The 57058-nt window shown below is 54.4% G+C and carries 52 protein-coding genes, 1 tRNA gene, 1 other RNA gene, 1 pseudogene and 1 other annotated feature; of the genes and pseudogenes, 35 read left to right on the forward strand and 20 right to left on the reverse strand.

What is annotated here, in order from left to right:
* Positions 1-33 precede the first annotated feature (33 nt).
* The 3 genes from GO007_RS17360 to GO007_RS17370 all read right to left on the reverse strand — a co-directional run bounded on the left by GO007_RS17360 (position 34) and on the right by GO007_RS17370 (position 1620).
* Positions 34-118 (reverse strand) — tRNA-Tyr (locus GO007_RS17360).
* 158 nt (positions 119-276) lie between these two features.
* Positions 277-1119, reverse strand: coding sequence for a formyltetrahydrofolate deformylase (purU, locus tag GO007_RS17365; RefSeq protein WP_041146078.1), 843 nt, complete (start codon positions 1117-1119; stop codon positions 277-279).
* A gap of 42 nt (positions 1120-1161) precedes the next feature.
* The gene (locus GO007_RS17370) at positions 1162-1620 is read right to left on the reverse strand and encodes a YchJ family protein (protein ID WP_143350187.1); all 459 of its coding nucleotides are present in this window, start codon (positions 1618-1620) and stop codon (positions 1162-1164) included.
* Between the two features lie 111 nt (positions 1621-1731).
* Between GO007_RS17370 and rssA the strand changes: the two genes are divergently transcribed.
* From rssA to galU, 3 genes are all read left to right on the forward strand, one after another.
* Positions 1732-2634 carry a patatin-like phospholipase RssA gene (rssA, locus tag GO007_RS17375; protein WP_095102008.1) on the forward strand — a complete coding sequence of 301 codons (903 nt, stop codon included), beginning with the start codon at positions 1732-1734 and terminating at the stop codon, positions 2632-2634.
* A gap of 89 nt (positions 2635-2723) precedes the next feature.
* A complete protein-coding gene (gene rssB, locus GO007_RS17380) occupies positions 2724-3737 on the forward strand; it encodes a two-component system response regulator RssB (RefSeq protein WP_095102009.1) in 1014 nt (337 codons plus the stop codon).
* Between the two features lie 194 nt (positions 3738-3931).
* Entirely contained in the window at positions 3932-4834 is a 903-nt protein-coding gene (gene galU, locus GO007_RS17385) for a UTP--glucose-1-phosphate uridylyltransferase GalU (protein ID WP_095102010.1), read from the forward strand.
* Positions 4835-4952: 118 nt separating this feature from the next.
* On the opposite strand, the gene hns is transcribed toward galU, so the two are convergent.
* A complete protein-coding gene (gene hns / locus GO007_RS17390; RefSeq protein ID WP_041146073.1) occupies positions 4953-5360 on the reverse strand; it encodes a histone-like nucleoid-structuring protein H-NS in 408 nt (135 codons plus the stop codon).
* A gap of 560 nt (positions 5361-5920) precedes the next feature.
* On the opposite strand from hns, the gene tdk reads away from it, so the two are divergent.
* Positions 5921-6538 (forward strand): thymidine kinase, encoded by a 618-nt coding sequence (gene tdk / locus GO007_RS17395; RefSeq protein WP_095102286.1) that lies wholly within the window; start codon positions 5921-5923, stop codon positions 6536-6538.
* Between the two features lie 187 nt (positions 6539-6725).
* Here the strand turns inward: tdk and adhE are convergent, their stop codons facing one another.
* A complete protein-coding gene (gene adhE, locus GO007_RS17400) occupies positions 6726-9404 on the reverse strand; it encodes a bifunctional acetaldehyde-CoA/alcohol dehydrogenase (RefSeq protein ID WP_095102011.1) in 2679 nt (892 codons plus the stop codon).
* Positions 9405-9880: 476 nt separating this feature from the next.
* Between adhE and GO007_RS17405 the strand changes: the two genes are divergently transcribed.
* The 7 genes from GO007_RS17405 to GO007_RS17435 all read left to right on the forward strand — a co-directional run bounded on the left by GO007_RS17405 (position 9881) and on the right by GO007_RS17435 (position 17759).
* On the forward strand, positions 9881-10528 hold the full coding sequence (locus GO007_RS17405; RefSeq protein WP_095102012.1) for a YchE family NAAT transporter: 648 nt from the start codon (positions 9881-9883) through the stop codon (positions 10526-10528).
* A 751-nt stretch (positions 10529-11279) separates the two neighbouring features.
* Positions 11280-12911 carry an oligopeptide ABC transporter substrate-binding protein OppA gene (gene oppA, locus GO007_RS17410; RefSeq protein ID WP_095102013.1) on the forward strand — a complete coding sequence of 544 codons (1632 nt, stop codon included), beginning with the start codon at positions 11280-11282 and terminating at the stop codon, positions 12909-12911.
* Positions 12912-12995: 84 nt separating this feature from the next.
* Positions 12996-13916 (forward strand): oligopeptide ABC transporter permease OppB, encoded by a 921-nt coding sequence (oppB, locus tag GO007_RS17415; RefSeq protein WP_095102015.1) that lies wholly within the window; start codon positions 12996-12998, stop codon positions 13914-13916.
* 14 nt (positions 13917-13930) lie between these two features.
* Positions 13931-14839 (forward strand): oligopeptide ABC transporter permease OppC, encoded by a 909-nt coding sequence (gene oppC / locus GO007_RS17420; protein WP_095102017.1) that lies wholly within the window; start codon positions 13931-13933, stop codon positions 14837-14839.
* Positions 14840-14850: 11 nt separating this feature from the next.
* Entirely contained in the window at positions 14851-15864 is a 1014-nt protein-coding gene (gene oppD, locus GO007_RS17425; RefSeq protein WP_095102020.1) for an ABC transporter ATP-binding protein, read from the forward strand.
* A complete protein-coding gene (gene oppF, locus GO007_RS17430; RefSeq protein ID WP_095102022.1) occupies positions 15861-16865 on the forward strand; it encodes a murein tripeptide/oligopeptide ABC transporter ATP-binding protein OppF in 1005 nt (334 codons plus the stop codon). Before oppD ends, oppF begins: the two co-directional genes overlap by 4 nt.
* Before the next feature lie 45 nt (positions 16866-16910).
* Positions 16911-17759: an ion transporter gene (locus tag GO007_RS17435; protein ID WP_095102288.1), complete on the forward strand. Its 849-nt coding sequence runs from the start codon at positions 16911-16913 to the stop codon at positions 17757-17759.
* 67 nt (positions 17760-17826) lie between these two features.
* Here GO007_RS17435 and GO007_RS17440 read toward each other — a convergent pair whose 3' ends face one another.
* The gene (locus tag GO007_RS17440; RefSeq protein ID WP_095102024.1) at positions 17827-18156 is read right to left on the reverse strand and encodes an HI1450 family dsDNA-mimic protein; all 330 of its coding nucleotides are present in this window, start codon (positions 18154-18156) and stop codon (positions 17827-17829) included.
* Positions 18157-18190: 34 nt separating this feature from the next.
* Positions 18191-19651, reverse strand: a complete 1461-nt coding sequence (cls, locus tag GO007_RS17445; RefSeq protein ID WP_095102025.1) for a cardiolipin synthase — start codon at positions 19649-19651, stop codon at positions 18191-18193.
* A 144-nt stretch (positions 19652-19795) separates the two neighbouring features.
* On the opposite strand from cls, the gene GO007_RS17450 reads away from it, so the two are divergent.
* Positions 19796-19969, forward strand: a complete 174-nt coding sequence (locus tag GO007_RS17450; RefSeq protein ID WP_095102028.1) for a YciY family protein — start codon at positions 19796-19798, stop codon at positions 19967-19969.
* A gap of 50 nt (positions 19970-20019) precedes the next feature.
* Here the strand turns inward: GO007_RS17450 and GO007_RS17455 are convergent, their stop codons facing one another.
* On the reverse strand, positions 20020-20316 hold the full coding sequence (locus GO007_RS17455) for a YciI family protein (protein ID WP_041146062.1): 297 nt from the start codon (positions 20314-20316) through the stop codon (positions 20020-20022).
* Positions 20317-20526: 210 nt separating this feature from the next.
* Here GO007_RS17455 and tonB point away from each other — a divergent pair, with 210 nt between their 5' ends.
* On the forward strand, positions 20527-21264 hold the full coding sequence (gene tonB / locus GO007_RS17460; protein ID WP_095102030.1) for a TonB system transport protein TonB: 738 nt from the start codon (positions 20527-20529) through the stop codon (positions 21262-21264).
* 19 nt (positions 21265-21283) lie between these two features.
* On the opposite strand, the gene GO007_RS17465 is transcribed toward tonB, so the two are convergent.
* The 3 genes from GO007_RS17465 to pfkB form a co-directional block, all read right to left on the reverse strand.
* Positions 21284-22156 carry a fructosamine kinase family protein gene (locus GO007_RS17465; RefSeq protein ID WP_095102031.1) on the reverse strand — a complete coding sequence of 291 codons (873 nt, stop codon included), beginning with the start codon at positions 22154-22156 and terminating at the stop codon, positions 21284-21286.
* A gap of 105 nt (positions 22157-22261) precedes the next feature.
* Complete coding sequence (ghoS, locus tag GO007_RS17470) at positions 22262-22546, reverse strand: type V toxin-antitoxin system endoribonuclease antitoxin GhoS (protein ID WP_095102034.1); 285 nt, start codon at positions 22544-22546, stop codon at positions 22262-22264.
* A gap of 87 nt (positions 22547-22633) precedes the next feature.
* Positions 22634-23566, reverse strand: a complete 933-nt coding sequence (pfkB, locus tag GO007_RS17475) for a 6-phosphofructokinase II (protein ID WP_095102036.1) — start codon at positions 23564-23566, stop codon at positions 22634-22636.
* A gap of 290 nt (positions 23567-23856) precedes the next feature.
* Between pfkB and GO007_RS17480 the strand changes: the two genes are divergently transcribed.
* From GO007_RS17480 to ihfA, 10 genes are all read left to right on the forward strand, one after another.
* The gene (locus GO007_RS17480; RefSeq protein ID WP_095102038.1) at positions 23857-24615 is read left to right on the forward strand and encodes a DUF481 domain-containing protein; all 759 of its coding nucleotides are present in this window, start codon (positions 23857-23859) and stop codon (positions 24613-24615) included.
* Positions 24616-24884: 269 nt separating this feature from the next.
* On the forward strand, positions 24885-25118 hold the full coding sequence (locus tag GO007_RS17485; protein WP_095102040.1) for a YdgH/BhsA/McbA family protein: 234 nt from the start codon (positions 24885-24887) through the stop codon (positions 25116-25118).
* Between the two features lie 447 nt (positions 25119-25565).
* On the forward strand, positions 25566-27494 hold the full coding sequence (gene thrS / locus GO007_RS17490) for a threonine--tRNA ligase (protein ID WP_095102042.1): 1929 nt from the start codon (positions 25566-25568) through the stop codon (positions 27492-27494).
* A 3-nt stretch (positions 27495-27497) separates the two neighbouring features.
* Positions 27498-28040: a translation initiation factor IF-3 gene (gene infC, locus GO007_RS17495; RefSeq protein ID WP_049267827.1), complete on the forward strand. Its 543-nt coding sequence runs from the start codon at positions 27498-27500 to the stop codon at positions 28038-28040.
* Positions 28041-28136: 96 nt separating this feature from the next.
* The gene (gene rpmI / locus GO007_RS17500; protein WP_001124225.1) at positions 28137-28334 is read left to right on the forward strand and encodes a 50S ribosomal protein L35; all 198 of its coding nucleotides are present in this window, start codon (positions 28137-28139) and stop codon (positions 28332-28334) included.
* Positions 28335-28384: 50 nt separating this feature from the next.
* A complete protein-coding gene (gene rplT / locus GO007_RS17505) occupies positions 28385-28741 on the forward strand; it encodes a 50S ribosomal protein L20 (RefSeq protein ID WP_004102963.1) in 357 nt (118 codons plus the stop codon).
* Between the two features lie 118 nt (positions 28742-28859).
* Positions 28860-28985 (forward strand) — a sequence feature (Phe leader region).
* On the forward strand, positions 28865-28909 hold the full coding sequence (gene pheM, locus GO007_RS28975; RefSeq protein ID WP_001386830.1) for a pheST operon leader peptide PheM: 45 nt from the start codon (positions 28865-28867) through the stop codon (positions 28907-28909). (Overlaps the previous feature by 45 nt.)
* A gap of 170 nt (positions 28986-29155) precedes the next feature.
* Entirely contained in the window at positions 29156-30139 is a 984-nt protein-coding gene (gene pheS / locus GO007_RS17515; protein ID WP_041146054.1) for a phenylalanine--tRNA ligase subunit alpha, read from the forward strand.
* A 15-nt stretch (positions 30140-30154) separates the two neighbouring features.
* A complete protein-coding gene (gene pheT, locus GO007_RS17520; protein ID WP_095102044.1) occupies positions 30155-32542 on the forward strand; it encodes a phenylalanine--tRNA ligase subunit beta in 2388 nt (795 codons plus the stop codon).
* A 4-nt stretch (positions 32543-32546) separates the two neighbouring features.
* A complete protein-coding gene (gene ihfA, locus GO007_RS17525) occupies positions 32547-32846 on the forward strand; it encodes an integration host factor subunit alpha (protein WP_004102960.1) in 300 nt (99 codons plus the stop codon).
* A 55-nt stretch (positions 32847-32901) separates the two neighbouring features.
* Here ihfA and GO007_RS29190 read toward each other — a convergent pair.
* Positions 32902-33087: pseudogene (locus GO007_RS29190) on the reverse strand (Rid family hydrolase); the annotation flags it as partial.
* 106 nt (positions 33088-33193) lie between these two features.
* Between GO007_RS29190 and btuC the strand changes: the two are divergent.
* Positions 33194-34180 (forward strand): vitamin B12 ABC transporter permease BtuC, encoded by a 987-nt coding sequence (gene btuC / locus GO007_RS17535; RefSeq protein WP_095102048.1) that lies wholly within the window; start codon positions 33194-33196, stop codon positions 34178-34180.
* Positions 34181-34242: 62 nt separating this feature from the next.
* Here the strand turns inward: btuC and GO007_RS17540 are convergent, their stop codons facing one another.
* Positions 34243-35043, reverse strand: a complete 801-nt coding sequence (locus tag GO007_RS17540) for a MetQ/NlpA family ABC transporter substrate-binding protein (RefSeq protein WP_095102050.1) — start codon at positions 35041-35043, stop codon at positions 34243-34245.
* Positions 35044-35268: 225 nt separating this feature from the next.
* On the opposite strand from GO007_RS17540, the gene GO007_RS17545 reads away from it, so the two are divergent.
* From GO007_RS17545 to selO, 4 genes are all read left to right on the forward strand, one after another.
* Positions 35269-35820 (forward strand): glutathione peroxidase, encoded by a 552-nt coding sequence (locus GO007_RS17545; protein ID WP_095102052.1) that lies wholly within the window; start codon positions 35269-35271, stop codon positions 35818-35820.
* Positions 35820-36569, forward strand: coding sequence for a vitamin B12 ABC transporter ATP-binding protein BtuD (gene btuD, locus GO007_RS17550; protein ID WP_095102054.1), 750 nt, complete (start codon positions 35820-35822; stop codon positions 36567-36569). Before GO007_RS17545 ends, btuD begins: the two co-directional genes overlap by 1 nt.
* Positions 36570-36650: 81 nt before the next feature.
* Positions 36651-37115 (forward strand): NlpC/P60 family protein, encoded by a 465-nt coding sequence (locus tag GO007_RS17555; protein WP_095102056.1) that lies wholly within the window; start codon positions 36651-36653, stop codon positions 37113-37115.
* A 523-nt stretch (positions 37116-37638) separates the two neighbouring features.
* On the forward strand, positions 37639-39081 hold the full coding sequence (gene selO / locus GO007_RS17560; RefSeq protein ID WP_095102058.1) for a protein adenylyltransferase SelO: 1443 nt from the start codon (positions 37639-37641) through the stop codon (positions 39079-39081).
* 53 nt (positions 39082-39134) lie between these two features.
* Here the strand turns inward: selO and hemP are convergent, their stop codons facing one another.
* The 3 genes from hemP to ppsR all read right to left on the reverse strand — a co-directional run bounded on the left by hemP (position 39135) and on the right by ppsR (position 41522).
* The gene (hemP, locus tag GO007_RS17565) at positions 39135-39314 is read right to left on the reverse strand and encodes a hemin uptake protein HemP (RefSeq protein ID WP_189339890.1); all 180 of its coding nucleotides are present in this window, start codon (positions 39312-39314) and stop codon (positions 39135-39137) included.
* 173 nt (positions 39315-39487) lie between these two features.
* The gene (gene aroH / locus GO007_RS17570; protein ID WP_095102290.1) at positions 39488-40534 is read right to left on the reverse strand and encodes a 3-deoxy-7-phosphoheptulonate synthase AroH; all 1047 of its coding nucleotides are present in this window, start codon (positions 40532-40534) and stop codon (positions 39488-39490) included.
* Between the two features lie 154 nt (positions 40535-40688).
* Positions 40689-41522, reverse strand: coding sequence for a posphoenolpyruvate synthetase regulatory kinase/phosphorylase PpsR (ppsR, locus tag GO007_RS17575; protein ID WP_095102292.1), 834 nt, complete (start codon positions 41520-41522; stop codon positions 40689-40691).
* 340 nt (positions 41523-41862) lie between these two features.
* Between ppsR and ppsA the strand changes: the two genes are divergently transcribed.
* From ppsA to GO007_RS17590, 3 genes are all read left to right on the forward strand, one after another.
* On the forward strand, positions 41863-44241 hold the full coding sequence (gene ppsA, locus GO007_RS17580) for a phosphoenolpyruvate synthase (protein ID WP_095102062.1): 2379 nt from the start codon (positions 41863-41865) through the stop codon (positions 44239-44241).
* A 240-nt stretch (positions 44242-44481) separates the two neighbouring features.
* Positions 44482-45879 carry an MFS transporter gene (locus GO007_RS17585; protein WP_095102064.1) on the forward strand — a complete coding sequence of 466 codons (1398 nt, stop codon included), beginning with the start codon at positions 44482-44484 and terminating at the stop codon, positions 45877-45879.
* Positions 45880-45883: 4 nt separating this feature from the next.
* Entirely contained in the window at positions 45884-48253 is a 2370-nt protein-coding gene (locus GO007_RS17590; protein WP_095102066.1) for a glycoside hydrolase family 3 N-terminal domain-containing protein, read from the forward strand.
* Here the strand turns inward: GO007_RS17590 and rprA are convergent.
* Both rprA and ydiK read right to left on the reverse strand, forming a co-directional pair.
* Positions 48253-48360: antisense sRNA RprA (gene rprA / locus GO007_RS17595), an RNA gene on the reverse strand. The two genes, GO007_RS17590 and rprA, sit on opposite strands and share 1 nt — an antisense overlap.
* Positions 48361-48545: 185 nt before the next feature.
* On the reverse strand, positions 48546-49670 hold the full coding sequence (gene ydiK, locus GO007_RS17600) for an AI-2E family transporter YdiK (RefSeq protein WP_095102068.1): 1125 nt from the start codon (positions 49668-49670) through the stop codon (positions 48546-48548).
* Positions 49671-49993: 323 nt separating this feature from the next.
* Between ydiK and ydiJ the strand changes: the two genes are divergently transcribed.
* Entirely contained in the window at positions 49994-53050 is a 3057-nt protein-coding gene (gene ydiJ, locus GO007_RS17605) for a D-2-hydroxyglutarate dehydrogenase YdiJ (RefSeq protein WP_095102070.1), read from the forward strand.
* Entirely contained in the window at positions 53047-53457 is a 411-nt protein-coding gene (gene menI, locus GO007_RS17610; RefSeq protein ID WP_095102072.1) for a 1,4-dihydroxy-2-naphthoyl-CoA hydrolase, read from the forward strand. Before ydiJ ends, menI begins: the two co-directional genes overlap by 4 nt.
* A 54-nt stretch (positions 53458-53511) precedes the next feature.
* Here menI and GO007_RS17615 read toward each other — a convergent pair whose 3' ends face one another.
* Positions 53512-53700 (reverse strand): YegP family protein, encoded by a 189-nt coding sequence (locus GO007_RS17615; RefSeq protein WP_095102074.1) that lies wholly within the window; start codon positions 53698-53700, stop codon positions 53512-53514.
* 166 nt (positions 53701-53866) lie between these two features.
* Here GO007_RS17615 and GO007_RS17620 point away from each other — a divergent pair, with 166 nt between their 5' ends.
* Entirely contained in the window at positions 53867-54115 is a 249-nt protein-coding gene (locus GO007_RS17620; RefSeq protein ID WP_041146033.1) for a GlsB/YeaQ/YmgE family stress response membrane protein, read from the forward strand.
* Positions 54116-54334: 219 nt separating this feature from the next.
* On the opposite strand, the gene GO007_RS17625 is transcribed toward GO007_RS17620, so the two are convergent.
* A complete protein-coding gene (locus GO007_RS17625; RefSeq protein WP_095102076.1) occupies positions 54335-54667 on the reverse strand; it encodes a hypothetical protein in 333 nt (110 codons plus the stop codon).
* Between the two features lie 1104 nt (positions 54668-55771).
* On the opposite strand from GO007_RS17625, the gene GO007_RS17630 reads away from it, so the two are divergent.
* Positions 55772-56593, forward strand: a complete 822-nt coding sequence (locus GO007_RS17630) for an isocitrate lyase/PEP mutase family protein (protein ID WP_095102078.1) — start codon at positions 55772-55774, stop codon at positions 56591-56593.
* The last annotated feature ends 465 nt before the right edge of the window (positions 56594-57058 follow it).

A 57058-nucleotide genomic window follows, 5' to 3' on the forward strand; every position in this document is an offset into this window, starting at 1 on the left:
ATCAAATTGTAGGTTATTCAGCACAGTGAATAATGGTGGTGGGGGAAGGATTCGAACCTTCGAAGTCGATGACGGCAGATTTACAGTCTGCTCCCTTTGGCCGCTCGGGAACCCCACCACGGGGTAATGCTAATACTGGCCTGCTTCCTTCTGGGGAAGCGGGGCGCATCATACCAAATGACGCGCCCCTGTAAAGCATTCCGTTGATAAAAATAAACTGGTTGCCTGCTTTTTGCGCGCAAAGACGCAAAGCTAACCAGCTAATTTATCTATCGATTAAAGAATAATCGTTCGGTTGCCGTAGACGAACACGCGCTGCGCCAGCACCTGATACAGCGCACGGCTCAGCACGTTCTTCTCAACATCACGGCCGGCGCGCATCATATCTTCTGCCGTATAGGTGTGATCGACATGAATCACGTCCTGCATAATGATCGGGCCTTCATCCAAATTATCGTTCACATAGTGCGCGGTGGCGCCGATGATTTTGACGCCGCGCTCGTAAGCCTGATGATACGGACGGGCGCCAATAAAGGCTGGCAGGAATGAGTGGTGAATATTGATAATCTGGTTCGGGAAGCGGGAAACGAACTCTGGCGTCAGCACGCGCATATATTTCGCCAGCACCACATAGTCTGGTGCCAACGCTTCGATAGCATCGCCCATCTGCTTATCGTGCTCTTCACGCGTCAGGCCTTCATGGCTGACCAGCTGGAAAGGAATATCAAAACGCTCAACCAGCGTGCGCAGCGTCTCGTGATTACCGATAACCGCGGCAATCTCCACATCCAGACCGCCATAGTTAGCTTTCATCAGCAGATCGCCAAGGCAGTGCGCTTCTTTGGTGACCAGAATGACCACGCGTCGACGGCCCGCAGGCGTCAGTTCGCGAATTGAACCTTCCGGCAGCGCGCTATCCAAATCGGCCAGCAGAATGGCGTCATTGAAAATACCTTCCAGCTCGGTACGCATAAAGAAGCGGCCGGTTCGGTGATCGACAAACTCGTTGTTCTGCACGATGTTCAGCTCGTGCTTGTAGCAAATGTTGGTGATACGCGCGATGAGTCCTTTCTGATCAGGGCAAATAGTGCGTAGTACTTTACGTTGTAATGAATGCATCGCGGGGGAAATCCTGTAGTGTTTGCTATTGCTGACGCCGGTTTATTGGCCGCAGCATTTTTTAAATTTTTTACCTGAGCCACAAGGGCAGGGGTCATTACGACCAACCAGCGGTCGCGTGCCGTCGATATAGTACCACTGTCCATTTTCTTTTAAGAATCTGGAACGTTCAATAATTACGCCGGAACGGCTATCGTCGTTAAATCGTGCAATAAAGCTGACGAATCCTTCATCGGGATTTCGCCCCTCATCGGCGGCAAAGACGGTCAGCCCCAGCCAGTGCGTTTTGGTAAAACCGCTCTCCAGATCCGCGCGGAACCGCTGCGCCTGGCAAGAGGAGTGCCAGGTTTTAATCAGATAATCGGCATCTTTCATAACAAACGCACTGTAGCGGGATCGCATCAGCTGTGACGGGCCTGGCGCTGGCAGCGCGCCGGACAGATAACGCTGGCAACATGAGCTATACTCCAGAGCGCTGCCACAGGGACATAATGGCGACAAAGCGGCCTCCATGGAAAAAGAATTACGGCGTATCGACGCCAAAGTGTTTTATGTTAACTGAGCTGTGGCGATGATGCCATGTTCGCGGTGGAAGGAAGTATATCGGTAATAATGAGAAAGCTTAAGATTGGTCTGGCCTTAGGGGCGGGAGCTGCCCGAGGGTGGTCGCATATCGGTGTGATTAAAGCGCTACAGCGAGCAGGTATTGAAATTGACGTTGTTGCAGGGTGCTCTATCGGATCGCTGGTTGGCGCGGCCTACGCGTGCAACCGTCTTCCGGTTCTGGAAAAATGGGTCTGCTCTTTTAGCAACTGGGACGTACTGCGGTTGATGGATCTCTCCTGGCGTCGCGGAGGCCTGCTGCGCGGGGAGCGCGTATTCAATCAATATCGACAAGTCTTGCCTACCTCCGAAATTGAACGCTGCGATCGCCGGTTTGCGGCGGTGGCGACCAACCTCAGCACCGGCCGCGAACTGTGGTTTACCGAAGGCGATTTGCATCTGGCGGTCCGCGCTTCCTGCAGCATGCCTGGCCTGATGTCGCCCGTTATGCACAATGGCTACTGGTTGGTCGACGGCGCAGTCGTGAACCCCGTCCCGGTCTCTTTGACCCGTGCGCTGGGGGCAGATATTGTCATCGCCGTTGACCTACAGCACGATGCGCATCTGATGCAGCAGGATTTATGGTCTATCGAGAAACCGCGTGTAGAAGATGAGAAAGAATTTTCCTGGCATTCGCGTCTGCGCGCGCGGCTGACGGGAATGACCTCCCGGCAAACGACTACCGCTACGCCGACGGCAATGGAGATTATGTCCACCTCTATTCAGGTACTGGAAAATCGCCTGAAGCGTAACCGTATGGCGGGTGACCCACCGGATATTCTGCTACAGCCCTTTTGCCCACAAATATCGACCCTTGATTTCCATCGCGCCGGCGAAGCGATTGCTGCCGGTCACCTGGCGGTGGAAAAAAAGATGGATGAACTATTACCTTTGGTGCGCGCTTCGGCGTGACGCCCTTGACTTAGACTTCAGTAAATTCTGACAGGCGATAGTGTGAATTGCATGCCAATATTTAATTATCGTCAGCCAGAGGAGAGATCATGACGCAGCCATTGGCGGGAAAACAAATTCTGATCGTTGAAGACGAGCCCGTTTTCCGCACTCTTTTGCACTCCTGGTTAACCTCGCTAGGCGCAACTACCGCGCAGGCAGAGGATGGCGTTGAGGCACTACAGAAAATGGCCGAGTCGAAGCCCGACCTGATGATTTGCGATATCTCGATGCCGCGCATGAATGGCCTCGAACTGGTGGAGTATCTGCGTAACCAGGGCGAGCAGCTGCCGATTCTGATGATTTCGGCGACGGAGAATATGGCAGATATTGCCAGGGCGCTGCGTCTTGGCGTTCAGGATGTTCTGCTTAAACCGGTAAAAGATTTTGACCGCCTGCGTGAGACGGTGTATGCCTGCCTGTATCCCCACATGTTCAGTTCGCGTGTGGAAGAGGAGGAGCGGCTGTTTGAGGACTGGGATGCGCTGGTCAGCGACCCGAACGCGGCGTCCAGGCTGCTGCAGGAGTTACAGCCTCCGGTGCAGCAGGAAATATCGCGCTGCCGCATTCACTATCGTCAGCTGGTAACCGCCGATAAGCCCGGTCTGGTTCTCGATATTGCGCCATTATCGGAAAAAGATTTGGCATTTTACTGTCTGGATGTAACACGAGCAGGCGATAATGGCGTTCTCGCGGCGCTTCTGCTGCGCGCGCTGTTTAACGGTTTGCTTCAGGAGCAGCTGGCCCATCAAGGCCAGCGCTTGCCGGAAATGACCGGGTTGTTAAAGCAGGTCAACCAGCTACTTCGTCAGGCGAATTTACCGGGGCAATTTCCTCTGCTGGTGGGTTATTACCACAGCGGGTTGAAAAATTTGATTTTGGTATCGGCGGGGTTAAACGGCACGTTGAATACCGGAGAACATCAAATACAGATTAGTAATGGTGTGCCGCTTGGCACATTAGGTAATGCTTATCTCAACCAAATTAGCCAGCGTTGCTCCTCATGGCAGTGCCAAATTTGGGGGGCTGGAGGCCGTTTACGCTTGATGTTGTCTGCGGAATGAACAGTTAAGTTTATTTTCACGCTGGTAGGATTACCGCGCTGCCTTTGGCGGTGATACTATCGATGGGTTTTATACGTATAAGTCCTAATTCGAGAAAATCCGCACCTTTCAGACCAGGCTTACCGGGATGGGCTGATATACTCGGTGCGTTATATTATGACTAGTTTAAAAAACACACAGTCCAGGAGATTTCAATGGCTGCCCTTAATTCTAAAGTAAGAAAAGCTGTTATCCCGGTTGCGGGATTAGGCACCAGGATGCTGCCCGCTACCAAGGCTATTCCGAAAGAAATGCTGCCACTGGTAGATAAGCCTTTAATTCAGTATGTTGTTAACGAATGTATTGCGGCCGGGATTACTGAAATTGTTCTGGTGACGCACTCTTCCAAAAATTCTATCGAAAACCATTTCGATACCAGTTTTGAACTGGAAGCGATGCTCGAAAAACGTGTAAAACGTCAGCTTCTTGAAGAAGTCCAATCTATTTGTCCGCCGCACGTCACCATTATGCAGGTCCGTCAGGGTCTCGCTAAAGGCCTCGGCCATGCCGTGCTGTGCGCGCACCCGGTAGTAGGCGATGAGCCGGTAGCTGTTATTCTGCCGGACGTTATTCTGGATGAATTTGAATCCGATCTTACCCGCGATAACCTGGCAGAAATGATCGCTCGTTTCGACGAAACCGGATCCAGCCAGATTATGGTTGAGCCTGTTGCTGACGTGACCGCATATGGCGTCGTTGATTGCAAGGGCCAGTCCCTGCAGCCGGGTGAAAGCGTGCCGATGGTTGGCGTGGTAGAAAAGCCGAAAGCAGACGTTGCGCCTTCCAACCTGGCCGTCGTGGGACGCTACGTGCTGAGCGCGGATATTTGGCCGCTGCTGGCTAAAACGCCTCCGGGCGCAGGCGATGAAATCCAGCTGACCGATGCCATCGATATGCTGATCGAGAAGGAAACGGTTGAAGCCTACCATATGAAAGGCAAGAGCCATGATTGTGGTAATAAACTGGGTTACATGCAGGCTTTCGTTGAATATGGCGTGCGCCATAAAACGCTGGGTGCAGATTTTAAAGACTGGCTGGAAAAAGCCATCGCTAAGTAATCGTTATCTTTAGATATGAGAGCCGGGGACACAGGTATTGTTCCCCGGCTTTTTTATCTCAGTGAGTAAAGATAAAAAAAATCCCGCCGCGGCGGGATTTTTCAAATATGACGACTTATTAAAGCAGGAAATCGTCCAGAGATTTGCCTTGCTCATCCATCGCTTTTTTGATCACTGCCGGGGTGCGGCCCTGACCAGTCCAGGTTTTGGTTTCGCCGTTTTCATCAACGTAGCTATATTTCGCCGGACGTGCCGCGCGTTTGGCTTTGGTGCCCGCTTTAACTGCAGCCATGGTGCTCAGCAGTTCATTCGGATCAATACCATCAGCGATCAGCATTTCACGGTATTGTTGCAGTTTACGAGTACGCTCTTCAATTTCTGCAGCCGCAGCGCTTTCTTCTTCGCGACGTTCGTTAACGACAACTTCTAATTTTTCCAGCATTTCTTCTAGCGTTTCAAGGGTGCATTCTCTCGCCTGCGCACGAAGAGTACGGATGTTGTTCAAAATTTTAAGTGCTTCGCTCATTGTAGTAATCTCAAACTTATATTGTGGGGTGGTTTGTTGAACTAATAATAGAGCGATATAATCAGATGTGCAATAGGGTAGAATGTAAGGAATTCAAAATTACTTGTTATTTGTCCCGGTAATTAATTAATTTAAGTTAAATTTTTCGCGCGAGTTCACATCTTTCTAGCTTATAGCCTAACCGGAGTCGTAAGCTAAAACCCTGAGATAGTATGCTTTTCCCGGCAGCCAGGGAGTAAAATTATACTTTGCAGGGATAAATATCCACCTTCAGTATTAGCGCATTAGTTACGATGATGTTTAATATAAAACGCTGAACAAAATCCCTTATAACCGCCTGCAAAATGCACCGATTCGCACGAAAGGACAACTGCCGCAGCTCGCTGCACCCCGCGGTTTGGGCAAATAGCTGATGGCCTGATTGTATTAAAAAGCTTAATCTTTCAGAAGTCGGCGCGCGCAACATAAACCTCCGGCGCTTCCCTGAAGGGGCTGGCAGCGGCAGAAAATATGCTACAATCCCGCCGCGATAAAACACATTGATTGGGGTTACGCAGCCGATGGCACAACTTTATTTTTACTATTCTGCAATGAATGCAGGTAAGTCGACTGCGCTACTGCAGTCCTCATACAATTATCAGGAACGAGGCATGCGTGCCTTAGTTTATACGGCTGAGATTGATGACCGCTTTGGTTCCGGTAAGGTCAGCTCAAGAATTGGCCTCTCATCGCCGGCCCGACTGTTTAACCCGCAGACTTCATTATTTGCCGAGATTAGCGCTGAGCATGCAAAGCAGCCGGTTCATTGTGTATTAGTTGATGAAAGCCAGTTCCTGACCCGTGAGCAGGTGCATGAGCTATCCGAGGTTGTTGATGGGCTGGATATCCCGGTGTTGTGCTACGGCCTGCGTACTGATTTTCGCGGGGAGCTGTTTATCGGCAGTCAGTATTTATTAGCCTGGTCAGATAAGCTGGTTGAATTAAAAACAATCTGTTTTTGTGGCCGTAAGGCGAGTATGGTGCTGCGCCTCGATCGGGAAGGGCGGCCGTACAATGAGGGCGAGCAGGTGGTTATTGGCGGCAATGAACGCTATGTATCGGTCTGCCGTAAACATTATAAAGAAGCCTTAAAAGAGGGCTCTTTAACGCTTGTGCAAAGCAAACATCGCCCCTGCTAATCTCCCCTCGTCGATCTCGCTCAGGCGCACATCAGGCGCCTGATGACCTCCTGCTGTAATTCCCGCTGTCTATGATGGCCCGACGCTTTAGCGTCGCTCTGCGTCGGTTTTGCGACTGTAGCCAAAATCGTGACGATAAAAAAGGCCTCATCCAAAGATGAGGCCTCATATTTATTACCAGCGTAAATTAAGCGGATTTTTTCGCTTTTTTATCGGCTTTCGGTGCTGCGACAGTCTCTTTCTTCGCGGCAGCTTCGCCTTCGCTGAATTCGTTACCGTAGAAGGTATCCAGCAGAATCTGTTTCAGCTCGGCGATCAGCGGGTAGCGCGGGTTAGCGCCGGTGCACTGGTCATCGAATGCATCTTCAGACAGCTTGTCAACGTGGGCCAGGAAGTCAGCTTCCTGCACGCCAGCTTCGCGGATAGACTTAGGAATACCCAGTTCAGCCTTGATGCTTTCCAGCCATGCCAGCAGTTTCTCGATTTTCGCTGCGGTGCGGTCACCAGGTGCGCTCAGGCCCAGGTGGTCAGCAATTTCTGCGTAGCGGCGACGAGCCTGCGGACGGTCGTACTGGCTGAATGCGGTCTGTTTGGTTGGGTTATCGTTCGCGTTGTAGCGGATAACGTTACAAATCAGCAGGGCGTTCGCCAGGCCGTGCGGGATATGGAACTGGGAGCCCAGTTTGTGTGCCATCGAGTGACATACGCCGAGGAAGGCGTTAGCAAACGCGATACCGGCAATAGTCGCTGCACTGTGCACGCGTTCACGCGCTACCGGGTTCTTAGAACCTTCATGGTAGGACGCCGGCAGATACTCTTTCAGCAGCTTCAGCGCCTGCAGAGCCTGGCCGTCGGAGAACTCAGACGCCAGTACGGAAACGTAGGCTTCCAGGGCGTGAGTTACGGCATCCAGACCACCGAAAGCACACAGGGACTTCGGCATATCCATGACGAGGTTCGCATCGACAATCGCCACATCCGGAGTCAGCGCGTAGTCTGCCAGCGGATATTTCTGACCGGTCGCATCGTCGGTAACTACCGCAAACGGGGTCACTTCAGAACCGGTACCGGAAGTGGTAGTGACGGCGATCATTTTCGCTTTCACGCCCATTTTCGGGAACTTGTAGATACGTTTACGGATATCCATAAAGCGCAGCGCCAGGTCTTCGAAGTGGGTTTCCGGATGTTCGTACATCACCCACATGATTTTCGCGGCGTCCATCGGGGAACCACCGCCGAGGGCGATGATGACGTCCGGCTTGAAGGAGTTGGCCAGTTCTGCACCTTTACGTACAACGGTCAGCGTCGGGTCAGCTTCAACTTCAAAGAACACTTCGGTTTCAACGCCGGATGCCTTCAGTACGGAGGTGATCTGGTCGGCATAGCCGTTGTTGAACAGGAAGCGGTCGGTCACGATCAGCGCGCGTTTGTGACCATCAGTAATCACTTCATCCAGCGCGATTGGCAGAGAGCCACGACGGAAGTAGATAGATTTCGGAAGTTTGTGCCACAACATGTTTTCAGCTCGCTTAGCAACGGTTTTCTTGTTGATCAGGTGTTTCGGACCAACGTTTTCAGAGATGGAGTTACCACCCCAGGAACCACAACCCAGAGTCAGGGAAGGCGCGAGTTTAAAGTTATACAGGTCACCGATACCACCCTGAGAAGCCGGGGTGTTAATCAGAATACGTGCGGTTTTCATCATCTGGCCGAAGAAGGCCACGCGAGCAGGCTGGTTATCCTGGTCGGTGTACAGGCAGGAGGTATGACCGATACCGCCCATCGCCACCAGTTTTTCAGCTTTCTCAACGGCGTCTTCGAAGTTTTTGGCGCGATACATTGCCAGAGTCGGAGACAGTTTTTCGTGAGCAAACGGCTCGCTTTCATCAACGTCGGTCACTTCACCAATCAGAATTTTGGTGGTGTTCGGGACGGTGAAGCCTGCCAGTTCGGCGATTTTATACGCCGGCTGACCAACGATAGCGGCGTTCAGCGCGCCGTTTTTCAGGATGATGTCCTGAACCGCTTTCAGCTCTTTACCCTGCAGCAGGTAGCCGCCGTGGCTGGAGAAACGTTCGCGAACGGCGTCGTAGACGGAGTCAACAACGACTACTGACTGTTCAGACGCACAGATAACGCCGTTATCGAAGGTTTTGGACATCAGCACCGATGCAACGGCACGTTTAATGTCAGCGGTTTCGTCGATAACAACCGGCGTGTTGCCTGCACCAACGCCGATAGCTGGTTTACCGGAGCTATAGGCTGCTTTAACCATACCTGGACCGCCGGTCGCAAGGATCAGGTTAATGTCAGGGTGGTGCATCAGCGCGTTGGACAGCTCAACGGAAGGCTGGTCGATCCAACCGATCAGGTCTTTCGGCGCGCCGGCAGCAATAGCAGCCTGCAGAACGATGTCGGCCGCTTTGTTGGTGGCATCTTTAGCACGCGGATGTGGGGAGAAGATAATCGCGTTACGGGTTTTCAGGCTGATCAGTGATTTAAAGATTGCTGTAGAAGTTGGGTTCGTCGTTGGGACGATACCGCAAATAATACCGATAGGTTCTGCGATGGTGATAGTACCAAAGGTGTCGTCTTCGGAGAGAATACCGCAGGTCTTTTCATCTTTATAAGCGTTATAGATGTATTCAGAAGCGAAGTGGTTTTTGATCACTTTGTCTTCGATAATGCCCATGCCGGATTCGGCAACGGCCATTTTTGCGAGAGGGATTCGAGCGTCTGCGGCGGCCAGAGCGGCTGCACGGAAGATCTTATCAACTTGTTCTTGAGTGAAACTGGCATATTCACGCTGGGCTTTTTTTACGCGCTCTACAAGTGCGTTAAGTTCAGCGACATTAGTAACAGCCATAATGCTCTCCTGATAATGTTAAACTTTTTTAGTAAATCAGTAGCTCGATTCGACAGTATAGACAGGCGGTTAATAGCTTGCATCTAAATGTTAACGTATCGAATTTTGCTTTGCTGACTTCACTGATTTACTAACGAAGCTTTATTTCTCTATCCTCAGGTACTGCCGGCTTCCACTCTTTGGTGTAAACAAGATTACTCACTTCTGAGTACGATTTATGTGATTTAGATCAATTTTATGTCAAGCTGACACCTTTCAGCAGGCTATTTTTTGACCACTTAGATCAAGTGTAATGAAAAGGTATGCAAAATAAATGAATAAAACAGGTAAAAGAAACAAATATACAACATACGCAGTTTATCATTACGGTATGCATTTTTGAGATGAATTATGCTGTTAAAAAGCGTATCTTCTGCGCGAATATTTTATGACACCTACTGTCAATAGCCATATTTAATGATGCCGCGGAGCGCACTGTGACTCTATCGTTGTTTGATTTTTCAGCTTATTTCAAGTTTTTCATAGGGTTATTTGCGCTGGTTAACCCGGTTGGCATCATTCCGGTCTTCATTAGTATGACCAGCTACCAGAGCGCAGCGATCCGTAATAAGACCAATCTGACGGCGAACCTTTCCGTTGCCATCATCCTGCTGACCTCGCTGTTCCTTGGGGACGGTATTTTGCAAATCTTCGGTATTTCCATCGATTCATTCCGTATTGCCGGCGGGATCCTCGTCGTTACCATCGCGATGTCGATGATTAGCGGCAAGCTCGGGGAAGACAAACAGAATAAGCAGGAAAAGTCAGAGACGGCTATCCGCGAAAGCATTGGCGTGGTGCCGCTGGCATTACCGCTGATGGCCGGGCCAGGGGCGATTAGCTCAACCATTGTCTGGGGAACGCGTTACCACACGGTAGCCCACCTCTTCGGCTTCTCGGTGGCGATTGCGCTGTTTGCCCTGTGCTGTTGGGGGATTTTCCGCATGGCGCCGTGGTTGGTTCGCCTGCTTGGGCAAACCGGGATTAACGTGATCACGCGTATTATGGGTCTGCTGCTGATGGCGCTCGGAATTGAGTTTATCGTTACCGGCCTGAAGACGCTTTTCCCGGGTCTTCTGGTCTGAACGACCGCGCTGCGCGGGGCTTGAGGCTCCGCGCTTGCTTTATTATTAGCAAAACATATCAATAAAGCTGATAAAGGCGAGAAAGATAACTTTCTATGATGTCTGTTTATTCTTTTTAATATCAACGAATTACTTAATAATTCCGCGTTTCTGTTTCCCTTTTCCTCACCGCAACCACTGTTATTTTCTTCACATCATTCTCTGGTGCTTGCCGTCAGATAATTGAAATGATATTAGTAATTTCATAACAGCGGCAGATGAATGTGCTAAATAATAACCGATTGTTAAATTTTCGTACAAAAAAGCGCCTTTGCAGCGTTCCGCAGCATGTGTAGCGACCTTTTTTTTGTATCTGAATGATAAATAAACACTTTAATGCTCTTTTCGTGGAAAAGAATGGCAGGAGCCTGCCGCGGCAAGAGCAATAAAAGAGAATCCGGTAACATATTTGCAAATTGCATTGGCGGATGAGAAAGCCTTTTGGTACTTTCCGGCGTGATCGCTAACTGAATAACACCCGTAAATGAGAATTATTATTAAATAACTCATTGCGCATAAAGCGCCCCTGGACAGGGGGGGAAAGAATCGACGTCAAGGCTGCCGTTTGAGCGGTCGTAATAAATAAGTCGGTGATAGCAAGCAGTAAAGTCTGACAGCAGCAAAAACTCCTGCACTGTACAGAATCCCGAATAAGGGAAAAAAAGAGGCTGGTTAAATAGCCAGTAATTATAATGAGTGGAGTAACAACACAATGACCATCATCACCAAAAAAAATCTGGTAGCAGCGGGAATTTTCTCCGCGCTATTTACCGCGAACGTTGCTATGGCAGCAGATGTGCCTGCAGGGGTGCAGCTGGCGGATTCACAATCGCTGGTACGTAATAACGGAGCAGAGGTTCAGTCTCTGGATCCGCATAAAATTGAAGGTGTGCCGGAATCCAACATTAACCGCGATCTGTTCGAAGGTTTAGTGATTGGCGATATTCAGGGCCACCCGATTCCTGGAGTTGCCGAATCCTGGGATAATAAAGATTTTAAAGTCTGGACCTTCCATCTGCGTAAAGATGCAAAATGGTCCGACGGCACGCCGGTAACCGCACAAGATTTCGTTTATAGCTGGCAGCGTCTGTCCGATCCGAAAACCGCCTCACCGTACGCGAGCTATCTGCAGTATGGCCACGTTGCGAACGTTGATGAAATTATCGCCGGCAAAAAGCCAATTACCGATCTGGGCGTTAAGGCGCTCGACGATAAAACCTTCCAGGTTACCCTGAGCGAGCCGGTTCCTTATTTCTATAAACTGCTGGTTCACCCGTCCGTTTCACCGGTGCCAAAAGCGGCGATCGAAAAATATGGTGAGAAATGGACTCAGCCGGCAAATATTGTCACCAACGGCGCCTATAAACTGAAGGACTGGGTCGTTAACGAACGTATTGTGCTTGAGCGTAATACTCAGTACTGGGATAACGCTAAAACCGTTATTAACCAGGTGACCTATCTGCCTATTTCTTCAGAAGTCACCGACGTTAACCGCTACCGCAGCGGCGAAATCGACATGACCTATAACAACATGCCGATTGAACTGTTCCAAAAGCTGAAAAAAGAGATCCCGAAAGAAGTTCACGTTGATCCGTATCTCTGCACCTATTACTACGAAATTAACAACCAGAAAGCGCCGTTTACTGACGTTCGCGTGCGTACCGCGCTGAAAATGGCGCTGGATCGCGACATTATCGTTAATAAAGTGAAGAATCAGGGCGATCTGCCGGCATATAGCTATACCCCGCCATATACCGACGGCATGAAGGTTGTTAAACCAGAATGGTTTACCTGGACTCAGGATAAGCGTAACGAAGAAGCGAAAAAACTGCTGGCTGAAGCCGGGTATACCGCTGATAAACCGCTGACCTTTAATCTGCTGTACAACACGTCCGATCTGCATAAAAAGCTGGCCATCGCCGTGGCATCCATCTGGAAGAAAAACCTTGGCGCCAACGTGAAGCTGGAAAATCAGGAATGGAAAACCTTCCTTGATAACCGCCATCAGGGCACCTTCGACGTGGCGCGTGCGGGCTGGTGTGCTGACTACAACGAACCAACCTCATTCCTGAATACCATGCTGAGCGACAGCTCAAACAACACCTCGCACTATAAGAGCCCGGCGTTCGATAAAATTATCTCTGCAACGCTGCAAACCAATGATGACGCCAAACGTGCGGAGCTGTATGCACAGTCAGAGCAGCAGCTGGATAAAGACTCTGTAATTGTACCGGTCTTCTATTACGTCAACGCCCGCCTGGTTAAACCGTGGGTAGGCGGCTATACCGGTAAAGACCCGTTAGATAATATCTACGTTAAAAACCTGTATATTATCAAACATTAATGGCAAGACGTGGGGCAGGCATCGCTTGCCCCACCGTGTCTGAATTCATCGCATACGATAGGCACACGCCAGAAGGTACGGGCAATGTTAAAATTTATTTTTCGTCGCTGTCTGGAAGCGATTCCGACGCTGTTTATTCTTATAACTATCTCTTTCTTCATGATGCGCCTTGCGCCGGGAAGTCCATTTACCGGTGAACGTACGCTGCCGCCAGAAGTGCTGGCGAATATTGAAGCAAAATACCATTTAAATGACCCCATCATGACCCAGTACTTCAATTATCTGAAGCAGCTGGCACACGGTGATTTCGGTCCTTCTTTTAAATATAAAGACTATTCGGTGAACGACCTGGTGGCCTCAAGCTTCCCGGTTTCCGCCAAATTAGGCTTTGCCGCCTTCCTGCTGGCGGTGGTTCTCGGCGTGAGCGCCGGCGTAGTTGCGGCCCTCAAGCAAAATACCAGGTGGGATTATGCGGTCATGGGGGTGGCAATGACCGGCGTCGTCATACCCAGCTTCGTGGTCGCGCCGCTGCTGGTGATGATTTTTGCCATCACCCTGCACTGGCTACCCGGCGGCGGCTGGAACGGTGGGGCGCTGAAGTTTATGATCCTGCCGATGGTGGCTTTGTCACTCGCCTATATCGCCAGCATCGCGCGTATCACCCGCGGTTCGATGATTGAAGTTCTGCACTCTAACTTTATCCGCACCGCGCGGGCGAAGGGGCTGCCGATGCATCGTATCATCCTGCGTCATGCGCTGAAGCCTGCGCTGCTGCCCGTCCTCTCCTATATGGGGCCGGCGTTCGTTGGGATTATCACCGGTTCAATGGTTATCGAGACTATCTACGGTCTCCCGGGGATCGGCCAGCTGTTCGTCAACGGCGCGCTTAACCGCGACTATTCCCTGGTTCTCAGCCTGACGATTCTGGTCGGTGCGCTGACTATTCTGTTTAACGCGATTGTTGATGTGCTGTATGCCGTTATCGATCCGAAGATTCGCTATTGAGGCTGGGGTTCGCCATGATGTTAAGTAAGAAAAACAACGAGGCGCTGGAGAACTTCAGTGAAAAGCTGGAAGTCGAAGGGCGTAGCCTATGGCAGGATGCCCGCCGCCGCTTTATGCATAACCGCGCGGCCGTGGCCAGCCTGGCGGTGCTGATCGTCATCGCGCTGTTCGTGACCATTGCGCCGGTGGTGTCGCAGTTTTCCTATTTCGACACCGACTGGGGCATGATGTCCAGCGCGCCTGATGCGGCGTCCGGCCACTACTTTGGTACCGACTCATCCGGTCGTGACCTGCTGGTTCGCGTCGCTATCGGCGGGCGTATCTCGCTGATGGTTGGCGTCGCCGCCGCGCTGGTGGCGGTGATCCTCGGTACGCTCTACGGCTCGCTTTCCGGCTATCTCGGCGGCAAGATCGACTCGGTCATGATGCGTCTGCTGGAGATCCTCAACTCCTTCCCGTTCATGTTCTTCGTTATCCTGCTGGTGACCTTCTTTGGCCAGAACATACTGCTGATATTCGTCGCCATCGGGATGGTTTCCTGGCTGGATATGGCGCGTATTGTGCGCGGCCAGACGCTGAGCCTGAAGCGCAAAGAGTTTATCGAAGCAGCCCAGGTCGGGGGCGTCTCGACGTTCAGTATCGTGGTTCGTCACATTGTGCCTAACGTACTGGGCGTGGTGGTGGTGTATGCCTCGCTGCTGGTACCGAGCATGATCCTGTTCGAATCCTTCCTCAGCTTCCTGGGACTGGGCACTCAGGAGCCGCTCAGCAGCTGGGGAGCGCTGCTGAGCGATGGCGCGAACTCAATGGAAGTGTCGCCGTGGCTGCTGCTGTTTCCTGCGGGGTTCCTGGTGGTAACGCTGTTCTGTTTTAACTTTATCGGCGATGGCCTGCGTGATGCCCTCGACCCGAAAGACCGCTAAGGAGCGCCGTCATGAGCATAATTGAAACGGCAAAAGCGCCGCAGGCGCAGCAGCAATCCGGGCTGCTACTGGATGTTAAAGATCTCCGCGTGACCTTTAAGACGCCGGATGGCGATGTCACCGCGGTTAACGACCTTAACTTTAACCTGCGGGCCGGGGAGACGTTAGGCATCGTAGGAGAGTCGGGGTCCGGCAAGTCGCAGACCGCCTTTGCGCTGATGGGACTGCTGGCGGCCAACGGCTATATCGGCGGCTCGGCGACGTTTAACGGCCGGCAGATCCTTAACCTGCCGGAGCGCGAGCTGAATAAGCTGCGCGCCGAGCAGATTTCGATGATTTTTCAGGACCCGATGACCTCCCTGAACCCGTATATGCGGGTCGGCGAGCAGCTGATGGAGGTTCTGATGCTGCACAAAGGGCTGGGGAAAGCCGAAGCGTTTGAAGAATCGGTGAAGATGCTGGATGCGGTTAAGATGCCCGAAGCGCGCAAGCGGATGAAAATGTATCCGCATGAGTTTTCTGGCGGTATGCGCCAGCGCGTGATGATCGCCATGGCGCTGCTGTGCCGGCCAAAGCTGCTGATCGCCGATGAACCGACGACGGCGCTGGACGTGACGGTTCAGGCGCAGATTATGACCCTGCTGAATGAACTTAAACGCGAATTCAATACGGCGATCATTATGATTACTCACGATCTGGGCGTGGTCGCCGGGATCTGTGACAAAGTTCTGGTGATGTATGCCGGTCGCACCATGGAGTACGGCCACGCGCGCGATGTCTTTTATCATCCGTCGCATCCGTACTCTATCGGCCTGCTGAATGCGGTTCCGCGCCTGGATGCTGAAGGCGATGCGCTGTTAACCATCCCAGGCAATCCGCCGAACCTGCTGCGCCTGCCTAAGGGTTGTCCGTTCCAGCCGCGCTGTCCGCATTCGATGGAGATTTGTACTAGCGCTCCACCTCTGGAGGAGTTTGCCCCTGGCCGCCTGCGTGCCTGCTTTCAACCGGTGGGAGATCTGCTATGAACGCCGTGACTGAACAAAGAAAAGTCCTGCTCGAAATCGCCGATCTCAAAGTCCACTTTGATATTAAAGATGGTAAGCAGTGGTTTTGGCAGCCGGCTAAAACGCTGAAAGCGGTTGATGGCGTAACCCTGCGTCTGTATGAAGGCGAAACGCTGGGCGTGGTGGGCGAATCCGGCTGCGGTAAATCCACCTTTGCCCGCGCGATTATTGGTCTGGTGAAAGCGACCGAGGGTCGGGTTGCGTGGCTTGGCAAAGATTTGCTGGGCATGAAGCCGGACGAGTGGCGCGACGTGCGCAGCGATATTCAGATGATTTTCCAGGACCCGCTGGCGTCGCTGAACCCGCGTATGACCATCGGGGAGATTATTGCCGAGCCGCTGCGCACCTATCATCCGAAAATGTCGCGCCAGGAAGCTCGCGATCGGGTGAAAGCGATGATGATGAAAGTCGGCCTGCTGCCGAATCTGATCAACCGCTATCCGCACGAGTTTTCCGGCGGCCAGTGCCAGCGTATCGGTATTGCCCGTGCGCTGATCCTTGAGCCTAAGCTGATTATCTGCGATGAGCCGGTGTCGGCGCTGGACGTGTCGATTCAGGCCCAGGTGGTAAACCTGCTGCAGCAGCTGCAGCGCGAAATGGGGCTGTCGCTGATCTTCATCGCTCACGACCTGGCGGTGGTTAAGCATATATCCGATCGTGTGCTGGTCATGTACCTGGGCCACGCGGTGGAGCTGGGCACCTACGATGAGGTGTACCACAACCCGCTGCACCCTTATACCAAAGCGCTGATGTCTGCGGTGCCGGTTCCCGACCCGGATCTGGAAAAGAATAAAACCATCCAGCTGCTGGAGGGGGAGCTACCCTCGCCGATAAACCCGCCGTCGGGATGCGTTTTCCGTACGCGCTGTCCCATTGCCGGGCCGGAATGCGCTAAAACGCGGCCGGTGCTGGAGGGGAGTTTCCGACATGCGGTTTCCTGCCTGAAGGTAGACCCGTTATAATCTCCGGGGCTGACGTTGGTCAGCCCTTTTTTTTGCGAGGTTAACGTGGCTGTCAATATTCACGCCGCCCGTCAGCGGCTATTTCATTTGCTCTTCGATCAGCATCGGCGATCCGGGCGGCGCTTTGAGGGGCTGTGCGGGGTTTTTGCGCTCCTCAGCGTGGTGGTTATTTTTATCGAGTCGGGCGTGGGAACCCAGTACCACCTGTCCGTTGACGAATGGCATATTTTCGTCTGGCTGGAGCTTTTTGTTACCGCCGTTTTTACCCTCGAATATATCCTGCGCATTGTCAGCTGGCCCAATCCGCTCAGGTATATTTTCAGCTTCTGGGGGCTGATTGATTTAGCGACGATTTTACCGCTGTACGTGATGTGGCTGTGGCCGGAAATAAGCCTTAACTACGTCTTTGCCTGGCGCGCGATGCGCGCAATTCGCGCCTTGCGTATTCTCAAGCTGCTGCGGTTTATGCCGTCGCTGAATATTTTCTGGGCTGCTATCGTCAGCGCCCGCCATCAGCTGATACTGTTTTATTCATTTATTGCCATTGTGATGGTTATCTTTGGTTCGCTGATGTATCTGATTGAGGGGCCGCAGTATGGTTTCACCACGCTCAATGCTTCGGTGTACTGGGCTATCGTGACGATAACAACGGTTGGCTATGGCGATATTACGCCGCATACGCCGCTGGGAAGAATTCTGGCATCGGTGCTGATATTAATTGGGTATTCAATTATTGCGATCCCAACCGGCCTGATTACCACCCATATGACCACGGCCTTTCAGAATCGCCGCACTCAGCGGATCTGCCCGAGTTGCCAGCAGGGGGCTCATGATAAAAACGCGCGTTATTGCCACTCCTGCGGGAGCGAGCTGGCGGAACCGGCGGCTGAATAAATAAAAATGCCTGCCGGTCGTTAAACGGGCAGGCATTTTTCAGGCCGGCAGACGCCGGAATGAAATCTTATTCACGCCACAAAATATGGCACAGCTTGTGATCTTTCTCGCGGCACAGCAGGACGCGGGCGAAGATATCGTTGATTTCGCCGCCGTCGGTGTCAGCCAGGCCAATCACCACCTCGGCGAAGAAGTCCGGGTTGAGATCGTAATCGACGTGCTCTTGCCAGTCTTCTGCCGGATCAAAGAGTTCGGCACCGCCGCGCTCTTCAAACTGCAGGTTAAACAGAATGACATCCGCCGGGTCGAGGTTGTCGACCGCCAGCTCGAGAAAGATATCGTAAGCCTGCTCAAGCGTTTCATCTTCGGTCAGGCGATTGTTTAAATCCATATCCATGATTGCTACCCGTTTAACATCTGATTGGCACGTTTTACAGCAACGGACTGAAGAAGTAAAACAGTCGCTCCGCTATCCGCTGCCAGAGCGGACGTTTTAACCATAAGCGGGCGTCGAGCAGGCGCGAGCGGGAAATATAATCATCCTGTACCGCCGCCAGATCGCCGCCAAAACCGGCATCATCAATAACCAGCGTAATTTCGAAATTGAGCCACAGGCTGCGCATATCGAGATTGACGGTACCCACCAGGCTCAGCTCGCCGTCGACCAGCACGCTTTTGGTGTGCAGCAGCCCGCCTTCAAACTGATAAATTTTCACCCCGGCTGCCAGCAGCTCGGTGAAGAAGGCCCGGCTGGCCCAGCCGACGAGCAGCGAGTCATTCTTGCGCGGCAAAATGATGCTGACGTCAACACCACGCTGGGCGGCGGTGCAGATTGCGTGCAGCAAATCGTCGCTTGGCACGAAGTAGGGGGTGGTCATGATCAGATGTTCTTTGGCGGAATAGGCGGCGGTCAGCAGCGCCTGGTGAATCAAGTCTTCCGGGAAGCCTGGGCCAGAGGCGATGGTATGGATGGTGTGTCCGCTGGCCTCCTCAAACGGCATAATATTGAGATCCGGCGGCGGCGGCAGGATCCGTTTACCGGTTTCGATTTCCCAGTCACAGGAGTAAACGATGCCCATCGCCGTAGCGACCGGGCCTTCCATACGTGCCATCAGATCGATCCACTGGCCGACGCCGGAATCCTGCTTAAAGAAGCGCGGGTCTACCATATTCATACTGCCGGTGTAGGCAATATAGTTATCAATCATCACCATTTTACGGTGCTGGCGCAGATCCATCCGGCGTAAAAACACGCGCATCAAATTAACCTTCAGCGCTTCGACCACCTCGATGCCGGCATTGCGCATCATCGCTGCCCACGGGCTGCGGAAGAAGGCGACGCTGCCGGCGGAGTCCAGCATTAAGCGGCAGTGCACGCCGCGCCGGGCGGCGGCCATTAGCGATTCTGCGACCTTATCGGCCATCCCTCCGGGCTGCCAGATATAAAACACCATCTCGATATTGTGGCGAGCCAGCTGAATATCGCGAATCAGCGCCTGCATCACGTCGTCTGACTCGGTCAGCAGCTGCAGCTGATTGCCCTTGACGCCGGCGATCCCCTGGCGACGTTCGCAGAGCTGAAACAGCGATTCGGCGACCGGACTATTCTCGTTGGCAAAAATATGCTTGCAGGCCTTGAGATCGTTGAGCCACTTTGCGGTGGAGGGCCACATTGCCCGCGCCCGTTCGGCCCGGCGTTTGCCGAGATGGAGTTCACCAAACGAGAGGTAGGCGATAATTCCAACCAGAGGAAGAATATAAATAACCAGCAACCACGCCATTGCTGAAGGGACGGCGCGCCGTTTCATCAATATGCGTAATGTTACACCGGCGATCAGTAACCAGTAACCGAGGATGACTAGCCAGTTCACCACCGTGTAAAAGGTTGTCATAGATGAAAAATCCTTTTGAATAACTCTATTTTATGAGTTTACGCATCAACATCCATCTGGCAAATAAAAACGCAGCGAAAGCGTTGGTCAGCCGGATTCATAGGCCTATAATGCAGGCTGTTTTTCACTTGTAGAGTAGTAGCAATGAAGCGTAGTAGAACGGAAGTAGGGCGCTGGCGCATGCTAAGACAGGTGAGTCGCCGTAAATCGCGCTGGCTGGAAGCCCAATCGCGTCGCAATATGCGCATCCTCGCCATCCGCAAGGAGCTGGTGAAACGACAGCGTCATTCCCTGTTGTTCGTCTTCACTGAGTACTGAAATAAAAGGCACCGCATGCGGTGCCTCTGTGTTTTTGTCGGCGGCTGGCCCTAAAATACCTTTTTGTAGGGCTTCACCGCGACGTTCTGGTAAACCCCGGCGGCAATATAAGGGTCGTCGTTCGCCCATGACTGCGCCGCTTCCAGTGATTCAAACTCGGCGATAACCGTTGAACCGGTGAAGCCCGCAGCGCCAGGTTCGTTGCTGTCGACGGCAGGCATTGGCCCGGCGGTCAGCAGGCGACCTTCATCATGCAACAGTTGTAAACGCGCCAGGTGGGCGGGACGGACCGACGACCGCTTTTCCAGAGAATCGGCGATGTCTTCAGCGTAAATTACGTAAAGCACGGCAAGGCTCCTTATCAATAAATAGGCGAATCACGTTAAGTGAATCCGGCGTTGACTGCAATGCAAAGATGCTCAACGGGTTAAAATGCCCGATGCCGGGCTTTTTTTTAACGGAAAGGGGGCAAATTTTGATACAAGGTAACAAGGCTTATTGAATATGATTGCTATTTGCATTTAAAATCGGGGCATCATTTTTCAACTGAAACGACTATGAGCGCAATGACCATTGATTTACCTCGCCGCTTTCCGTGGCCGACGCTGCTGTCCGTGACTATCCACGGTGCCGTTGTGGCGGGGTTGCTTTATACCTCGGTACATCAGGTTATTGAACGGCCATCTCCTTCTCAACCGATTGAGATAACCATGGTGGCTCCTGCGGATCTCGAGCCTCCTCAGGCGGCACAGCCGGTGGTTGAACCGGTTGTTGAGCCGGAGCCAGAACCAGAAATCGTGCCTGAGCCGCCGAAAGAAGCGCCGGTTGTTATTCACAAGCCTGAGCCGAAACCCAAGCCAAAGCCGAAGCCAAAACCCAAGCCGGAGAAAAAGGTCGAGCAGCCGAAGCGTGAAGTTAAGCCTGCGGAAACGCGTCCGGCATCGCCGTTTGAAAATACCAACACTGCGCCAGCGCGTACGCCGCCATCCACTTCCACGGCCGCCGCGAAGCCAACGGTTACCGAGTCAAGCGGCCCGCGGGCGCTCAGCCGCAACCAGCCGGGCTATCCGACTCGCGCCCAGGCGCTGCGTATTGAAGGCGTGGTGCGCGTGAAGTTTGACGTCACCCCGGACGGCCGTCTGGACAACGTCGTGATCCTTTCCGCGCAGCCGGCCAATATGTTTGAGCGTGAAGTGAAAAACGCCATGCGTAAGTGGCGCTACGAGCCCGGCAAACCGGGTACCGGCGTGACGATGACCATTAAGTTCCGTCTTAAAGGCGTTGAGATCAACTAACCGCCGTCAATGAGGCCCCTTACGGGGCCTGCTCTGCGAAGACATCGTCGAGCGCTTTTTGCGCCGTCACAAGGTGCTGGCCACCGAACAAGATCGCCCGGTTGAATAGCGTATAGAGTTGATAAATGGGCTGACGATCGAGGAACCCGGACGGCAAAGGCGAGACCGACTGATAGCCGTCGTATATTTGCGGCGGCTGCTCAGGATGCAGCGGCAGCATGGCGAGGTCGCATTCCCTGTCTCCCCAGTAGCAGGCCGGGTCGAAAATATAGGGTCCGTTCGGCCCCAGCGCGCAGTTGCCGGACCAGAGGTCGCCGTGCAGTAAGGAGGCCTGAGGCTGATGGCCGCTGAGGCGCTGCTGCACGTAGTCAACAATGGTATCGATATCGCCGAAGTGTAGCCCTTTTTCTGCCGCCAGCTCAAGCTGCCAGCCGATGCGCTGTTCGGCAAAGAATGTCGCCCAGCGGCGTTGCCAGGCATTAGGCTGGGGAGTCGTGGAAAGGTCATTATCAAAATCGAGCCCAAACTGCGGCTGATCGCTCCACTGATGCAGATGCGCGATTTGCTGACCGAGCAGAAAAGCGTTGTGCGCGTCGAGCGGGCGAGGGGGCAAATACTCCATCACCATGAAGCTGTAATCGCGATCGCTGCCGACGGCAAACACCTGCGGTACCTGAACGGTTTTACTCCGCGACAGAAGCTCGAGCTGATCCGCCTCGGCGGTAAAGATAGGCAATAGCTCACGTTCGTCACATTTTACGAAGTAGTCCTTTCCACCGAAGCGCAGGTGCCATGCTGCGTGGATTTCTCCGCCGGGCAGTTCGTTTCGCAGTTCGATTTCAGCTGCTTCAGTATGCCACTCGCTTAACAAATTGCTGATAGCCTGCCACATGCCGTCTCTCCCCATGTTTTCCACCATTTCATAAGGTTAGCGCATAACCTCGGCGTAAAATTCGAACTGACGCACAACTGACGCTTTCCGCAGCGCCAATCGCACTTATTGAGCTTCCAGCCACTGAGAAAATGTGGTTATCGTGACTTCGGCAGGCCGCCCCAGCGCCGTTTCCGCTAATCCTGCGCTCAGGGCCTGCACCTCCTGCGCACTTTGCGGGGAAATCAGACCAAAGGTGTTGGTTCCCAGCTCGTGAGGTTTTCCCTCGTCGTCATTGAGTACCAGGGTGAAACCCGCGCGGGTAAGGTGATTGCTTAGCTCGTTTATCTCGGTAAGCGTCTCTTCGTGAAAACGGATCGTCACGACAAAGGTTTGAATTTCGGCGCTCATTTTTCACCCCGTTGTTATCCATGGAATTTTCAGCATAGACCATGCTGGACATTTGGCGACTCCCTCTGCCTGGGCAGAGGGAAAGGATTAACGATCGTATAAGTAGGAGTAGATTTTATGCGTGTTCTCCTGCGAGCAGAGCCGGGTGCCCTGATTGACGGTAGCGGCGCTGCCTGCGGCGACGCCAAAGCGCACCATATCTTCAAGACCGGCATTTTCGGCAAGGCGCAGGGTCATCGCGCCTACCATGCTGTCGCCTGCGCCGACGGTGCTTTGGCTCTTCATCGGCGGCGGGACAACCTGCACGCTGCCGCTGCTATCGACGCCAAGCGCGCCCTGCGGGCCAAGGGAGACGACAACCCTTCGGGCCTTGCCCGAGCGAATCAGCTCCTGCGCCGCTTGTCGAACATCGTTCGGCTGGCTCAGGTCACGCTGGACGAGCGCGCTCAGCTCTTTCTGGTTAGGTTTAACAAGCTCAATGTTGCCCACCTCAAGTGCGGCCGCGAGCGCCTCTCCTGAGCTGTCGATAATGCAGCGAAGCTGGTGCTGCTGCGCGCTTTTTACCAGCTGGGTCAGGTTTTCAATGTCGATCCCCGGCGGCAGGCTGCCGCTGATCACCAGCAGCGAGCCGGGCTCAATCGCCAGCACCTTTTCTTCGAGACGGCGGAACTCCTGCTGAGTTAACGCCGCGCCGGGCATCACGAAGCGGTATTGTTCGCCGCTGGAATCAACGTGCACGTGCAAATTTTGCCGCGTCCAGTCGCCGGTCTCGACGGTTTCTACGGGGACCTGCTCATCGGCAAGCAGGGCGGTGAGATGTTCGCCGGTTGCGCCGCCGGCGGGGTAAATCGCCGTCGCCTCGCCGCCGAGAAAGGTGATCGCGCGGGCGACGTTAATGCCGCCGCCCCCGGGCTCGAAAACCGGCGCGCTGCAGCGTAGTTTACCTTCCGGATAGATTTGCGGGGTCTGGGTGGCGCTGTCGAGCGAAGGAGCCAGCGTAAGCGTATAAATTTTGGTCATCAAATTTCCTCCATGATACGAGTCAGGCTGTTCTTTTTTTAAGCATGGCACTTCTTATTGCGAAGGGAAAGCATACGAGGCGGGGATTTGTCGGGAAGAAGACATGTTCATTATAAAATAAAGATAGTTCTGAGGGCGGTCTTATTCAAAAAATGAAAGAGTAATTGATTGCTATGTTAATCGTGCTTTTTTATAATTTATCGCCTTTCATTGGACCAGCAGCAGCGATCCTCGCGAAAGTTTCCGGGACCATCTGGGTCTCTCTTTTTGTTGTACGGACTCTAAATTAAATGAAGCTTTTGAAGACAGTACCCGCAGCGGCTATGCTGGCGGGGGGGCTATTTGCGTCTGCGTGCGCAATGGCCGACGATTCCGTTTTTACTGTTATGGATGACCCTTCCACTGCCAAAAAACCTTTCGAAGGTACTGTTAACGCCGGCTATCTGGCGCAGTCCGGAAATACGAAAAGTTCCTCAATGACCGCGGATTCTACGCTGACCTGGTATGGCGATACGACCGCATGGTCGCTGTGGGGTAATGCCAGCAACACCTCGTCCAACGATCAGCGCTCTTCGGAGAAATACGCGGTCGGCGGCCGTAGCCGTTATAACATGACCGACAGCAACTACCTGTTCGGCCAGGCCAGCTGGCTTACTGACCGCTATAACGGCTACCAGCAGCGCGATGTGCTGACCGCCGGTTACGGTCGTCAGATTCTCAACGGGCCGGTGCACAGCCTGCGTTTTGAATTTGGTCCTGGCGTGCGCTATGACGAATATACCGATGGCGATAATGAGACCCAGCCGCTGGGTTACGCTTCAGGTACCTGGGCATGGCAGATGACTGATAACACCAAATTCACGCAAGGTGTTTCCGTGTTTGGTTCCGAAGATACCACGCTGAACTCAGAAAGCGCGCTCAACGTCGCTATCAACGCTCACTTTGCGCTGCGTGTTGCCTATAACGTGACCTGGAACTCCCAGCCGCCGTCATCGGCGCCGGAGCATACCGATCGTCGTACCACGCTGTCGCTTGGCTATAAGATGTAATATTTTCAGGCCGGATATTCCGGCCTGATTGTTTTAAATTTAGCAATAAGTGACATTATTATTTTTGGTCTTTTGTTTTGTTTTTTATAAAAAGAAAATAACCTCCATAATTTCCTCACAATTGATTATCTTGATAAATATTTAACTTTTTTGACACGAAAAGCTAAATATTCAGCCGGACATAAATGTGATCTGGATCTATACTGTCTGTCACCGGCAGAGATGATGTCTTTGCTCGAAATCCTTAAGTAAATAAGAGAATCATCACTATGAAAAATAGCAAAATCGCAACTGCGGCCGTGATGCTGTGCGCGCTCTCGTTCGGCGCCTTAGCCGCTAGCCCCGTCCCGCAGTCAGGCAGCAAGGACCATACTCAGGTAGGCATCGCGAAAGCAACCGACGTTGAAGCGGGATCTAATATTGCCCCGGGATCGCAGTCAACGGGTCAGACTATGGGCGATGCTTTTAATGTTCATAAACTTGTCGCCGGTGAATGGTCCTGATATTTCATTCGTCCGTCGGGCTGTCTCTTATATTTTGAGAAATATAAAGCCGGGTAACGATGTACCGGTTTGACAGACATATGTTTGGCTCCGCGTTTTGATTTTGTCCCCTGATGGCTACCGCACGTAAGCAATACGTCGCGGGGTTTATTTTTGTCCTTTGTTATCTAAAAAAGTCTTGCCTCGCGATTTTTGGCCTCTTCCTCCTTGTTTTATCATTAATAGCAGCCATTTAGTGGGTTGTGACTTTTATCACGCACTAATGATGTGTAAACTAAAGCCCGGTGTTATCAGCAGGCGGCTGCAGGTGGGAACGGAGTGGTTAACCTCGTGCTCATATTTTCGCAGAGTGAAGCGGGAGCTCGGTCTGAACTTGTTGATAATTATGATTATATTGTTTTGTATGTGCTCTTTCGTGCGGGGCACCACTGCAAATAAGGACATGAAATGCCTGTAATTACGCTTCCTGATGGCAGCCAACGCCATTTTGACCACGCGGTTAGCCCGCTGCACGTTGCTCTCGACATCGGCCCTGGCCTGGCGAAAGCCACCATCGCTGGCCGTGTGAACGGCGAGCTGGTTGATGCCTGCGATCCCATCGAAAACGATGCAACGCTCTCTATCATCACCGCTAAAGATGAAGACGGCCTGGAGATTATTCGTCACTCCTGCGCGCATCTGTTAGGTCATGCGATTAAGCAGCTGTGGCCGAACACCAAAATGGCTATCGGCCCGGTTATCGATAACGGCTTCTATTATGATGTTGATATCGATCGTACGCTGACCCAGGAAGACATCGACGCGCTCGAAAAACGTATGCACGAGCTTGCCGAGAAAAACTACGACGTCATCAAGAAAAAAGTCAGCTGGCATGAAGCGCGTGAAACCTTCGTGCAGCGTGGTGAGACCTATAAAGTGTCGATCCTTGATGAGAATATTGCTCATGATGACAAGCCTGGCTTGTATCATCATGAAGAGTACGTCGACATGTGCCGCGGGCCGCACGTGCCGAACATGCGTTTCTGTCATCATTTCAAACTGATGAAAACCGCTGGCGCCTACTGGCGTGGCGATAGCAACAATAAGATGCTGCAGCGTATTTATGGCACCGCGTGGGCGGATAAAAAGGCGCTCAATGCCCATCTGCTGCGTCTGGAAGAAGCGTCTAAGCGTGACCACCGTAAGATCGGCAAGCAGCTTGACCTGTATCACATGCAGGAAGAAGCGCCGGGTATGGTATTCTGGCACAACGACGGCTGGACTATCTTCCGTGAACTGGAAACGTTCGTCCGCTCTAAGCTGAAAGAGTACCAGTATCAGGAAGTTAAAGGTCCGTTTATGATGGACCGCGTGCTGTGGGAAAAAACCGGCCACTGGGACAACTACAAAGATGCGATGTTCACCACCTCTTCTGAGAACCGTGAATACTGCATCAAGCCGATGAACTGCCCAGGTCACGTGCAGATCTTTAATCAGGGCCTGAAATCCTACCGCGATCTGCCGCTGCGTATGGCGGAGTTCGGTAGCTGCCATCGTAACGAGCCGTCGGGCGCGCTGCATGGTCTGATGCGCGTTCGTGGCTTTACCCAGGATGACGCGCATATTTTCTGTACTGAAGAGCAGGTGCGTGATGAAGTTAACGCCTGTATTCGTATGGTCTACGATATGTACAGCACCTTTGGCTTCGAAAAAATCGTCGTCAAGCTCTCTACTCGTCCGGAAAAACGTATCGGAAGCGACGAGGCATGGGATCGTGCTGAGGCGGATCTGGCAGTCGCGCTGGAAGAAAACAATATCCCATTTGAATATCAGCTGGGTGAAGGCGCCTTCTACGGTCCAAAAATTGAATTTACTTTGTATGACTGCCTCGATCGTGCATGGCAGTGCGGAACAGTACAGCTGGACTTCTCTCTGCCGCAGCGTTTAAGCGCCTCTTATGTAGGCGAAAGCAACGAGCGACAGGTACCGGTAATGATTCACCGCGCTATTCTTGGTTCTCTGGAGCGCTTTATCGGCATCCTGACCGAAGAGTTCGCCGGCTTCTTCCCAACCTGGCTTGCGCCAGTGCAGGTAGTCGTCATGAATATTACTGATTCTCAGGCCGATTACGTTAACGAATTGACGCGTAAACTACAAAATGCGGGAATTCGTGTAAAAGCGGACTTGAGAAATGAGAAGATTGGCTTTAAAATCCGCGAGCACACTTTACGTCGTGTCCCGTACATGTTGGTCTGTGGCGACAAAGAAGTCGAAGCCGGTAAAGTAGCCGTGCGTACCCGTCGCGGGAAAGACCTCGGCAGCATGGACGTAAATGAAGTGATCGAAAAGCTGCAACAAGAGATTCGCAGCCGCAGTCTTCAACAACTGGAGGAATAAGGTATTAAAGGCGGAAAACGAGTTCAAACGGCGCGTCCGAATCGTATTAATGGCGAAATTCGCGCGCAAGAAGTTCGCTTAACAGGTCTGGAAGGCGAGCAGCTTGGTATTGTGAGTCTGAGAGAAGCTCTGGAAAAAGCTGAAGAAGCCGGAGTAGACTTAGTCGAAATCAGCCCTAACGCCGAGCCGCCGGTTTGTCGTATTATGGATTACGGCAAATTCCTCTATGAAAAGAGCAAGTCTTCTAAGGAACAGAAGAAAAAACAAAAAGTTATCCAGGTTAAGGAAATCAAATTCCGACCTGGTACCGATGATGGCGACTACCAGGTAAAACTCCGCAGCCTGGTTCGCTTTCTGGAAGAGGGTGATAAAGCTAAGATCACGCTGCGTTTCCGCGGTCGTGAGATGGCTCACCAGCAGATCGGTATGGAAGTGCTTAACCGCGTCCGTGACGATCTGAGTGAACTGGCAGTTGTCGAATCCTTCCCATCGAAGATCGAAGGCCGCCAGATGATCATGGTGCTCGCTCCGAAGAAGAAACAGTAAGGCCTTCAAGTAACAATTCCTGTGGAGCCCTTGGGCTTCTCAGGGACTGTTCGCCTACGTTTCGTTTATTAACAATGCGAAGTGGAAGTTATTAAAATGCCAAAAATTAAGACCGTACGCGGTGCTGCTAAGCGCTTCAAAAAAACCGGTAAAGGTGGTTTTAAGCACAAGCACGCTAACCTGCGTCACATTCTGACCAAAAAAGCTACCAAGCGTAAACGTCACCTGCGTCCGAAAGCCATGGTTTCCAAAGGCGATCTGGGCCTGGTAATCGCGTGCCTGCCGTACGCATAAGTCGTTAACCCTTTTAACTTTTTAATTAGAATAGATACAGGAGAGCACATATGGCTCGCGTAAAACGTGGTGTAGTTGCCCGTGCACGTCACAAGAAAATTTTGAAACAAGCTAAAGGCTACTACGGTGCGCGTTCTCGCGTATACCGCGTTGCCTTCCAGGCTGTTATCAAAGCAGGTCAGTACGCTTATCGTGACCGTCGTCAGAAAAAGCGTCAGTTCCGTCAACTGTGGATTGCGCGTATCAACGCAGCAGCACGTCAGAACGGTATTTCTTACAGCAAATTCATCAACGGCCTGAAAAAAGCCTCTGTTGAAATTGACCGTAAGATCCTGGCTGATATCGCAGTATTCGACAAATTAGCGTTCACCGCTCTGGTCGAAAAAGCGAAAGCAGCTCTGGCATAAGCCAGTTGAAAGAGGGAGCTTGTCTCCCTCTTTTTGTTTCAACACTATCAATACATTGACTTTTATTGTCGTAAGCTTTTCAATACAGGTCTTACGTTTCGTGCCAGACAAGGTAATGCAAGCATGAATGCTGCTATTTTCCGCTTCTTTTTTTACTTTAGCACCTGAACTCAGGAGGCTAGCGCGTGAGAAAAGAAACGAAAAACAGCGCCAGAAAGCCTCCCACCGTGGAGGCTTTTTTCGTATATGAACTGGCTCGTTCTATTTCAAGCTGCAGGTGCGTTGCTTAACTCGCGTCACTCCGCCGGAGCCATCCGGGCTGGATGACGGATTGACCCGCTGCCTGCGACTCGAAATAGTCAGAGCAAAATAATGACCATAACCGGTGTCTGCACCGACATAATGAGGAAAACCATGTCACATCTCGCAGAGCTGGTTGCCAGTGCGAAGGCAGCCATTAATGAGGCATCAGATGTTGCCGCGCTGGACAACGTCCGCGTGGAATACCTGGGTAAAAAAGGGCATCTGACCCTTCAGATGACGACCCTGCGTGAGCTGCCGCCAGAAGAGCGCCCGGCTGCAGGCGCGGTTATCAACGAAGCCAAAGAGCAGGTCCAGCAGGCGCTAAACGCGCGTAAAGCCGATCTGGAAGGCGCGGCGCTGAATGCGCGTCTGGCCGCTGAGACGATTGATGTCTCGCTGCCGGGGCGTCGGGTCGAAAACGGCGGTCTGCATCCGGTGACCCGGACTATCGACCGCATCGAGAATTTCTTCGGTGAACTCGGCTTTACGGTAGCGACCGGTCCGGAGATTGAAGATGACTACCATAACTTCGATGCGCTGAATATTCCGGGCCATCACCCGGCACGCGCTGACCACGATACCTTCTGGTTTGACGCCACTCGCCTGCTGCGTACCCAGACTTCCGGCGTTCAGATTCGTACTATGGAACACCAGCAGCCGCCGATTCGTATTATCGCGCCTGGCCGCGTTTATCGTAACGATTACGATCAGACCCATACTCCGATGTTCCATCAGATGGAAGGCCTGATTGTTGATAAGAATATTAACTTCACCAACCTGAAAGGGACGCTGCACGACTTCCTGCGCAACTTCTTTGAAGAAGATCTGCAAATTCGTTTCCGCCCGTCCTACTTCCCGTTTACCGAACCGTCTGCTGAAGTTGACGTAATGGGTAAAAACGGCAAGTGGCTGGAAGTGCTCGGCTGCGGCATGGTGCACCCGAACGTACTGCGCAATGTCGGTATCGACCCGGAAGTCTATTCCGGCTTCGCCTTTGGTATGGGAATGGAGCGTCTGACCATGCTGCGCTATGGCGTTACCGACTTACGCGCGTTCTTCGAAAACGATCTGCGTTTCCTCAAACAGTTTAAATAAGGGCAGGACAGAACAATGAAATTCAGTGAACTGTGGTTACGCGAATGGGTTAATCCGGCGATCGACAGCGAAGCATTGGCGAATCAGATTACGATGGCCGGCCTCGAAGTTGACGGCGTTGAGCCGGTTGCCGGCAGCTTCAACGGCGTGGTGGTTGGTGAAGTCGTCGAATGCGGCCAGCACCCGAATGCCGACAAGCTGCGGGTGACCAAAATTAACGTCGGCGGCGAGCGCCTGCTGGATATCGTGTGCGGCGCGCCGAACTGCCGCCAGGGTCTGAAGGTCGCGGTCGCCACTATCGGCGCCGTACTGCCCGGCGACTTCAAAATTAAAGCGGCAAAACTGCGCGGCGAGCCTTCTGAAGGGATGCTGTGTTCGTTTTCCGAACTGGGCGTTTCCGACGATCATAGCGGAATTATCGAACTGCCGGCAGATGCGCCGATTGGTACCGATATCCGTGAATATCTGCAGTTTGACGACAACACCATCGAAATCAGCGTGACGCCGAACCGTGCCGACTGTTTAGGCATTATCGGCGTAGCCCGCGACGTAGCGGTGTTGAATAAAGAGCCGCTGAACGCGCCGGAAATTACCCCGGTCGCGGCAACGATTGCCGATACGCTGCCGATCACCGTCGAGGCGCCGGACGCGTGCCCGCGCTATTTGGGACGCGTTGTTAAAGGCATCAATGTTAAAGCGCCAACCCCGCTGTGGATGAAAGAAAAGCTGCGCCGCTGCGGCATTCGCTCCATCGACGCGGTAGTTGATGTCACCAACTACGTCCTTCTCGAGCTCGGCCAGCCGATGCACGCCTTTGACCGCGACCGCATCGAAGGCGGCATCGTGGTGCGCATGGCGAAAGAGGGCGAGACGCTGGTTCTGCTGGATGGTTCTGAAGCCAGGCTCGACGCTGACACTTTGGTTATCGCAGACCATCAGAAGGCCCTGGCGATGGGCGGCATCTTTGGCGGCGAGCACTCCGGCGTTAACGATGAAACGCAGAACGTGCTGCTGGAGTGCGCATTCTTCAGCCCGCTGTCTATCACCGGTCGCGCGCGCCGTCACGGCCTGCACACCGATGCATCCCATCGCTACGAGCGTGGGGTCGATCCGGCGCTGCAGCATAAGGCTCTGGAACGTGCCACCCGCCTGCTGATCGATATCTGCGGCGGCGAAGCCGGCCCGGTGATCGACGTGACCAACGAAGCGACCCTGCCGAAGGCGGCAACCATTACCCTGCGCCGCAGCAAGCTGGATCGCCTGATTGGGCATCACATTGATGATGCCCAGGTTAGCGATATTCTTAGCCGCCTGGGTTGTGAAGTGACCGCAGGCGAAGGCCAGTGGCAGGCCGTTGCGCCGAGCTGGCGTTTTGATATTGCGATCGAAGAAGACCTGGTTGAAGAAGTTGCCCGCGTATACGGCTATAACAACATCCCTGACGAGCCGGTCCAGGCTGGCCTGATTATGGGCAGCCATCGTGAGGCGAACCTGTCGCTTAAGCGCGTGAAAACGCTGCTCATCGATAAAGGCTATCAGGAAGTTATCACCTATAGCTTCGTTGACCCGAAAGTACAGCAGCTGATTCACCCGGGTGAAGAGGCGCTGATCCTGCCAAGCCCAATCTCCAGCGAAATGTCGGCGATGCGCCTGTCGCTGCTGACCGGCCTGCTGGGCACCGTGGTGTACAACCAGAACCGTCAGCAGAGTCGCGTGCGCATCTTCGAGAGCGGTTTGCGCTTTGTTCCTGATACCCAGGCTCCGCTGGGGATTCGTCAGGACGTGATGCTGGCTGGCGTGATTTGCGGCAATCGTTACGAAGAGCACTGGAACCTGGCAAAAGAGTCCGTCGATTTCTATGATTTAAAAGGCGATCTGGAATCCGTTCTGGATCTGACCGGTAAATTATCCGCTATTGAATTCCGCGCAGAAGCGAACGCCGCGCTGCATCCGGGACAGTCGGCAGCGATTTATCTGAAAGGTGAACGCATTGGTTTCATTGGGGTTGTTCATCCTGAACTGGAACGTAAACTGGATCTGAACGGTCGCACTTTGGCGTTTGAGCTGGAGTGGAACAAGCTTGCAGACCGCGTGGTGCCTCAGGCGCGCGAGATTTCCCGTTTCCCGGCTAACCGTCGCGACATCGCGGTCGTCGTCGCTGAAAACGTACCCGCAGCTGATGTTTTAACCGAGTGTAAGAAAGTTGGCGTAAATCAGGTAGTTGGCGTAAACTTATTTGACGTGTACCGCGGTAAAGGCGTTGCAGAAGGCAGCAAGAGTCTTGCAATTAGCCTAATCCTTCAGGATACCAGCCGTACACTCGAAGAAGAGGAGATTGCCGCTACCGTCGCCAAATGTGTAGAGGCATTAAAAGAGCGATTCCAGGCCTCATTGAGGGATTGAACCTATGGCGCTTACAAAAGCTGAAATGTCAGAATATCTGTTTGATAAGCTTGGGCTTAGCAAGCGGGATGCCAAAGAACTGGTAGAGTTGTTTTTCGAAGAGGTTCGTCGTGCTTTGGAAAACGGAGAACAGGTAAAACTCTCCGGGTTCGGCAACTTCGATTTGCGTGATAAAAACCAGCGCCCGGGTCGTAACCCGAAAACGGGGGAAGATATTCCGATTACAGCCCGGCGTGTGGTGACCTTCAGACCCGGCCAGAAACTTAAAAGCCGTGTCGAAAACGCTTCGCCCAGAGACAAATAATCTGAACTAACTAAAAAGGCCGCTTATGCGGCCTTTTTTCTTTTCATTTTCAGGATCAGGCTGTTACGGCGGCGATCATCACTTCGACGAGAATATCCGGGCGCACCATCTCTGCCTGGACGGCTGCTCGCGCCGGGCTGTGGCCTTCCGGCAGTCGGGCGACCCAGGCCTTGTTAAAACCGGCAAAATACCGGGGCATATTTTTAAGCCATACCTGCGCAGAAAGAATGTGCCCGCTATCGCCCGTCTGATAGCCCGCCGATATGCGCCGTGCGCGATGTTTTGCTTTTCTCCCCGCAATACCCACCGTAAAATCAAATACATCTCTTTCTTGCATCCCGGTATCTATGCAGACTTTTGCTCAAATTCAACAGCGCCGCAGCCGGCGTTGGCTCGTTGCTCTCCTGCTGCTGCTGCTGGCGATGATCGCCGCCAGCCTCTGCGCGGGAGATCTCTGGATCCCGCCGCAGGAGTGGCTTAGCGCCAAAGGGCAGCTGTTCATCTGGCAAATTCGCCTGCCGCGCACCCTGGCGGTGCTGCTGGTGGGCGCCGCTTTAGCGCTCTCCGGGGCGATAATGCAGGCGTTGTTCGAAAACCCGCTGGCGGAGCCGGGGCTGCTTGGCGTCTCCAACGGCGCGGGGGTTGGGCTCATCGCCGCCGTCCTGCTGGGTAAAGGATTCCTGCCGGGCTGGGCGCTGGGGCTGTGCGCCATTGCCGGAGCGCTGCTCATCACCTTTATTTTGCTGCGTTTTGCCCGCCGGCATCTGTCAACCAGCCGTCTGCTGCTGGCGGGCGTTGCGCTAGGGATTATCTGCAGCGCGCTGATGACCTGGGCCGTCTATTTCTCCACCTCATTTGATTTACGTCAGCTGATGTACTGGATGATGGGCGGCTTTGGCGGCGTAGACTGGCAGCAGCTGTGGCTGATGCTGGCGCTTCTGCCGGTGCTGGCCTGGGTGGGACTACAGTCCCAGCCGCTGAATATACTGGCTCTGGGAGAGGTATCGGCTCGCCAGCTGGGTTTACCGCTCTGGCTGTGGCGTAAGCTGCTGGTGGTCGCGACCGGTTGGCTGGTTGGGGTGAGCGTGGCGCTGGCCGGGGCTATCGGCTTTATTGGCCTGGTGATCCCGCATATCCTGCGGCTATGCGGATTAAGCGATCATCGCGTTCTGCTGCCGGCCTGTATGCTTGCCGGCGCCAGCGCGCTGTTAGGCGCCGATATTATCGCCCGTCTGGCGCTGTCGGCAGCGGAACTGCCGATCGGCGTGGTCACCGCGACGCTGGGGGCGCCGGTGTTTATCTGGCTGCTGCTGAAATCCGTACACGCGCAGTAAGCGCCGAACTTAACCGCATCGGCAGGACGTGTATCGCCTGCCGATGCGGAGATTAACCGGTATTACCACCCTTTGATGGCATCACCTTTATAAACTTCCAGCGCTTTATCGGCGACCTCTTTGGTCTGGAACGCCTCTTTCAGCTCCTGAATCTTTTTGCTGTCTTTATTATCTTCGCGAGAAACAATGGCGTTCACGTACGGCGAGTCCTGGCCTTCCATAAACAGGCCATCCCGCGCGGCGGACAGGCCAACCTGCGCCGAGAAGTTGGTGTTAATAATCGACAGGCTAACGTCAGGATCGTCCAGGGTACGAGGCAGCTGCGGGCTGTCCACTTCGACAATTTTCAAATGCTTAGGATTGTCGATAATATCCAGCGCCGTTGGCAGGTAGCCGACGCCATCTTTCAGCTTGATGAGGCCCTGCGCCTGCATCAGCAGCAGGCTGCGTCCCAGCGTCGTGGTCTCGTTGGAAATAGATACCGTTGCTCCATCAGGTAACTCGCTGATATTTTTTATTTTGCGAGAGTAGGCGGCGATAGGGAAAACGAACGTTTTGCCGACGATGGCAAATTTGTAGCCTCGCTCTTTCGACTGCGCTTCGAGGTAGGGCAGCGTCTGGAAAGCGTTAGCATCAACGTCTTTATTGTTTAACGCTTCATTCGGCAGGACGTAATCATTAAAGGAGATCACCTCAACGTCGAGGTTATATTTGTCCTTCGCAACCTGCTCAACCACTTTCCAGATAGCCTCATCCGGACCCGTATTGATCGCGACTTTGACCTTATTACTATCGTCAGGGGAGCAGGCCGATAACAACACAACCGATGAGGCAATTAACACCGAACTCAACAGCTTCTTCATCTATAAAACTCTCTTAAATTAATCAGTAACGAAATGCTATTACATCCGTTTAACACTGTACACTGAATTGCGCGACGTCCCTATTGAGAGGAATTCATGTCGCTGCAGAGGCACGGTACGGTATGCCCGTCAGAGGATTCAAAGTACAATGACCGCGCCTCAATCCGCTACAGTAGATAGGGATCACCTGAACCAGAAATCGCTTTTATTCACAGAGGGAAGGCTATGCAACACACTATTCTTGATACCGAAGTTACCACTATCGATGGTGAGAAAACCACGCTCAACGCCTATGCGGGCAAAGCGTTGTTAATCGTAAACGTGGCGTCAAAATGCGGCCTGACGCCGCAATATGAACAGCTGGAAGCGCTGCAGCAAGAGTTTGAGAATGACGGCTTCACGGTGCTTGGGTTCCCATGTAACCAGTTTCTTGGACAGGAGCCGGGCAGCGAGGAGGAGATCAAAACCTTCTGCAGCACCACCTATGGCGTGACCTTCCCGCTGTTCAGTAAAATTGACGTCAACGGCGAAGATCGTCATCCGCTATATCAGAAGCTGGTGGATGCCGCACCGCAGGCCGTAGCGCCGGAAGGCAGCGGTTTTTACGAGCGGATGGCAAGCAAAGGCCGCGCGCCGCTGAACGACAGCGATATTTTATGGAATTTCGAAAAGTTCCTGCTGAGCGCCGACGGCCAGACTATCCAACGCTTCTCGCCAGATATGGCGCCGAACGATCCGCTGCTGGTGGCGGCGATTAAAGGAGCTTTAGCGAAATAATGCCGTTTTTGATGCAGCTACAGGATGTAGAGGAGCCGGGGCGGCTGGCACCGTTTAGCGCCGAGGTTCGACCAGGAGAAATGATCCATATCGTCGGGCCAAACGGTGCCGGGAAGAGCACGCTGCTCATGCGCATGGCCGGCCTGACGACGGGGCCCGGGCGCATCAGTCTCAACGAACGGCCGCTAAAAATGTGGCCGGCTTCCGAGCTGGCGCGGCATCGTGCTTACCTGAACCAGCACCAGATGCCGCCCTTCGCGATGCCGGTCTGGCACTATCTGTCGCTGCATCTGCAAAATAACGCGCGGAGCGATCTGCTCGGCGCGGTGGCCGAGAGGCTAGGGCTGAGCGATAAGCTTGGCCGCCAGGTCAATCAGATTTCTGGCGGCGAGTGGCAGCGCGTGCGGCTGGCGGCGGTCATTCTGCAAATCGACCCGCTGGCCAACCCTGCGGGACAGCTGCTGCTGCTCGATGAGCCGATGAACAGCCTCGACGTGGCGCAGCAGGCGGCGCTCGACGGCGTTCTGAGCGAACTGTGCGCGGCGGGGATCTCGGTGGTCATGAGCAGCCACGATCTCAATCACACGCTACGGCATGCGCAGCGGGCGTGGCTCATCTGCCGGGGAAAAACTATAGCCTGCGGCTATACCTCGGAGGTATTGACCGAAGAGAATTTAACCGCGGCCTATGCGATTTCTTTCCAGCGGGTGGCGTTTGGCGGTCATTTTATGCTCATCGCGTCACAGTAGCGCGAAGCACGCTTGCCAGTTCATTGATAAACCAGCTAAATTATTCTGACAATAAGATAAGGAACAGAGGAATCGTCTGAGATGCGTTTGTGGTTCGTTCTTTTGACGGCACTATTTCTGGCAGGCTGCAGCAGCCATCGGGCGCCGCCGCCTAATCCTCGGCTTGCGGATTCTATTACCGTCATCGCTAATCTTAACGATCAGCTGCGGAACTGGCGGGGCGCGCCGTATCGCTACGGTGGGATGACGCCGCGCGGGGTGGACTGCTCCGGCTTTGTGGTGAGGACCTTCCGCGATAAGTTTTCCATGCAGCTACCGCGTGAAACCCGCGAGCAGGCAGAGATCGGCACCCGCATCGATAAAAGCGAGCTGCTGCCTGGGGATCTGGTGTTCTTCAAGACGGGCTCCGGCGAGAGCGGTCTGCACGTAGGGATCTACGATACCGATAACCAGTTTATCCATGCTTCGACCAGCAATGGCGTTACGCGCTCATCGCTGAATAACGTGTACTGGAATAAAAAATTCTGGCAGGCACGAAGAATATAGCGCTCTGCGCGACTTACCGGGTTCACGTCGGTCGGCTGTGAGGTGTTCCGTTCACCGGACGCTTTGCAGAACATGCGGCCTTGATGCCAGGTGACCGGGTTAAGGGGAAGATAACCGTCTTCCCCTTAACAATCCCCGCGGTCCCGCACGGAAATCGCTGCTGCGCACTACGCTCACCTCCCGGCCTGCAGCCTGCGGTCGGCTCAACTCGACCTGCTCGCCCGTTCCGGGGCTCGCTCCTGTCTCGATTCGCCTCTTGACGCCATCCCTGGCGGCCAGCCCTTGTCTTCCGGCCTTCGGTTCGCCGATTTCAGCGGGGAGCCAGGGCCCCGCTGCACGCCTTTCCGTCACTGGAGCCCATCATTGCGGTCGTGTTCGGCCGGAGCGTAGCGATGGATGAGACAAAAATCGCCTGGCTGGCAAGCGCAGGACCTTCGGCTTCCCCACTTTTATGTTGATAACCCTGCCATTCGCCCGTGTTAATACCTTGTTGAAGGCACTACACTGAAGGTCGGAGGAACTCATGACCCTGTCTTTTACCACCCACTGGCGTGATGAACTGCCAGATTTCTATACGGCCTTAATGCCGACACCGCTGAGCAACGCGCGGCCGATCTGGCATAACGCGCCGCTGGCGCAGACGTTGGGCGTGCCTGAGGCGCTGTTTCAGCCGTCAACGGGCGCCGGCGTATGGGGCGGCGAAGCGCTGCTGCCCGGTATGTCGCCGCTGGCGCAGGTCTATAGCGGCCATCAGTTTGGCTCCTGGGCCGGGCAGTTGGGCGATGGCCGGGGGATCCTGCTGGGCGAGCAGCAGCTGCCCGATGGCCGACGAATGGACTGGCATCTGAAGGGCGCCGGACTCACGCCTTATTCGCGAATGGGCGACGGGCGCGCCGTGCTGCGCTCGACGATCCGTGAAGGCCTGGCATCGGAAGCGATGCACGCTCTGGGTATACCAACCGCCCGCGTGCTGGCGATAGTGACCAGCGACACGCCGGTATATCGTGAAACCGTCGAGCACGGAGCGATGCTGATGCGTATCGCCGAAAGCCACGTGCGCTTTGGCCACTTCGAGCACTTCTACTATCGTCGGGAAGCGGAAAAGGTACAGCAGCTGGCCGACTACGTGATTCGTCATCACTGGCCCGAGCTCGACGGAGAGGCGGATAAGTACATTCTGTGGTTCCGTGACGTTGTCACCAGAACGGCGACGCTTATCGCCAGCTGGCAAACGGTCGGCTTTGCGCATGGGGTTATGAATACCGATAACATGTCTATTCTCGGCCTGACGATGGACTACGGCCCGTACGGGTTCCTCGATGACTTCAAGCCTGATTTCATCTGCAACCATTCGGATTACCAGGGGCGCTACAGCTTTGAGAATCAGCCGGCGGTAGGCCTGTGGAATTTACAGCGCCTGGCGCAGTCGCTGTCGCCGTTCATCAGCGCCGATGCGCTAAACGCGGCGCTGGATGGCTATCAGCACGCGCTGCTGAGCGCCTACGGCCGCCGCATGCGCGACAAGCTTGGCCTGTTCACCCAGCAGCAGGGCGATAACGATCTGCTGGACGGTCTGTTTGCGCTGATGATACGGGAAGGCAGCGATTACACCCGCACCTTCAGGATGCTGAGCGCCAGCGAGCAGCTCAGCGCCGCGTCGCCGCTGCGCGATGAGTTTATCGATCGCGCCGCCTTTGATAGCTGGTTTGACGGCTATCGCGCGCGCTTGCGTGATGAGCAGATTGATGATGCGCGGCGCCAGCAGCATATGCGTGCCGTCAACCCGGCGATGGTGCTGCGTAACTGGCTGGCACAGCGGGCAATTGAGCAGGCAGAGCAGGGTAACACCGGCGAGCTGGAGCGTCTGCACGAGGCGCTGGCCCAGCCGTTTATCGACCGGGAAGATGATTACATCAGCCGTCCGCCGGACTGGGGAAAAGGGCTGGAAGTCAGCTGCTCCAGCTGATACGCCGGTGCGCCCGGGCACCGTACTCTCCTCGCGCTAACCGGCGGGGAGAGCTATTTTGTCAGGATCAGCTTGCCTGCGTGGGTCTGACGCAGCAAATAGCGCTGACCGTCATGTTCGATCACCACCCGACCTTCAGTACCTAGCAGCACCCGGCTGCAAATCTGACGATCCGTGGCGACAGGGTAAGGGGCATTGTCTTTTGTTTTTTCAGCTGTGGCAGTGTTATCCATTCGCGTCATAGCACCAAAATAAAAATAAAAGCAACAATGATAATCATTATCAGTAATGTTAATTTTCACGGCAAGCGTTTTTTATCAAAGTACTATATTTGGCAGGCTGACGGTGGGGATATTCCGCCGCGTGGGGGGAGAATTCCCACCGCATGCGCGGTGGGAGAGAGCGGCTACAGGCGAGCGGCGGTTGCCGCAGCCAGTTCAGCCAGCAGACGCTCGCTGTCTTCCCAGCTCAGGCACGGGTCGGTAATCGATTGACCCCAGGTCAGCGGTTGCCCGGCAACCACTTTCTGCGTCCCTTCCTGCAGGAAGCTTTCCGCCATGATGCCGGCGATGGCCGTCGAACCGTTGCGGATCTGCTGGCAAACGTTCTCGCACACTTCCAGCTGACGACGATGCTGTTTCTGGCAGTTGCCGTGGCTGAAATCGACAACCAGCTGCTCCGGCAGATCAAACTCACGCAGCGCATCGCAGGCCGCGCTAATATCCGCAGCGTGATAATTTGGCCGTTTCCCGCCGCGCATAATGATATGCCCGTAGGGGTTGCCGCTGGTCTGATAGATGGTCATCTGACCCTGCTTGTCCGGAGAGAGGAACATATGGCTGGCGCGGGAGGCGCGAATCGCATCAACGGCGATACGCGTGTTGCCGTCGGTCCCGTTTTTGAATCCTACCGGGCAGGAGAGCGCAGAGGCCATCTCGCGGTGGATTTGGCTCTCGGTGGTGCGCGCGCCAATGGCGCCCCAGCTGATAAGATCGGCGATAAACTGCCCGGTCACCATATCGAGGAATTCGGTGGCGGTCGGCACGCCCAGCTCATTGATCTGCAGCAGCAGGCGCCGCGCCAGTTCGATACCGTGATTGACCCGATAGCTGCCGTTAAGGTCAGGATCGGAGATCAATCCCTTCCAGCCGACAACGGTACGCGGTTTTTCAAAATAGGTGCGCATCACGATTTCCAGCTGCGGCTGGTAGCGCTCGCGCATAGCCTGAAGGCGGTGCGCATACTCCAGCGCGGCCTGGGTATCGTGAATGGAACAGGGGCCAATAATCACCAACAGGCGGCGATCTTCGCCGTTAAGGATCTTTTCAATTCGGCGGCGGGAAGCGGAGACGTGTGCCGCGACATCGGCAGATACGGGATGCCGCTGGGCCAGTTCCGCAGGCGTTACCAGGCTTTCAATGCGCGCGGTACGCAGTTCGTCTGTTTTATTCATTGGGGTCTCAAAAATCTGTTTCTTCCGCGACGAAAATGCCGGGAAGTGATGCGCATCACGATAAACCAATCCCCGCTTATTGCAAGAGCGGGGGATGATCCTGTATAGGCCACGGGTGATAGCATAAACAAATTTTCAATAATGTACTAGTGTGTTAGTACATCCTTCGGCTCAGCCCCATGATGTCCATGATTTTGGTCGCGATCTCCTCCACTGAATAGTTGGTACTATTCAGGCAGGGAATTTTATTCTTGCGGTACAGCGCCTCCACCTCGGTGACTTCCATTCGACACTGACGCATCGAGGCATAGCGGCTGTTTTCCCGGCGCTCTTCGCGGATCGCCGCCAGGCGTTCCGGACTAATGGTCAGGCCGAACAGCTTGTGCTGTAGAGGCTTGAGCGAAGCGGGCAGGATTAAATTGTCCATATCGTCGGCGATAAACGGATAGTTGGCGGCGCGAATGCCGTACTGCATGGCCAGATACAGGCTGGTTGGCGTTTTGCCGCAGCGCGAGACGCCCAGCAGAATCACCTGCGCCTGATCGAGGTTGCGCAGCGAGATGCCGTCGTCGTGGGCAAGGGTGTAATCAATGGCGGCAATACGCGCATCGTACTTGTTCAGGTTACCCGGAGTGAGGCCGTGGGTACGATGAGCGATCGGCGTGGGGTCGAGGCGCAGCTCCTGCTGCAGAGGTGCCACCAGCGCCTGCACGATATCCTGACAGAATCCTTTACTTTGCATGATGATGTCGCGAATTTCTGGAATCACGATGGAGTAAAAGACCAGTGGACGGATGCCGCTTTGCTCATAGATGGCGTCAATTTGCTCCTTCACCGCTCGCGCCCGGCTGATATTTTCCACGAACGGCAGGGTAACGCTGCTGATAGCGACCGGAAACTGCGACATCACCGCGTGCCCCAGCACCTCGGCGGTAATGGCCGTCCCGTCGGAAATATAAAACACGTGGCGATCTACAGCACTTTCCATTTTGACCATCCGGTATAATGAGTTTAATTACCTGAAAGCAGTTATTAAATTTAAGCATATCCGTTTATGTTTTGTCTCACTTTAAAAATGAAACGCTATTTTTATTTTTAATGAAAAGGTAGGTTCATTTTTGCCGGCTGGTTATTTTTTGTCTCTTATTGCAGCAGATTTAAGAAGAATCATTGAGTTAGCTATATCAGGTGAACTGTCCTAAAAAAGAAAAAATAATTTGCTTGAACGATTCACCGTTTTTTTCAGCCGCATAAATATGTCAGGATAAATCCCGTAGTTGATCGTGAGTTTTTTATCACTGGTATTAAATCACAAAAGGATTGTCTCGATGTCCAACAATGGCTCGTCACCGCTGGTGCTTTGGTATAACCAACTCGGCATGAATGATGTAGACAGAGTTGGGGGCAAAAATGCCTCCCTTGGTGAAATGATCACTAATCTGTCCGGTATGGGCGTTAGCGTACCGAACGGATTTGCCACCACCGCTGATGCCTTCAATCAGTTCCTGGACCAAAGCGGTGTAAACCAGCGCATTTATGAACTGCTGGATAAAACCGACATTGACGACGTTTCCGCATTAGCGAAAGCGGGGGGACAGATCCGTCAGTGGATCATCGATACCCCATTCCAGAGCGAACTGGAAGACGCGATTCGCGATGCTTATAAGCAGCTCTCCGCCGACAACGCTGAGGCCTCTTTTGCCGTGCGCTCCTCCGCAACGGCAGAGGATATGCCCGATGCCTCCTTCGCCGGGCAGCAAGAGACATTCCTCAACGTGCAGGGCTTTGATGCCGTGCTCGTCGCAGTGAAGCACGTGTTTGCTTCGCTGTTTAACGATCGCGCGATCTCCTATCGCGTGCATCAGGGCTACGATCACCGCGGCGTGGCGCTATCCGCCGGGGTGCAGCGTATGGTCCGCTCCGACCTCGCCTCGTCCGGCGTCATGTTCTCCATCGATACCGAATCCGGTTTCGACCAGGTGGTGTTTATCACCTCTGCCTGGGGCCTGGGTGAAATGGTGGTGCAGGGCGCGGTAAACCCGGATGAGTTCTACGTCCACAAGCCAACGCTGGCCGCTGGTCGCCCCTCTATCGTGCGCCGCACCATGGGATCGAAAAAGATCCGCATGATTTACGCGCCGACCCAGGAGCACGGCAAGCAGGTGCGCATCGAGGATGTGCCGCAGGCGCAGCGCGATATTTTCTCGTTAGCTGACGAGGAAGTGCAGGAGCTGGCGAAGCAGGCGGTGCAGATTGAGAAGCACTACGGACGTCCGATGGATATCGAGTGGGCGAAAGATGGCCATACCGGCGAGCTGTTTATCGTTCAGGCGCGCCCGGAAACCGTACGCTCGCGCGGCCAGGTCATGGAGCGCTATACGCTGCATGCCCAGGGGCAGATTGTCGCCGAAGGTCGCGCAATCGGTCACCGCATTGGCGCGGGCCCGGTGAAGGTTATCCACGATATCAGCGAGATGAACCGCATCGAGCCGGGCGACGTGCTGGTCACCGACATGACCGACCCGGACTGGGAACCGATCATGAAGAAAGCGTCGGCCATCGTGACCAACCGCGGCGGACGTACCTGCCATGCGGCGATTATCGCCCGTGAGCTGGGGATCCCGGCGGTGGTAGGCTGCGGCGACGCGACCGACCGCATTCAGGAAAACCAGAACGTGACCGTCTCCTGTGCGGAAGGCGATACCGGCTACGTTTATGCTGAGCTGCTGGATTTCAGCATCAAGAGCTCCAGCGTCGGCGAAATGCCCGACCTGCCGCTGAAAATTATGATGAACGTCGGTAACCCGGACCGGGCGTTTGACTTCGCCTGCCTGCCGAATGAGGGCGTGGGCCTGGCGCGTCTGGAGTTCATCATCAACCGCATGATTGGCGTTCACCCGCGCGCGCTGCTGGAGTTTGATGACCAGGAGCCTGGCCTGCAGAACGAAATCCGCGAGCTGATGAAGGGCTACGATTCACCGAAAGAGTTCTACGTCGGTCGCCTGACGGAAGGGATCGCCACGCTGGGTGCGGCATTCTATCCAAAACGCGTTATCGTGCGTCTGTCCGACTTTAAATCTAACGAATACGCCAACCTGGTGGGCGGCGAGCGTTATGAGCCGGAAGAAGAGAACCCAATGCTCGGCTTCCGCGGCGCCGGCCGCTACGTTTCCGACAGCTTCCGCGACTGCTTTGCGCTGGAGTGTGATGCGGTTAAGCGCGTGCGTAACGACATGGGGCTGAGCAACGTCGAGATCATGGTGCCGTTCGTCCGCACCGTCGCCCAGGCGAAAGCGGTGGTGGAAGAGCTGGAGCGTCAGGGCCTGAAGCGCGGCGAAAATGGCCTCAAAATTATCATGATGTGTGAAATTCCATCCAATGCCCTGCTGGCGGAGCAGTTCCTTGAGTACTTTGACGGCTTCTCTATCGGTTCGAACGATATGACGCAGCTGGCACTTGGCCTTGACCGTGACTCCGGCGTCGTCTCTGAGCTGTTTGACGAACGTAACGACGCGGTGAAAGCGCTGCTGTCGATGGCGATTCGCGCGGCGAAGAAACAGGGTAAATATGTCGGTATTTGCGGGCAGGGCCCGTCCGACCATGAGGACTTTGCCGCCTGGCTGATGGACGAGGGGATTGATAGCCTGTCCCTGAACCCGGATACCGTGGTGCAAACCTGGCTTGGTCTGGCTGAACTCAACAAATAACGCGTTCTGTGCACAGGTAAACTCCGTCAGCAATGGCGGAGTTTTTTATTTTTTATAGCGTCCCGATCACATATTTTGCGGTCAGTCACATAAAGTGAAAAAAACAAAATATCGTAAGCCATCAGTTAATTTCTACAATTGTCGTTTAGACGGTCATTTCTAATACTTACATCGCGTCATTAGGCTCTCATACTGGTTATTAAGTGAGAATCGTTTGTTCTCGTGTAAAGGATAATAATAATGACCTTGTCGTCTGTACTGACTACAAAAGATAAAATAGGTTACGGCCTCGGTGATATGGCCAGCGCGCTGGTGTGGCAAACCGCAACGCTGTTTCTGGCTTATTTTTATACCGATGTATTTGGCCTGCCTGCCGCCATTATGGGCACCATGTTTTTAGTCGTGCGGGTAGTCGACGCGGTGGTCGATCCGTGCATCGGCGCGCTGGTGGATCGCACCCAAACCCGACACGGCCGGTTTCGTCCCTGGCTGCTGTGGTTTGCCATTCCCTTCGGCGCGAGCTGCATCATCACCTTCTACGTTCCTGATGTCGGCGAGACGGCAAAAATCATTTATGCCTGCTTGACTTACACTCTTCTCAGCTTTATCTACTCGGCGATTAACGTCCCCTACTGCGCGATGCCGGGCGCCCTGACGATGGACCCGCACGAACGCCACTCGCTGCAATCATGGCGCTTTGCGCTGTCGTTTGTCGGCGGACTGATCGTCACCGTGATTGCGCTGCCGCTGGTGGCTCACCTTGGCGATGGTAACGCCCAGAAAGGCTACTTCTATGCGATGAGCCTGATGGGCCTGCTCGGAATTGTGCTTTTTTTCAGCTGCTTTTTCCTGACCCGCGAACGCTATACGCCGCAGAACGACGCCTCCGGGTCGCTAATAAAAGACCTCAAGCTGCTGGCCGCAAATAGCCAATGGCGCATTGTGTTCATCTTTAATATTTTATTATTAACCGCCGTGGTTACCCGCGGCTCGGCGACGATGTATTACGTTAAGTATGTCATGCAGCGCCCCGAAATGGTGTTTACGTTTATTGTTTCCGGAATGATTGCCGCCCTGCTGGGGGCATTATTATCGGAACGGTTGCTCGGGAAATTCGATCGGGTGCGGGCGTATCAGTGGACAATTATTACCTTCGTACTCTTCGCCTGCGCCATTTTCTTTATTCCGGCCAATCAGATCTGGCTGATATTTGGCCTGAACGTGGTCTTCAGCTTTATTCAGAACCTGACAACCCCGCTGCAGTGGACCATGTTTTCCGACGTCGTGGACTATGAAGAGCACCGCAGCGGACGCCGCCTCGATGGTCTGGTGTTCTCCACCGCGCTCTTCGCCATCAAGTTTGGCCTTGCGCTGGGCGGCGCCGTGGTGGGATGGGTGCTTGGATTTGTCGACTATATCCCGAATGCGGCAACCCAGTCGGCGGCGGTGCTCGGCACGATCAATGCGCTGTTTTCCATCGTCCCCAGCGCGCTGTTTATCGCGATGGCGCTGCTGCTGATGCTCTACAAACTGAATAGCCGTACGGCGGACAGTATCGCCAGAGAACTGACCCGCAAGCGCGAAATGCGGACCCCCGAAGCCCCCGTGTCGGCGCCAGATTCAGCCCTACAGGAGTAATAATATGACCGTAATTTATAAGGATGCCAGCCGCCCGGTAGAGGAGCGCGTTGCGGATTTACTGTCGCGCATGACGCTGGAAGAGAAGTTTGCCCAGATGCACGGGTACTGGCTGGTGCTTGACGAAAACGGCGAGCACCGTGAACGCAGCGATATGAGCGATGAGTTTGCCGGCGTCAGCGAGCAGACCTCCCTCGCGGAGAGGCTGAAGCTGGGCGTCGGGCAAATCACCCGTCCGCTGGGCACCCACATCGTGGCGGCGGACAGCGGCGTGCGCGCCGCCAACCGGCTGCAGAAGATGCTGATGGAAGAGACGCGGCTAGGGATCCCGGCGCTGTTCCACGAAGAGTGCCTGGTGGGGCTACTGTGCAAAGAGGCGACCCTGTTCCCCTCGTCGCTAAACTATGGCTCGACGTGGGATCCTGAGCTGGTGGCGCGGGCGGCGCGGGAAATCGGCGCCGAAGCGCGTTCGACCGGCTGCAAGCAGGGGCTTGCCCCGGTGCTGGACGTCTCTCGCGACGTGCGCTGGGGGCGTACGGAAGAGACCTTCGGCGAGGACCCGTGGCTGGTCGGCGTCATGGCCTGCGCCTACGTTGACGGGCTGCAGGGCGAAAAGCGCGACGTGCTGGCAACGCTAAAACATTACGTCGGCCACTCTTTTAGCGAAGGCGCGCGCAACCATGCTCCGGTTCATCTCGGCTTTTGCGAACTTAACGACACCTTCCTGCTGCCGTTCGAGATGGCGGTGAAGCTGTCCAATGCCGGATCGGTGATGCCGGCGTATCACGATATCGATAACCAGCCGGGGCACAGCGACGGCTTCCTGCTCACCACGCTGCTGCGGCAACGCTGGGGATTCGACGGCATTATCGTCGCCGACTACGGCGGCGTTAGCCTGCTGCATCAGCATCACGGCATCTCGCACGATGCGGCGGAGTCGGCCGCGCTGGCGTTTAATGCGGGGCTTGACGTGGAGCTGCCAAAAGATGACTGCGCGCGTCACCTGGATGAAGCCCTCGAGCGCGGGCTGATCGCCGTCGAAAAGATTGACGAGATCGTGGCCCGCACGTTGACCGAGAAATTCCGTCTTGGGCTGTTCGAGCGGCCCTATACCGACGTAGCGGGGATCACGCTGCAGTCGGCCAGCGCCCGCCAGGCCGCGCGCGAGGTGGCGACGCGCTCGCTGACCCTGCTGGAAAATCGCGCCTGCCTGCCGCTGCAGGGAGAACCAAAGGTCGCGGTGGTCGGGCCTACCGCTGACGATCCGCTGGCGCTGCTCAGCGGCTACAGCTTCCCGGTGCATCTGATTATCAGCGATATGCTGGAAGAGGTCTCGCAGGTGACGACCCCGCTGGCGGCGCTGCGCCACTATCTTGGAGACCGGCGCGTCAGCTATGCCAAAGGGTGCCACATTATTGAACAGCGCATGGCGGGCGCGCCGGTATTCCCCGGCGACAGCGGCGGTAAGCCGATGCAGCAATCGCCGGTCTCGTTCGACACCAGCCTGATTCCGGCTGCGGTAAGAGCGGCCGAGGAGAGCGATGTGGTGGTGGCCTGCGTGGGCGACCTTGCCGGCTTGTTCCAGAGCGGCACCGTGGGCGAAGGCTCCGATACCGACAGCCTGAATCTGCCTGGCGTGCAGCAGCGGCTGCTGGAGGCGCTGGTGGCAACCGGGAAGCCGGTTATTGTGGTGATGACCGGCGGGCGGCCCTATAACCTGCAGGGGCTGGAAGAGAAAGTTGCGGCCCTGCTGATGGCATGGGCTCCGGGGCAGGAGGGCGGTTGGGCGATCGCCGACGTGCTGACGGGGCGAGAGGAGCCGCAGGGGCGGCTGGTGGTCAGCGTGCCGAAAAGCGCGGGCGCGATGCCCTATTATTACAACCACAAGCTGAAAAGCGGCGGTACGCCGTTCGCCTTCCACTTTGGCTCCCGCTACCCGTTCGGCTACGGGCAAAGCTGGACGACCTTCAGGTATGGCGAGCCGCAGCTGCTGGCGTCACAGGTGGCAATGGAGGGGGAGATTGCCCTCCAGGTGACGATCCGCAACGACGGCGAGCGTCGCGGCAGCGAGGTGGTGCAGCTCTACGTGCGCGATAAGGTCGCCTCGATGGTGCGTCCGGTTCAGGAGCTTAAAGCCTTCCGGCGGGTGACGCTGGATCCGGGAGAAACGGCGACGCTGACCTTCTATCTGCCGGTCGATATGCTTAACTTTACCCGCCGTGACGGGCAGCGCATCGTTGAACCCGGTGAGTTTGTGCTCCAGGTCGGCGCATCTTCTGCTGATATCCGCGGGACGGCAACCGTGACGGTAAAAGGCGAGGTTCGTGAGCTGGCGCAGAGGTGGCGAATGATGAGCCGCTGCGAGGTGAGTTGATAAAAAAATGCCCATCGTGGGAGATGGGCAAAGACTACACACAGCAATTCGTTGTTTCACTCAGGGGATTTCCATGCTTATAAATCAATGTGTTGATTTATAACCGTGCTCATATAGTAGCCACAGGGATTTTTTGCGTCGATCGGATTCCTCTCAATAGTTAAATTGAGGTGAAGAATAAGCGTGGGATATGTAGCGAAAGCTATGGTTGAAGCGCCTGACAGGCACCAATGCATAAGGTTTATTTATGATTAAGGCGGGTTTCCCCGCCTTAATTTTTGTGCTGCCGGCGTTACTCGCCGCTTTTGATATTGCCGGCATTAAGCTCGGTGAGCTCGGCCAGCACCTGATCGGGATCTTTCGGCGGCGGCGGAACTTCATGCACCCAGGCGTCGTACAGTCGCCATGACACGGCGAGCAGGACCGGGCCGATAAACAGGCCAATCATGCCAAAGGCAATCAGGCCGCCGATAACGCCGGAGAGGATCAGGATCATCGGCAGATCGGCGCCCATGCGGATGAGCACCGGACGGATGACGTTATCCATTGTCCCCACCACGCAGCTCCACACCAGCAGCACGGTACCCCAGGTGGTATCTCCGCTGTAGTACAGCCAGATAATGGAGGGGATGAGCACAATCAATGGCCCCAGTTGAACGAGGCAGGTGAAGATCATTACCACGGTCAGCAGCGCGGCGTAAGGCACGCCGGTTACCGCCAGGCCGATGCCGCCCAGCACCGCCTGAGTCAGCGCGGTAACCACGACGCCCAGCGCCACGGCGCGAATCGCCTGGCCTGCCAGCAGCACCGCGGCATCGCCGCGTTTTGCCGCCAGCCGGGTGGCGAAATAGCGGAAACCATAGGCTACCTTTTCACCCTGCCAGTACAGCAGGGCGCTGAACAGCAGCATCAGCCCGCAGTAGACCAGCAGTTTGCCAATGTGCGCCGCCTGCCCGACAAACCAGGTGGTGGTGGTGCCGATATAGGGCCGGATTTTGGCCATGATCGCCGCGCCCCCCATATCCAGCAGGCCATGCCACGCGGAGTAGAGCTTGTCGCCAATCAGCGGGATGCTGTTGAGCCAGGCGAAATCCGGCAGGCTCACGCTACCGGTGGTGAACATTTTAATCAGCGGCGCGCTGTTATCGACCAGGCTGTTGACCAGCAGCGCGATCGGGATAACGAACAGTAAGAATAACAGCAGGGTCATTACCAGCACCGCGAGGGCGCGTTTGCCAAACAGCAGCCGCTGCAGGCGCAGTAGTACCGGCCAGGTTGCAATGACCACGGTGCCTGCCCAGGCAAAAGACAGGATAAAGGGCTGTACGATCCACAGGCAGGAAACAATAATCAGGGACAAAAACAGCACCGATAGCAGAACCTGCGGTATATCCCGGGGCTGACGCTCGTTAATCATAGAGAAAATTTACCTTTCCAGTGGCGCCAAAAGGCTGACGCAGCGTAATTCCATATACGGATAATAATACCAATAATTTAACCCGCCTGATTCTGCACATAAATCTGGTGGGCGCATATGAAAAAAATGTGATAAAAAGTTGACTGCACTACGCAATCGTTTAGTTACCTATACACAAAATCATCCAGGATACCTCGAACCGGCAGGTGAAAGCTCGCGGCGTTTGCCTAAGTCAGCGATCGGCGCAGCGGAAGCGGCTGACGGAAAGCGCTCCGAAGGATGAAGTTTTTACAACACAACATAGTCAGGCAGGGTCAAGCGTTATGATCCCACAAATTTCTCAAGCACCAGGCGTCGTTCAGCTGGTATTGAATTTTTTGCAGGTACTGGAGCAACAAGGTTTTACCGGCGATACCGCCACCAGCTATGCCGACAGGCTAACGATGGCGACGGACAACAGCATCTATCAGCTATTGCCGGACGCGATTTTATTCCCCCGTTCCACGGCGGACGTCGCGCTGCTGGCAAGAGTGGCGGCGGATGAGCGTTTCAAAACGCTGGTCTTTACGCCACGCGGCGGCGGCACCGGCACCAACGGCCAGTCGTTGAACGCGGGGATTGTTGTTGATATGTCCCGCTATATGAACCGCATTATCGAAATTAACCCGGAAGAAGGCTGGGTGCGGGTCGAAGCCGGGGTTATTAAAGATCAGCTCAACCAATATCTTAAGCCGTACGGCTACTTTTTTGCGCCGGAGCTGTCAACCAGCAACCGCGCTACGCTCGGCGGAATGATCAATACCGATGCCTCCGGCCAGGGGTCGCTGGTGTACGGTAAAACCTCCGATCATGTGCTGGGCGTGCGCTCGGTCCTGATGGGGGGCGATATTCTGGACACCCAGGCCATTCCCGCGGCCCTGGCAGAAACTCTGGCAAACGAGCAGTCGGCAATCGGGCGCATTTACCGCACCGTCTACCAGCGCTGTAAAGAGCAGCGCCAGCTGATTATCGATAAATTCCCTAAGCTTAACCGCTTCCTGACCGGCTACGATCTGCGCCACGTCTTTAATGACGATCTGAGCGAATTCGATCTCACCCGGATATTAACCGGTTCGGAAGGCACGCTGGCGTTTATTACCGAAGCGCGTCTCGATATTACCCGGCTGCCGAAGGTGCGTCGGCTGGTGAACGTTAAGTATGATTCGTTTGATTCCGCGCTGCGCAATGCGCCGTTTATGGTGGCGGCAAATGCGTTGTCGGTGGAAACCGTCGACTCGAAGGTGCTTAACCTCGCGCGCGAAGATATCGTCTGGCACTCCGTCAGCGAACTGATCGCCGACGTGCCGGATAAAGAGATGCTGGGGCTGAACATCGTCGAGTTTTCCGGCGATGACGTCGAGCTGATTGACGGCCAGGTGGCTTCCCTGTGCCAGCGGCTGGATCGGCTGATCGCCCAGGGTGAAGCCGGCGTCATCGGCTGGCAGGTGTGCGGCGAGCTGGACGGCGTTGAGCGTATCTACGCGATGCGTAAAAAGGCGGTAGGGCTGCTGGGTAACGCGAAGGGGGCGGCTAAACCGATTCCTTTTGCCGAAGATACCTGCGTGCCGCCGGAACATCTGGCGGATTACATCGTTGAGTTTCGCGCGCTGCTGGACGCCCACGGCCTGAGCTACGGCATGTTTGGCCACGTCGATGCCGGGGTGCTGCACGTGCGCCCGGCGCTGGATATGTGCGATCCTCAGCAGGAAGTGCTGATGAAGCGGATCTCCGATGAAGTGGTCGCGCTGACGGCCAAATACGGCGGCCTGCTGTGGGGGGAGCACGGGAAGGGGTTCCGCGCCGAGTACAGCCCGGCGTTCTTTGGCGATGAGCTGTACCGCGAGCTGCGGAAAGTGAAGGCGGCATTTGACCCGGATAACCGCCTTAACCCCGGGAAAATTTGCCCGCCGGAAGGCGTCGATGCGCCGATGATGAAAGTGGACGCGGTGAAGCGCGGCACCTACGACCGTCAGATCCCTATCGCCGTACGCAGCTCATGGCGCGGGGCGATGGAGTGTAACGGTAACGGCCTGTGCTTTAACTTTGATGTTAAGAGCCCCATGTGCCCGTCAATGAAGGTGAGCAATCATCGCATCCATTCGCCGAAAGGCCGGGCAACGCTGGTGCGCGAGTGGCTGCGTCTGCTGGCCGATCGCGGTATCGATCCCAATCAGCTGGAGAGCCAGCTGGCGGAAAAACGCGCCAGCCTGCGCGAACTGATCGAGCGTACCCGCAACAGCTGGCACGCGCGCAAGGGCGAGTATGACTTCTCGCATGAGGTCAAAGAGGCGATGTCCGGCTGTCTGGCCTGTAAAGCCTGCTCCACCCAGTGTCCGATTAAGATTGACGTTCCGGAGTTCCGTTCACGCTTCCTGCAGCTTTACCACAGCCGCTATCTGCGCCCGGTTCGCGACCATCTGGTGGCGACGGTGGAGTCCTACGCGCCGCTGATGGCGCAGGCGCCGAAAACCTTTAACTTCTTTATTAACCAGCCGTGGATGCGCAAGCTGTCGGAGAAGCACATCGGGATGGTGGATTTACCGCTGCTCTCCACGCCGTCGCTGAAGCAGCAAATGGTCGGCCACCGTTCGGCGAATATGACGCTGGAACAGCTTGAAACGCTGAGCGCCGAGCAAAAGGCGAAAATGGTGCTGGTGGTGCAGGATCCGTTCACCAGCTACTACGATGCGCAGGTGGTGGCTGATTTCATCCGTCTGGTGGAAAAGGTCGGCTATCAGCCGGTGCTGCTGCCGTTTTCGCCAAACGGTAAGGCGCAGCATATTAAAGGCTTCCTGTCGCGTTTCGCCCGTACGGCGCAGAAAACGGCGGACTTCCTCAACCGGATGGCGCAGCTCGGGATCCCGATGGTCGGCGTCGATCCGGCCCTGGTGCTGTGCTACCGCGATGAATACAACCAGACGCTGGGCGACAAGCGCGGCGACTTCCGCGTGATGCTGGTACATGAATGGCTGCCGCAGGCGCTGCCTGAAAGCGCGGTGCAGGATAACGGCGGCGAGGCGTGGTATCTGTTTGGTCACTGCACTGAGGTCACGGCGCTCCCGGCCGCGCCGAAGCAGTGGGCTGAAATCTTTGCGCGCTTTGGCGCGAAGCTGGAAAACGTCAGCGTGGGCTGCTGCGGCATGGCCGGAACCTACGGCCATGAGGTTAAAAACCATGCCAACTCGTTGGCGATTTACGCGCTTTCCTGGCAACAGGCGATGCAGCGTTTGCCGCGCAACCGCTGCCTGGTGACCGGCTATTCCTGTCGTAGCCAGGTTAAGCGTATTGAAGGCAGCGGCGTACGTCACCCGCTGCAGGCGCTGCTGGAGATTATTGGATGATTTGGAAACGTCAGACAACGCTGGAACAGCTCAACGCTATGGGCGAGGGCAATATGGTTGGTCTGCTGGATATCCGCTTCGATGTGTTTACCGATGACACCCTTGAAGCTACGATGCCGGTAGACAGCCGAACCCATCAGCCGTTTGGCCTGCTGCACGGCGGCGCGTCGGTGGTGCTGGCCGAAACGCTGGGTTCGGTTGCCGGCTACTTATGCAGCGAAGGCGAACAAAAGGTGGTGGGGCTTGAGGTTAACGCTAACCATATCCGCTCGGTTCGCGACGGTCGGGTTCGTGGCGTCTGCAAGGCCCTGCACGTCGGCTCGCGCCATCAGGTGTGGCAGATTGAAATATCCGATGAGCAGGGGCGTCTGTGCTGCTCATCGCGGCTCACTACGGCGGTGGTTTAAGACCGAGATCGTTGCCTGAAGTGATATATGGGGGAAATTTTTCCCCCATATTGTTTATAGCGTTTCATCCTTAATTATTTCACTCGGGCCATTCTTCTGCACCGAGGCAATTCCTTTTTTCGCCGCATCCTTCGAGGAATACATTTCACTGGTGGCAATGGTTTCGTGGTTATCGGCCTTCAGTAAGAAATACCAAGGTTGGGACACGCTCTTCTCTGACTTCTTAATGACGTAATACCCCATCTTTTACCCCTTTTCACGTTAACAGCTCCCCATGATATGTAGACCATGACGGCTTGTGCGGCAAGTAATCATCTAATAAATATATAATTCATTATTCATTCGTTCTGTGTATGCTATTATTTAGTCACTATGCACTTGCAGAGCAACAAAGAGGACGGAGTTAACCATGGGTATCATTTCCTGGATCATTTTTGGTCTTATTGCCGGTATTTTAGCTAAGTGGATCATGCCGGGCAAAGACGGCGGCGGCTTTTTCGTCACCATCATTCTGGGGGTCATCGGTGCGGTAGTGGGCGGCTGGATCAGCACCTTCTTTGGTTTTGGCAAGGTTGACGGATTTAATTTCGGGAGCTTTGTCGTTGCGGTAATTGGCGCGCTGGTCGTGCTGTTTATCTACAGAAAAATTAAGAGCTAATAGCCCTTCAGTATCAACTGAGTCATAAGCGATAAAAGCTGCCACTATTATTGGCAGCTTTTTTTTTCGTCACATAATAGCGATGCTGGCGGATCGGATGATAATAAAAACCACAACAAACCGGCGGGCAAATCTATTAGACAACCCGTACATCGTACCGGCCGAAGGGGCCGCTAACCTATTTCCCTACGTCCGCAGGGTTTAATTAACCCGCCATAATCACCAGGGACCGGCCTCTGACATATCGGGTACGGCGACAACTTCGACATGAACTTCATAATGCCGGGCTTTGCTGGCCGGGATTAACGCGGTGAGCTTATTAATGGTTTCAGTCGGATTATCGCTGGCAACGGTCGCGGAGAAGAGCACCGGCTTTCTCGGCGGCAATGGCGGCATTGGCATTGGCATGGGGCCACGTTCCTGATTCATCTCAAACGGCGGCTGCCCGGCGTTATTCCGCGCCGGGGCTGGCGTTTCGTTTTTATCCGCGGCGAAGGCGCCGGCGGCGGCAATAGAAACGGTTGCTAACAGGGCAATGATTGTTCTTTTCATCTTTGTTACCTCTTAAGAGTGTGGCTAAAATCTTAGAGGTTACGTTTCTGGCCGACAATCCCACCAGGGGCGAATCCTACAAATCTCCTTATTTATTAACGAATGTGGAGGGTCTGCAGGGAAGCGTGCGGCACGGTGAAACCGAGGGCCCGGTCTCATCAGGAGATGGCTGCGGCCAGCCGATAAAAGGCAAGAATTGAAACAGCGGCGACAAAGATTTGTGGCACAACACGCTTTCAGTCCAGCAGGACGCTCATCACCAGAAGGACTACCATGCACATCGACATAATACTGATATCTATCATCCGTTACGACAAAAGCTCCAGGTTATCAGCGGCTCCGGCATCATGCCGAAAACTGTAGAAAATATAGACGGAGATTGTACACCAGCTTGATCATGGTGATTAAAACTTAATCCCCGAAGGACGGTCGACTTTATAACCAAAATGTCTACGCATAGCCACACAACAACCCCGGTTTTCAGATAATGCTTATAGATTGGCCGTGATATTCGTAGGATCGGCCCATGCTCTGGGGATTGGGGCATATTTGGGTCGGCGCATCCTGAAGCGAGGTAAGACGAAATTTCAACCTGATTAATACCTGTCGGTCAAATGGCCGAAGGGCGGCAGAGCGTGTCCGCTGCTCGACTGCTATGACGTCGGAGATTGTCGAGTGCGGCCGTCGGAAAACGGCGCCTGCGGGGCTAATGCGAAGATATTTCCCGGCGCTATCGCTATGAGGTGGCCCGCCCGGGATCCCTATGCAAAAGCACGAGGGCGGGCCTTGGCTATAGGGGGTCTACAACCGGCACGGATTTTACCATCCAGAATATGGCCGAAATATTAAAAACCTCTCCCGGGAAACGTTTTAAGATTTACCTCATCTGATAAGGCAATACGCTGCGACAGAGTGAGCTATTTGCAACTGCTCTGCTTAGAAGGCGTGACAGTCAATGGTAGGAATGCCGTCATAGGGGCATAATCTATACCTCGCCCCTAAAACCCGGCACATCTTCGCCAACGCGAATGCAGAATTTATGGCATACCGCTGCCTGCGCAGGTTATAACAGCTGAATGAAAAAATAGCATTCAGGGGAGATCTATGAGCGACAAAAGCAGAGCTTTTCGTCTTCTTCACGAATCCGGGAATACCTTTGTCATTCCTAATCCCTGGGACATCGGCACCGCCAGAATACTTGAGCAAATGGGCTTTATGGCCCTCGCCACAACCAGCGCTGGGCTCGCCTTTTCTCTGGGGGTGGCGGAAGGCCAGGTCTCCTGGCAACAGACCATTCATCACTGCCGGAACCTCGCCGCAGCGACCGCTCTGCCGGTGTCAGCCGATCTGGAGAAAGGAGCGGGCAACAGTCCGGATAGCGCCGCTGAAACCATTGAGATCGCAGTGGACGCCGGTCTTGCGGGCTGTTCCCTTGAGGATTACAGCGGCCGGCCGGAAGTTCCTATCTTCGATTTGAGCCTTGCGGTTGAGAGAATTGCGGCGGCGGCTGAATCACGCGCTATTTGTGATCCTGATTTTGTTATTACTGCGCGAGCTGAAAATTTCATGTGGGGCAATCGGGATCTTGATGAAACAATCCTGAGGCTTCAGGCTTTCGAAAAGGCGGGCGCAGATGTTCTCTATGCCCCGGGGATCGACGATCTCTCTATGATTCAAACCCTCTGCAGCTCTGTTACAAAACCGGTGAATGTTGTCATGGGATTGCCCGGAAATGTTTACAGCGTCGAAGAACTCTCGCAAGCCGGAGTCCGGCGTATAAGCGTGGGTGCCTCAATGGCCCGATTCGCTTATGGCGCGTTTGTTCAGGCAGCGCGGGAGGTCAGCCATGATGGCACTTTTACCTATGCAAAACAGGCCATCGGTTTTTCAGAACTTGAGGCCTTTTTTCGCCGGGCTAATCAATAATCAGCAGACGTGGCGGCGTGCATCAATTTCACGCTGCGTTTTTCCAGCGCATAGCGGTCAATTATCCTGGATACGTGACGCCGGCGTTCAGGTGAGTTCCTGTATCCATTCCAGGTGAAAAGATCGGCAGCAGCGCCACCGTCGGCTACAATCTCTTCTTCTGGCTTGAGTCCGGCTATTTGGCGGGCCATAACGGGGACAGCGGAGCTGATGGAGGGCGCTTTTGGGGACAGCGGAATCTCCTTTTATGCCCCGGATTGTCCGCCGGTGTAATAGTGTAACCTGTTGAATATCCGATAAGTCGCTGAAAGCAGGATTTTTTCATCTCCTATCTCAAAAATCGGTATTTTCGATACATCTTTTCCATTGCCGCACCTTCTGCCAATTCGCATCAAATAACTTATTATTTTTCAATCTATTAAATAGAAAAAATGAGACCTGATAAGCAGTAAAGCAGGGTCTATG

The sequence above is a fragment of the Klebsiella sp. 10-1 genome, from assembly GCF_009758445.1.
Taxonomy (GTDB): domain Bacteria; phylum Pseudomonadota; class Gammaproteobacteria; order Enterobacterales; family Enterobacteriaceae; genus Klebsiella; species Klebsiella scottii.

Bases quoted from the DNA above. Each gene is read 5' to 3' on its own strand.
- purU (WP_041146078.1), bottom strand. From the start codon at position 1,119: ATGCATTCATTACAACGTAAAGTACTACGCACTATTTGCCCTGATCAG.
- rssA (WP_095102008.1), top strand. From the start codon at position 1,732: ATGAGAAAGCTTAAGATTGGTCTGGCCTTAGGGGCGGGAGCTGCCCGA.
- rssB (WP_095102009.1), top strand. From the start codon at position 2,724: ATGACGCAGCCATTGGCGGGAAAACAAATTCTGATCGTTGAAGACGAG.
- galU (WP_095102010.1), top strand. From the start codon at position 3,932: ATGGCTGCCCTTAATTCTAAAGTAAGAAAAGCTGTTATCCCGGTTGCG.
- hns (WP_041146073.1), bottom strand. From the start codon at position 5,360: ATGAGCGAAGCACTTAAAATTTTGAACAACATCCGTACTCTTCGTGCG.
- tdk (WP_095102286.1), top strand. From the start codon at position 5,921: ATGGCACAACTTTATTTTTACTATTCTGCAATGAATGCAGGTAAGTCG.
- adhE (WP_095102011.1), bottom strand. From the start codon at position 9,404: ATGGCTGTTACTAATGTCGCTGAACTTAACGCACTTGTAGAGCGCGTA.
- oppA (WP_095102013.1), top strand. From the start codon at position 11,280: ATGACCATCATCACCAAAAAAAATCTGGTAGCAGCGGGAATTTTCTCC.
- oppB (WP_095102015.1), top strand. From the start codon at position 12,996: ATGTTAAAATTTATTTTTCGTCGCTGTCTGGAAGCGATTCCGACGCTG.
- oppC (WP_095102017.1), top strand. From the start codon at position 13,931: ATGATGTTAAGTAAGAAAAACAACGAGGCGCTGGAGAACTTCAGTGAA.
- oppD (WP_095102020.1), top strand. From the start codon at position 14,851: ATGAGCATAATTGAAACGGCAAAAGCGCCGCAGGCGCAGCAGCAATCC.
- oppF (WP_095102022.1), top strand. From the start codon at position 15,861: ATGAACGCCGTGACTGAACAAAGAAAAGTCCTGCTCGAAATCGCCGAT.
- GO007_RS17440 (WP_095102024.1), bottom strand. From the start codon at position 18,156: ATGGATATGGATTTAAACAATCGCCTGACCGAAGATGAAACGCTTGAG.
- cls (WP_095102025.1), bottom strand. From the start codon at position 19,651: ATGACAACCTTTTACACGGTGGTGAACTGGCTAGTCATCCTCGGTTAC.
- GO007_RS17450 (WP_095102028.1), top strand. From the start codon at position 19,796: ATGAAGCGTAGTAGAACGGAAGTAGGGCGCTGGCGCATGCTAAGACAG.
- tonB (WP_095102030.1), top strand. From the start codon at position 20,527: ATGAGCGCAATGACCATTGATTTACCTCGCCGCTTTCCGTGGCCGACG.
- GO007_RS17465 (WP_095102031.1), bottom strand. From the start codon at position 22,156: ATGTGGCAGGCTATCAGCAATTTGTTAAGCGAGTGGCATACTGAAGCA.
- ghoS (WP_095102034.1), bottom strand. From the start codon at position 22,546: ATGAGCGCCGAAATTCAAACCTTTGTCGTGACGATCCGTTTTCACGAA.
- pfkB (WP_095102036.1), bottom strand. From the start codon at position 23,566: ATGACCAAAATTTATACGCTTACGCTGGCTCCTTCGCTCGACAGCGCC.
- GO007_RS17480 (WP_095102038.1), top strand. From the start codon at position 23,857: ATGAAGCTTTTGAAGACAGTACCCGCAGCGGCTATGCTGGCGGGGGGG.
- GO007_RS17485 (WP_095102040.1), top strand. From the start codon at position 24,885: ATGAAAAATAGCAAAATCGCAACTGCGGCCGTGATGCTGTGCGCGCTC.
- thrS (WP_095102042.1), top strand. From the start codon at position 25,566: ATGCCTGTAATTACGCTTCCTGATGGCAGCCAACGCCATTTTGACCAC.
- rpmI (WP_001124225.1), top strand. From the start codon at position 28,137: ATGCCAAAAATTAAGACCGTACGCGGTGCTGCTAAGCGCTTCAAAAAA.
- rplT (WP_004102963.1), top strand. From the start codon at position 28,385: ATGGCTCGCGTAAAACGTGGTGTAGTTGCCCGTGCACGTCACAAGAAA.
- pheS (WP_041146054.1), top strand. From the start codon at position 29,156: ATGTCACATCTCGCAGAGCTGGTTGCCAGTGCGAAGGCAGCCATTAAT.
- pheT (WP_095102044.1), top strand. From the start codon at position 30,155: ATGAAATTCAGTGAACTGTGGTTACGCGAATGGGTTAATCCGGCGATC.
- ihfA (WP_004102960.1), top strand. From the start codon at position 32,547: ATGGCGCTTACAAAAGCTGAAATGTCAGAATATCTGTTTGATAAGCTT.
- btuC (WP_095102048.1), top strand. From the start codon at position 33,194: ATGCAGACTTTTGCTCAAATTCAACAGCGCCGCAGCCGGCGTTGGCTC.
- GO007_RS17540 (WP_095102050.1), bottom strand. From the start codon at position 35,043: ATGAAGAAGCTGTTGAGTTCGGTGTTAATTGCCTCATCGGTTGTGTTG.
- GO007_RS17545 (WP_095102052.1), top strand. From the start codon at position 35,269: ATGCAACACACTATTCTTGATACCGAAGTTACCACTATCGATGGTGAG.
- btuD (WP_095102054.1), top strand. From the start codon at position 35,820: ATGCCGTTTTTGATGCAGCTACAGGATGTAGAGGAGCCGGGGCGGCTG.
- GO007_RS17555 (WP_095102056.1), top strand. From the start codon at position 36,651: ATGCGTTTGTGGTTCGTTCTTTTGACGGCACTATTTCTGGCAGGCTGC.
- selO (WP_095102058.1), top strand. From the start codon at position 37,639: ATGACCCTGTCTTTTACCACCCACTGGCGTGATGAACTGCCAGATTTC.
- hemP (WP_189339890.1), bottom strand. From the start codon at position 39,314: ATGGATAACACTGCCACAGCTGAAAAAACAAAAGACAATGCCCCTTAC.
- aroH (WP_095102290.1), bottom strand. From the start codon at position 40,534: ATGAATAAAACAGACGAACTGCGTACCGCGCGCATTGAAAGCCTGGTA.
- ppsR (WP_095102292.1), bottom strand. From the start codon at position 41,522: ATGGAAAGTGCTGTAGATCGCCACGTGTTTTATATTTCCGACGGGACG.
- ppsA (WP_095102062.1), top strand. From the start codon at position 41,863: ATGTCCAACAATGGCTCGTCACCGCTGGTGCTTTGGTATAACCAACTC.
- GO007_RS17585 (WP_095102064.1), top strand. From the start codon at position 44,482: ATGACCTTGTCGTCTGTACTGACTACAAAAGATAAAATAGGTTACGGC.
- GO007_RS17590 (WP_095102066.1), top strand. From the start codon at position 45,884: ATGACCGTAATTTATAAGGATGCCAGCCGCCCGGTAGAGGAGCGCGTT.
- ydiK (WP_095102068.1), bottom strand. From the start codon at position 49,670: ATGATTAACGAGCGTCAGCCCCGGGATATACCGCAGGTTCTGCTATCG.
- ydiJ (WP_095102070.1), top strand. From the start codon at position 49,994: ATGATCCCACAAATTTCTCAAGCACCAGGCGTCGTTCAGCTGGTATTG.
- menI (WP_095102072.1), top strand. From the start codon at position 53,047: ATGATTTGGAAACGTCAGACAACGCTGGAACAGCTCAACGCTATGGGC.
- GO007_RS17615 (WP_095102074.1), bottom strand. From the start codon at position 53,700: ATGGGGTATTACGTCATTAAGAAGTCAGAGAAGAGCGTGTCCCAACCT.
- GO007_RS17620 (WP_041146033.1), top strand. From the start codon at position 53,867: ATGGGTATCATTTCCTGGATCATTTTTGGTCTTATTGCCGGTATTTTA.
- GO007_RS17625 (WP_095102076.1), bottom strand. From the start codon at position 54,667: ATGAAAAGAACAATCATTGCCCTGTTAGCAACCGTTTCTATTGCCGCC.
- GO007_RS17630 (WP_095102078.1), top strand. From the start codon at position 55,772: ATGAGCGACAAAAGCAGAGCTTTTCGTCTTCTTCACGAATCCGGGAAT.